We start from the raw sequence: 55,703 nt of genomic DNA, 5'->3' as shown, positions 1-55,703 counted from the left end.
AGGTCGCGCAGGCCGTCGGGGGCGGGCAGGCCGAGCTTGCGGTAGAGGCCGGGTCCGGCGGCCACCGTGAGCGTCACGCGCCGTGCCGGGTGCGTCGACCACGCGGCGAGGGCGCGGCGCACACCGTCCGCGGCCGCTCTGCCGCGGTCTTTCGCGCGTACGTCGTAGGCGACGAGGAGGACATGGCGGGGCTGCGCCTCCGAGACTCCGGCCTGGACGCGGCGTTGCGGAGGTTCGTCGTCGGGGCCGGTCGGGCGGGACGCGCAGCCGCTCGCCCCCGCCAGAGCGACGGTCGTGGCGGTGAGCAGGGAGCGGCGGGGCAGGGACGGCGGAGCGGTCACCGGTACTCCTCAACAGAGTGCGCGCCATCGTGGGCCGGAAGGCAGGCATGACGGTACACCTTTGCGACATGAAGCCAGTTGTCATGAAATGTCATGTCCCATCGTCCCGTTGGCGCCGAGCCCTGCGCCTGGGCGCCGCCGTCCTGGCCGGGGCAGCGCTCTCGGCCCTGCCCGGCTGCGGCTTCTCCGGCTCCGACGACAGGCCGGGGCCGACCGGACCACCCGCCATGCTGCGCGTACCGGGGCAATACCCGTCAATCCAGAAGGCAGTTGATGTCGCACGATCGGGCGACGTGGTACTGGTCTCTTCGGGGGTTTACCGGGAGTCCGTGGCCGTCCGGCGGCCCGGGGTGACGCTGCGCGGCGCCGACCGCTCGCGGACCGTCATCGACGGGGAGTTCAAGCGGGCCAACGGCGTGACCGTGACGGGCAAGTCCTCGGTGGTGGAGAACCTGACGGTGCGCAACCACCTCGCCAACGGCGTCCTGTTCACCGGGGTGACCGACGAGCGCCTCCAGGGATCCGGTGCGGGCGGCGCCGGCTACGACCCCCTGGACACCGCCAAGTTCCCTCCTCTGAAGGGCTTTCGCGCGTCGTACGTCACCGCGTACAACAACGCCCTGTACGGGATCTACGCCTTCGACGCCCGCAGCGGCGTCATCGAGCACTCCTACGCGTCCGGCCAGTCCGACTCAGGCATCTACGTGGGCCAGTGCGACCCGTGCGACACGGTGGTGCGGAACAACACGCTGGAGCACAACGCGATCGGCGTCGAAGTCACCAACGCGTCAAGGGACTTGTACTTCCTCGGCAACGTGATGCGCCGCAACCGCGTGGGCATGACGGTCAACTCCAACAACCTGGAGGCACTGGGCCCGCAGCACGACGCCGTCGTCGTCGGCAACACCATCACGGACAACAACGACGACCGCAGCCCCGAACAGGCGGAGGGCGGATACGGCATCGGCGTGGGTGTCGGCGGCGGCACCCGCAACCGCTTCGAGCGCAACCGCGTCGAGGGCCACAAGGTCGCCGCTTTCGTCCTCAGCGACGTCCAGGGCTACCCCGTCAAGGCCAACCGCGTCACGGGCAACGCCATCGGCCGGCGCGACACGGCCCTGGTCCTGGAGGCGCGCCGCACCGGCGGCAACTGTTTCGCGGACAACGGGACGGCACCGACCAGCCCGGCACGGCTGCCGCGCGCGGTGTCGGCCTGCCCGGGCCAGGACAAACCCCTGACCGAGCCGGGCGGGCCCCGTACCGTCGAGGCACCCCCGGGCATCTCCTTCAAGGAGGTCGCCGCTCCGGCCCCACAGCGGCAGATGCCCACGGCGACGACAGCGCCCGGGCGCCCCGCGTCCCACCTCCCGGGACCCGTCGACCTCGACACCTACCGACTGCCTGTCCCCGCCGGCGGACGGTAACCGCCTTCTCGGCAAGGCGACTTGCACGTCCCAGGTGTACGTCCCAGGTGTACGTCCCAAGTGAGAAACGGGAGAACCTCGCGACTGCCGTGAAGGGTCGAGAAGGGCACCAAGGGAAACCCGGCTTTCGCCTCCCCTTGGTGCCCCTTCTCCGTCGCGCTACGGATCACGTGCTCCGTCGGGGGGGGGAGCCATCTCCTGTCACGGCCGACTGCCTGAAGGGGGCGCCCAGCGCGTCCACCACGCTCCGCACGCGTCCGCTGCCCACGTCGTGCCCCTGCGCGGCCGCCGTTTCACGCAGGGCCCGTCCACCTCGGACACTTCGCCCTGCCAGGTGGAGACGGCCGCGTTGACGCCCACGGTGCCGAGCACCGCGAGGCACACCGAGGACCCGATCTGCCGTGCTGCGTTCAGGACACCGGAGGCCGCTCCGGAGACCCCTGCGGGGACGTCGCGCATGGCCACATGGGTCACCACGGGAACGAACGTGCCGAACCCCCCGCCGTACAGCGCGTACCCGAGGGCGCTGACGGCGAACGGGGTCGTTCCCGCGCGACTGAGCAGGAACACGCCGACCGCGGCCGTGAGCGTGCCCCACGTGGCCACGGTCGCCGCCTTGAAACGGGCGTCCAGCCGTCCGCCGAACTGCGCCATGGCCAGGAACGGAATGTTCATGAACAGCCACGACAGCCCCGTACGCAGGACCGACCAGCCCGCGACGTTCTGGAAGTACAGCGTCACCCAGAACAGTGCGCCGCTCATCCCTCCGTAACAGAGCATGTAGACGCCCGACGCGCTCACGAAGCTCCGCCCCCGCAGCCAAGGGCACCGCCACCAGGGGCCCGCCCCACGGGTGGTTGGACGACTCGACGAAACCGAGCGTGAGACCGACCAGCCCGAGCGAGCTGAGCGCCATGCCCGGCACGTCGAGCTTGCGGGCCTGGGGGTTACGGGACTCGCGGACCGCGACAAGCGTGCAGGCGATGCCCAGCGCGGCGAAGGGAAGGTTGACCCAGAACACCGACGGCCAGCTGAAGAAGGTGAGCAGGATGCCGCCCCCCACCGGTCCGGCGCCGAATCCGGTGCCGCCGATGGCCGCCCAGGCCCCGATCGCACTGGCACGCCGCTCCTTCGGGTAGGTCTCCGTGATGATGGACAGCCCCAGGGCAAGCATCGCCGCACCGCCGACTCCCTGCACGGCACGGAACGCGATGAGCGAGACCGCGTTCCATGCCACCGCGCAGGCGATCACGCCGACCAGGAAGACGATCATCCCTGTCAGGAAGACGCGCTTGCGGCCGTACCGGTCACCGAGTGCCCCGCCGGCCGGGATGACAGCGGCCAGACTGAGCGAGTACGCGCTGATCACCCATTCCAACTCGGCAGCGCTCATGTGCAGTTCACTCTGCATCGCCGGCAGCGCCACGTTCACGATGGTCAGGTCGAGTGAGGTCATGAATATTGCCATGCACATGGCAAACAGGGTCAGACGCCTACGCCGCGTCTCGGTGAGGGTGAAGCTCATGCCGCCTCCTCCCGCAAGGTGCGTGCGATATGCAATGAAGTGATCATCGGTGCTCCACGTCGGATTCACGATCAGTGGGCCGGCCGGCGGCCCACTAGTGATGACCCCTCATGACCGAGGAGTGTGACCGTGCAAGACCACGGTGATCGGCCGGATCTGCCTGAACGTCCTGCGCTCACGCGCCGCGCGGCCGGAGGACCCGGTCGGCGTCCATCTGCCGGATCCCGTCGTCGGCCACGACCCCTCGCACGGCCCCGAGGACGAAGCGCTGCTGAGCGAATCGGTCAGCCTCGCGCTGCTGATCGCCAGCCGGGCACGCCGCCGGGTTCAGGGCACACACGAAGTGGAGTCCGGCGGAGACTTCGCGACCCGGCGCTTGCTGGTCGACGCCTTCTTCGCGGCGGCGCGGAACGGCGATCTGGACGGCCTGGTGGCCGCACTCGCCCCGGAGGTCGAACTCCGCGCCGACGGCGGACTCGCGCTCTCCTCGGCCACAGCCACGATCCGCGGAGCCCGCCTCGTGGCGGAGCGGGCCGCGCTGTTCCGCCAACCCGGTGCCACAGTGACCCCCGTCGTCGTCAACGGCGCCCCTGGCGTGCTGGTCGACCGCTCCGGTACGCCCGTGTCCGTCATGGGCTTCGCCATCAGGGAGGGCCGGATCACACAGATCCAGATCCTGCTGGACCCGCAGCGTCTCGCCGCGATCGACTTCGAGGCCTTCAAGGCGTAGGAAGCCGGGCATCCCCTCAGGGCACGCCGGTCAGGGCACGCCGGCCAGGTCCGGGACGCGTCCGTCAGAGGCGGGCGGAGCCGTCTGCCTCCTCAGGCTGGGCACCCTTTACGCCTCGGTTGATAATGACTCCCGACCACGCTGACGAGCCGTGTCGGGAGATGCGGTCCAACGGGCCTCCTGCACTGCGCCGATTCGCCAGCAAAACCCCAGGTGAAAAGGTTCACTGCTTTGGGATCCCACCCCCCGATACCCACCCGCGTCGTGCTGCTCGCCGGCCCCTCCGGCTCGGGCAAGTCGTCCTTCGCCGCCCGCTCCGGACTGCCCGTCCTGTGTCTGGACGACTTCTACAAGGAGGCCGACGACCCCACGTTGCCGCAGGTGCCGGGCAGCTCGGACATCGACTGGGACTCCGCGGCGTCCTGGGACGCGGACGTCGCGGTCGCCGCCATCGAGGAGCTGTGCCGCACGGGCCGCACGACGGTCCCGGTGTACGACATCGCCACCAGCTCGCGCGTCGGGCAGGAGGCCCTCGACATCGAGCGCACGCCCCTGTTCATCGCGGAGGGCATCTTCGCGGCGGACATCGTCGAGCGGTGCAGGGAGCTCGGCGTGCTCGCCGACGCGATCTGTCTGCGGGGGCGCCCCTCCACCACGTTCCGCCGCCGGCTCCTCCGGGATCTGCGCGAGGGGCGCAAGTCCGTGCCGTTCCTGCTGCGGCGCGGGTGGCGGCTGATGCGGGCCGAGCGCGCGATCGTGGCGCGGCAGACCGCCCTCGGCGCGTACGCCTGCGGCAAGGAGGAAGCCCTGGGGCGGGTCGCGGCGGCCGCGGCCGGACGGTGCGTGAAGGCACGGGTGCGGAGCGGTTCGTGACGGGGCCGGAGTCTCGTACCCCCTGAGAACACCCCGTACATGCAGAAGGACCGGAAAGACCCCCCGGCCTTCCGGTCCCGCTGACTTTCCCCCGTGCTTCCGCCGCGTCCCCCCGGAGCGGCGGCCCCCGTACTTCCCCCGTGCTTTCCCCCGTCCCCCCAATCCTCAGGCGACCAACTCGCCGAAGGACTCCTCCTGGTCACGGCCGAAGCTGAGGACCTCGTCCTCGCGCAGCCGGCGGAGCGACCGCCAGATGCTGGACTTCACCGTGCCCACGCTGATGTCGAGGATGTCCGCGATCTCCGGGTCGGTGCGGCCCTCGTAGTAACGCAGGACCAGCATCGTGCGCTGCAGTTCGGGAAGGCGGGCCAGGGCCTGCCAGAGAACCGCGCGCAGCTCCGTGCCACGCATCGCGTCCGTGTCGCCCGCCGTCTCCGGCAGCTCCTCGGTCGGGTACTCGTTCAGCTTGCGGCGGCGCCACGCGCTGATGTGCAGATTGGTCATGGTGCGGCGGAGGTAGCCCCCGACCGCGGCCTTGTCGCTGATCCTGTCCCAGGCCCGGTACGTCGAGAAGAGGGCGCTCTGCAGCAGGTCCTCGGCCTCGAAGCGGTCACCGGTCAGGTGGTAGGCGGTTGCGTACAGGGAGGCGCGGCGCTCCTGGACGTAGGCGGTGAACTCCGCCTCCGACAGCGACTTCCGCTCCCCCGAGTCCTCCCCGTACGCGGCTCCCCCGTGAGCTCCCCCGTCCGTTCCCCCGTGAGCCCCGCATCCCCCGTGGCTCCCCTGGAACGCGTCAACCACCGTCATGAACCCGGTGTGCTGACGCCCGGTGCCGCGAGCGCACCCCCGCCCGCTCACGGCACCGGACTTCTCAGATCCCCGTCCGACGTCGTGGAGACGCGTGACAACTGCGCTTGAGCTGGTGCTGTGCAGCGTATTCATCTCGCGCCCCCCGTCGGTGGAGTCCGGCTTCTTGCGTGTGACCAAAACTCTGCCCGACCCACTTCATGACGGTGTCCGTCGACTGTCACAGGCCTGTCACAGCGCCTTGCACCCCCTTCCGCGCGTGAGGGTGCGGTGTGGGAGCGCTCCAGCAGTCGAACTGGGGCCGTGGCATGGGACAGAATGACGTCCGTGCCTTCCCTGTTGCTGATCGAGGACGACGACGCCATCCGGACGGCCCTGGAGCTTTCGCTGACGCGCCAGGGACATCGGGTGGCCACTGCTGCCACCGGCGAGGACGGCCTGAAACTGCTCAGTGAGCAGCGGCCGGACCTGATCGTGCTGGATGTGATGCTGCCGGGCATCGACGGGTTCGAGGTGTGCCGTCGCATCCGGCGCACCGACCAGTTGCCGATCATCCTGCTCACCGCGCGCAGCGACGACATCGACGTGGTGGTGGGCCTGGAGTCCGGCGCCGACGACTACGTGGTCAAGCCCGTGCAGGGACGGGTGCTCGACGCCCGCATCCGCGCCGTGCTGCGGCGCGGTGAGCGCGAGTCCAACGACGCGGCGACGTTCGGTTCGCTCGTGATCGACCGGGCCGCGATGACCGTGACGAAGAACGGCGAGGACCTCCAGCTCACGCCGACCGAACTGCGTCTCCTCCTCGAACTGAGCCGCAGGCCCGGACAGGCCCTGTCCCGGCAGCAGTTGCTGCGCCTGGTGTGGGAGCACGACTACCTCGGTGACTCCCGGCTCGTCGACGCGTGCGTACAGCGGCTGCGCGCGAAGGTGGAGGACGTGCCGTCCTCGCCGACCCTCATTCGTACGGTGCGCGGCGTCGGTTATCGGCTGGACACGCCTCAGTGACCAAACCGCAGGACAAGCTCCGCGGCTGGGCCGCGGCGCGCAAGGCCATACTGGCGGGGCTGCGCTTCACGAGCCTGCGGCTCAGGCTCGTCGTCGTGTTCGGGCTCGTGGCGCTCACCGCCGCGGTCTCCGCTTCCGGCATCGCGTACTGGCTCAACCGCGAGGCCGTGCTCACCCGTGCGCAGGACGCCGCGCTCAAGGACTTCCGCCAGCAGATGCAGAACCGCGCCGGGGCGCTGCCGACCAACCCCTCGCAGGAGGAACTGCAGGCGACCGCCGCGCAGATGGCGAACAGCAGCCAGCGCTACAGCGTGCTCCTGGTCGCCGAGAAGAAGGGCGGCGGCCAGATCGTCGGCTACTCCGACCTGGACGCCTTCACGCTCGCCAAGGTCCCTCAGTCGCTGCAGAAGGCGGTGAACAAGAAGCAGGCGATCACCTCGGGCAACAAGAGCCCCTACCACCTGTACTGGCAGCGCACCGTCGACCACGGCACCCCCTATCTGGTGGGCGGCGCCACGGTGATCGGCGGCGGCCCCACCGGTTACATGCTCAAGTCCCTTGAACCGGAGGCGAAGGACCTCAGTTCGCTGGGCTGGTCCCTGGCCATCGCCACGGGTCTCGCGCTGATCGGCTCCGCGCTGCTCGCGCAGGCCGCGGCCACCACCGTGCTCAAACCCGTGCACCGCCTGGGAGTTGCCGCGCGGCGGCTCGGCGAGGGCAAGCTGGACACCCGACTGAGGGTGTCGGGCACCGACGAACTGGCCGATCTCTCCCGGACGTTCAACAGAACCGCCGAGAACCTGGAGAAGAAGGTCGCCGACATGAGCGCCCGTGACGAGGCGTCCCGGCGCTTCGTCGCCGACATGTCGCACGAGCTGCGCACCCCGCTGACCGCGATCACCGCCGTCACCGAGGTCCTGGAGGAGGAGCTCGACGCGGAGACCGGCTCCGTGGACCCGATGATCGAGCCGGCCGTACGCCTGGTGGTGAGCGAGACCCGCCGCCTGAACGACCTCGTGGAGAACCTCATGGAGGTCACCCGCTTCGACGCGGGCACCGCGCGCCTGGTCCTCGACGACGTCGACATCGCCGACCAGATCACCGCGTGCATCGACGCCCGCGCCTGGCTGGACGCGGTCGAGCTCGACGCCGAGCGCGGGATCACGGTCCGCCTCGACCCGCGCCGCCTCGACGTGATCCTGGCCAACCTCATCGGCAACGCCCTCAAGCACGGCGGCTCCCCGGTGAAGGTGTCGGTGCGCCTGGAGGACGCGAAGCTCGTCATCTCCGTACGTGACCACGGCCCCGGCATCCCCGAGGACGTCCTGCCGCACGTCTTCGACCGCTTCTACAAGGCGAGCGCGTCCCGCCCGCGGTCCGAGGGCAGCGGCCTGGGCCTCTCCATCGCCCTGGAGAACGCCCACGTCCACGGCGGCGAGATCACCGCCGCGAACTCCCCGGAGGGCGGCGCGGTCTTCACGCTGTGGCTGCCGCGGGACGGCGGGAGCGAGGCCGAGGGCGACGGCGCGGGCCGGGCCGAGGACGACCGGGCCGAAGGGAGCCAGGCATGAACGGGCGACGGATCCGTGCCGTGGCCGCCGCCGTCGGGCTCACCGCGGCGCTCGCCGGGTGCGGGATCAGGTCGACGGAGGTCCCGACCGACTACGGCCCCGCCCCGTCGCGGGTGCCGTGCGTGATGTCGGGCTCCAGCATCGCCTCGCAGTCGGGCGACGGCGTGCCCGTGCAGGTCTTCCTGGTGTGCGCGGCCCAGCTGGTGAGCGTCGACCGGACCGCGCAGATCCGCACGGACAAGGCGGACACCGACCGGGTGCACATCGCCCAGGCGCTCCTCGACGAGCTGGCGGCGACCCCGTCGGAGCCCGAGAAGCAGGCGGGCTTCGCGACGGACGTGCGCGGCGGCGTCACCGTCACCGGGCCGCGCGCGGGCGACCCCGCCGACACCCTGCGCTTCAGTACGCCGCCGGAGGACCTGTCGGCGTTCGCGCTGGCACAGATCGTGTGCACACTGGCCGACAGCGCGGCGTCGTCGGGCGAGGACTCGGTGATCATGGGCGGTCCCGCGGACGCCCCGCTGCGCGAGTACGAGTGCGGCGCGGAGGTCCGGTCCCGGCCCGGGACGGTGGCCCCGCCCTCGGAAACCCTTCGGTAACCGGCGCGTAACCGCCTCTGTTACGCGGAACCGATCCCGCCGCCCGGGACGTCTTGAGGGGCGTGCGTCAAGGCTCGGGCGGCCGTGTTGCCGCCATCCGCTTCCGCGCGGCGGGAGGATTCCTCCTCGTCGCGCACCTCCTGCTCGTCGGGTGGATCACGCTGCGTCCGCTGGACGTCCCCTGGGTGAGTGCCGCGAATCTGCAGCCTCTCGCCGGGATCAAGGCGGATTTGGCGCTCGGCGGTCTGCAGGCGGCCCGCCGGATCGGCGAGAGCACGCTGCTGCTCGCCCCGCTCGGGGTGCTGCTGCCGCTGGCCGGCGGGCGGCTCGTCGTCTCGCCGTGGGGTTCGCTGGTGCGTACGGTCGCGGCCGGGGCGCTGCTCTCGCTGGGCATCGAACTGCTGCAGACCGGGGTCCCCGGACAGGTCGTCGACATCGACTCGCTGCTCCTGAACACCCTCGGGGTGGCGCTCGCGCACGTGGCGATCGTGCCCGCGGCCCGGGCCAGGCTCCGTCGCCGTGAGGACGGGGAGCACCGCGCGGCCCTCCTGCGGGAGGACGCCCCTCAGGGGCCGACCCCGACGATTCCCAGGGTCGGTATCGCACCGTAGAGCGATGCTTTGGCCTGCTTCGCGAACATACCTTTGAGTCATCGAGGCCGACGAGGAAGCCTCACACCGACGGTTCGCGAAGGAGCCCGACATGACCGCCCTTGCCCGCCCCACCCACGGCCGGATGATCGGCGGAGTGTGCGCAGCCCTGGCCAAGCGCTTCGGCACCTCCGCGACGACGATGCGCGTGATCTTCGTGCTCTCCTGCCTCCTGCCCGGCCCGCAGTTCCTGCTCTACATCGCGCTGTGGGTCCTGCTGCCCTCCGAGAGCAAGGCCCGCCAGGCCTGGTGACCCCGGCCCTTCCCGTACGTACGCCGATGGGGCGCCCCTCTTCGTGAGGGGCGCCCCATCGGCGTACGTACGGGAAGGAGCGTCAGACCATGCTGACCGGCAGGCCGCCGCCCGCGCCGCCGACCGGCAGGCTGCTGCTGCTCACCGGCAGGCCGCCGAGCAGACCCGAGACCGGGTCGCCGCCGGGCGTGGGCCCGGCCTTGTCGCCGGCGAGACCCACCGCGGGGGCGGTCTGCTCGACGGTGGGCTTGGCGGTGCTCAGACCGCTGGCGAGGGCGTTCTGCCCGGCGGCCAGGGACTCGGGGGCGCCGGCGGGCAGGGTCTTCGCGGCGTCCTCAAGCGGGAGCACGGAGGAGACGGTGCCGAGGGCCGCGGCGGCGTCGGGGACGGCCGGGGCGGCGTTCGCGGCACCGGCACCGGCGGCGGCGAAGGCGGCACCGAGGGCGGCGACACCGAGGGTCTTGGCGGCAGACTGCTTCATCTTCAATGCGTCCTTAACGTCTTTGCTGAGCGGTTTGCTTGGGGGGGGCTTTGAGCGGTTCAACGACCGTAAACAGCCCCGATCACGGGCCGCAATCAACGGAAAGCGGCCGGGAGTCGATGACTCCCGGCCGCTGACGCCGTGCGCAAAGGCGAACGAACGTCCGTCAGTTCCCGGCAGAAGCGCTGGTCGAGACGGTCTGGCGGAACAGCCATTCGGACTTCAGCTCGGCGTAGCCGGGCTTGATCACGTCGTTGATCATGGCCAGTCGTTCATCGAAAGGAATGAATGCTGATTTCATCGCATTGACTGTGAACCACTGCATGTCGTCGAGCGTGTAGCCGAAAGTACCGACCAGGTGCTCGAATTCGCGGCTCATGCTGGTGCCCGACATCAGGCGGTTGTCGGTGTTCACCGTCGCGCGGAAGTGCAGCTTGCGCAGCAGGCCGATGGGGTGCTCGGCGTAGGACGTGGCGGCGCCCGTCTGGAGGTTGGAGGTCGGGCAGAGCTCCAGGGGGATCCGCTTGTCGCGCACGTAGGAGGCGAGGCGGCCGAGCTTCACGGTGCCGTCGTCGGCGATCTCGATGTCGTCGATGATGCGCACGCCGTGGCCGAGGCGGTCGGCGCCGCACCACTGCAGGGCCTGCCAGATCGACGGCAGGCCGAAGGCCTCGCCCGCGTGGATCGTGAAGTGGTTGTTCTCGCGCTTGAGGAACTCGAAGGCGTCGAGGTGGCGGGTGGGAGGGAAGCCCGCCTCGGCGCCCGCGATGTCGAAGCCGACGACGCCCAAGTCGCGGTAGCGGTTGGCGAGTTCGGCGATCTCCAGGGCGCGGGCGGCGTGCCGCATGGCGGTGAGCAGCGCGCCCACGCGGATGCGGTGGCCGTTCGCCTTCGCGCGGCGCTCGCCCTCGCGGAAGCCCTCGTTGACGGCCTCGACGACCTCTTCGAGGGTGAGGCCGCTCTCCAGGTGCTGCTCGGGGGCGTACCGGATCTCGGCGTAGACCACGCCGTCCTCGGCGAGGTCCTCGGCGCACTCGGCGGCCACGCGCTTGAGGGCGTCCTTCGTCTGCATCACCGCGCAGGTGTGGGCGAAGGTCTCCAGGTAGCGCTCCAGGGAGCCGGAGTCGGCCGCCTCGCGGAACCAGATCCCGAGCTTGTCGGGATCGGTCTCGGGCAGGCCGTCGTACCCCGTCTCGCGGGCGAGGTCGACGATCGTGCCGGGGCGCAGGCCGCCGTCGAGGTGGTCGTGCAGGAGCACCTTGGGGGCGCGGCGGATCTGTTCGGCGCTGGGCGTTTCACGGTCCGTGTGACCGGTGGTGTGAGTCTGGCTCGTCATTTCGGCACTGTAGCCCCTACGCGCGTAGAACTCACTGGTCGATACGTAACAGTGACCCTGCGGACGGGTGGCGTACACCATGGCTTCTGACACTGTTCTGTCATGGCACAGCAAGGGACCGCGGGGCCGGCGGGCGCGGCCAGGCTCGGGCGCGCGATCGGGACGGCGCCCTCGGCGGTCAGCGGAGTGGTGCTCCTGCTGCCCGGTGGCACCGAGACGTCCACCCGCAAGCCGTCCCCGCTGGCCGCGGGCGGCGTCCGCGCCCTCGGCCGCAGACTCGCCCACGACGGCCGCGCGGCGGGCCTCGCCACGCATGTCGTGCACTACGGCTGCCGGGGCTGGAACGGAGCGCAGGCGCATCTCGCGCGGGACGCGAACTGGGCGGCGGACGAGATCGTGCGGCTCTACGGCGACGTCCCCATCTGTCTGGCGGGGGTGGACATGGGCGGCCGCGCGGCGCTGCGGGCCGGCGGGCACGCGGCGGTCAACTCCGTTCTGGCGCTGGCCCCTTGGCTGCCCGAGGACGACATGGCCGCGCCGCCGGAGCCGGTGAAGCAGCTCGTGGGGCGGCGGGTCCTCGTCGTACACGGCACGAACGACGAACGGACCGACCCCGAGCTGTCGTTCCGGTTCGCGGAGCGGGCGAAGAAGGCGAACCGGGACGTGTGCCGGTTCGAAGTGCACTCCGACGGGCATCGGTTGCACCAGCATCAGGCCGAAGTCCTCGCGCTGGCCTCGGACTTCGTGATGGGGGTGCTGTTCGGTGCGGACTTCGCCCGCCCCTTGGAGGATGCGTTGGCCGCGCCGCCGCCGCTGGGGTTGCGTATGCCTCTTGCCTCCGGCTTCGGGCAGTCGCTCCGGCGGTGAGGTCTGTCTGCGACGGGGCGGGTGTCATCACCGGCTTCGCCGAGTTCGTCCTCAAACGCCGGACGGGCTGACATCTGCCTGTGGGAGCAGCTTTCCCTTTCTGCTCAGCAGGAACTTCTTGAACGCCGCCACCGGGGGCGTGTCCGGGTGACCGTCCAGCCAGGCGACGCCGATCTCGCGCACCGCCCGCTGGCCCGTGACCGTCAGTTCCACGACTCCCGGGCGGGGCACGGCCGGTGGGGGCAGGAGGGCCACGCCCAGGCCCGCCGCGACCAGGCCGCGCAGGGTCTCCGCCTCCTCGCCCTCGAAGGCGACGCGGGGCTTGAAGCCCGCCTCCTGGCAGAGGTCGTCCGTGATGCGCCGCAGGCCGTACCCGGGCTCCAGGGTCACGAACGCCTCGTCGGCGGCCTCGGCGAGGCGGACGCGCTTGCGGGACGCGAGGCGGTGGTCGTCGGGGACGACCAGGCGCAGGCGCTGTTCGTCCAGGCGGCGGGCGACCAGGTCGGGGGCGTCCGGCACGGGCGAGGTGAGGCAGAGGTCCAGCTCGCCCGCGCGCAGCCGCTCGATCATCGCCTCGCCGTAGTTCTGCACGAGGCTGAAGCGGATGCGCGGGTGATCGGCGCGGAAGGCGCGGATCAGCCCCGGCACGGTCTCCGAGCCCATGGTGTGCAGGAAGCCGAAGGCGACCTTGCCGGAGGCCGGGTCGGCGTCCGCCCGCACCGACTCGGCGGCCCGCTCCACCTCGCCGAGCGCCCGCTCCACCGAGGCGAGGAAGGTGCGGCCCGCCGGGGTCAGCGAGACGGTGCGGCCGCGGCGCGCGAACAGGTCGACGCCGAGGTCCCGTTCCAGGCGCACGAGGGCGCGGGAGAGCGTCGACTGAGGGACGTGCATCTCCTGCGCGGCGCGTGTGACGTGCTCGGTGCGGGCGACGCCCGCGAAGTACGCGAGGCGGGGCGCGAGCAGCGTCACGATGTCCTCCGCGTCACTGTTCTGTGACAGGCGCGGCTGTGGCCTCTGCTGATGCTGCATGGGAACGATTATGGCGTTTCCATGCATTGGACGCATCAAAAAACCGGCCGTACGTTCTTGGACATGCCTCCTGCCAGTAGCGGGGCGTCCGCCACCCATGCGGTCGCCCTCACCCCGCCCTCCCCCTCCACCGACACACGCCTGACCCCCGGCGGGCCCGGCTACCGCCGCATGAGCTTCGCGCTCTTCCTCGCGGGCGTCGCCACCTTCGCCCTCCTCTACTCCACGCAGGCCCTCCTCCCCCTCGTCTCCGCCGACTTCGGCGTGAGCGCGAGCACGGCCAGCTGGACGGTGTCGGCGGCCACGGGCGCACTGGCCCTCCTCGTCCTTCCGCTCAGCGCGCTCAGCGAGCGCTTCGGGCGGCGCGCGGTGATGACCGCGTCCCTGGCCGTCGCGGTCGCGGTGGGGCTCGTCGTGCCCTTCGCCCCGTCGGTCGAGGTGCTGATCGCGCTGCGCGCCGTGCAGGGCGCGGCCCTCGCCGGGCTTCCGGCGTCCGCGATGGCGTTCCTCGCCGAGGAGGTGCGGCCCAAGGCCCTTGTCGCCGCGATCGGCATGTTCGTGGCGGGCAACTCCATCGGCGGCATGAGCGGGCGCATCGTCACCGGCTGGGTCGCGCAGGCCTGGGGCTGGCGCGTGGCGGTCGGGGTCGTCGGCGTCGTCGCGGTGCTGTGCGCCCTCGCGTTCCGCGCGCTGCTGCCCGCGCCGCGGCACTTCACGCCCGGCACGCTCAGCCCCAAGTCCCTTGCGCGTACGGTGCGTACGCATCTGTCGAACCCGCTCCTGTGCCGCCTGTACGCGATCGGGGCGCTGTTCATGACCGTCTTCGGCGCGGTCTACACGGTGATCGGATACCGCCTCACCGAGGCGCCGTTCTCGCTCCCCCAGGGCGTCATCGGCTCGATCTTCCTCGTCTACCTCGTCGGTACGGTCTCCTCCGCGGCGGCCGGCAGGCTCGTGGCGCGGCTCGGGCGGCGCGGTGCGCTGTACCTGGCGGTGAGCACGACGGCGGGCGGGCTGCTGCTCTCGCTCTCGGCCTCGCTGGTGCTCGTGCTGCTCGGGCTCGTGCTGATCACCGCCGGGTTCTTCGCGGGGCACGCGGTGGCGTCCTCGTCCGTGAGCCGGACGGCCACCACCGGGCGGGCCCAGGCGTCCGCGCTCTACCAGTCCGCGTACTACCTCGGCTCCAGCGCGGGCGGCACGCTCGGCGCGGTCGCCTTCCACGCGGGCGGCTGGGCCGGGACGGTGGGCCTCGGGATCCTCGCGGTGCTCGGCGTCGTGTCGATCACGGTGTGGGGCTCGCACGCCGCGCGGGGGCGGGAACGGCGCGGCGTCGTGGCCGCCGCGCACTGATTTCGACCTGCTGTTTTCCCCACTCCGGGGGCCGTTGTCAGTGGGCTCCTGTAGCTTCCGAAGTGTCGGGCCCCACTCTCGGGCCCTTCTCGGAATCGCAGGGGTGGGTTGGGATGAGCGACGCCGCAGGGACGACGACCGATCTGGACGTCACGCTGGAGAAGCACCGGGTCGAACTGACCGGGTACTGCTATCGGATGCTGGGTTCGGCCTTCGAGGCCGAGGACGCCGTGCAGGACACGATGGTGCGCGCCTGGCGCAGCTTCGAGAAGTTCGAGGGCCGCTCCAGCGTCCGCTCGTGGCTGTACCGCATCGCGACGAACGTCTGCCTGGACATGCTGAACGCCGGCAACCGCCGCGCGCGCCCCATGGACCTGACCGCCGCCGCCCCGCTGGCCCAGGCGGCGCTCACCCCCCGCCCGGACAACACCTGGCTGGAGCCGATGCCGGACGCCCGGGTGCTGCCGAGCATCGGCGACCCCGCCGAGGCGGCGGTCGCCAAGGAGTCGGTGCGCCTGGCCTTCGTCGCCGCCCTGCAGAACCTGCCGCCCAAGCAGCGGGCGGTGCTGATCCTGCGCGAGGTGCTCGCGTGGAAGGCCAGCGAGGTCGCCGAGCTGATCGACACCTCGGTCGCCTCGGTGAACAGCGCGCTGCAGCGGGCCCGCGCCACCCTCGCCGAGCGGCCCGAGGACGACACGGCGGTCTCCGACCCGCTGGACGAGGAGCAGCAGAAGCTCCTCGACCGCTATGTCGCCGCCTTCGAGGGCTATGACATGGCGGCGCTCACCGCGCTGCTCGCCGAGGACGCCGTCATGACGATGCCGCCGTTCGACCTCTGGCTGCGCGGCACCGCGGACATCACGGGCTTCATGTCGACGATGGGCGCCCCGTGCGCCAACGGCCGCCTCCTGCCGGTGAACGTGAACGGCACGCCGGGCTTCGCGCAGTACAAGCCCGACCCCGACAAGGGCGGCTTCATGCCCTGGTCGATCCAGGTCATCGAGATCTCAGAAGGCCGTATCGCCGGCTTCCACTGCTTCCTGGACACCCAGCGGTGGTTCCCGCTGTTCGGGGTACCCCTCCATCTCGACGACTAGGCCGAGGAGTTCGACGAGGCCGACGAGCCCGAGCAGGGCCAGCAGGGCGGGGGTGGGATTCCTGAGGCGGATCCGGCTCCCCGCCCTGCGGGCGGCCAGCTGCATGCGGGCGATGGCCTCGACGGTGGTCAGGTCGGCGGTGGTGACGGCGGCGACGTCGCAGATGACGTCGGCGTCACCACCGGGCCCGTGGCGGGCGGCGGCCACCCGCTCGCTCAGGCGCGGGATGTCGTCCGGACCCAGAGGGCCCTCGATTCGGATGAGGTTCTCTTCGTCAGCAGCCACGCAGGGTTGACCGGCCGGTCGGGCAGAACTCATCGGTGGGACGGGCTCCTGGGGCGGAGCCCCGGAGCCCGTGAGGGGCGCGGGGAACTGCGCGATCAGCCACGAACACACCCGCAGTCGGCGCACCGCACCACCGGCCGAGCTCTCAGCCGATGCGGCCCAGGACCGTCGGCGTCGCCGAGAAGCCCGTCCCCGCGGCAGCGATGTCGTACGCCCCCTCCAGCGACTGGAGGGCGTACGCGAACCGCTCCGGCGTATCCGTGTGCAGGGTCAGCAGGGGCTGGCCCGCGACGACTGCCGCCCCCGGCTTCGCGTGGAGTTCGACGCCCGCCCCCGCCTGCACCACGTCCTCCTTGCGCGCACGCCCCGCGCCCAGGCGCCACGCCGCGACGCCGACGTCGTACGCGTCGAGGCGGGTCAGGACGCCGGAGGACGGCGCCGTCACGACATGCGTCTCGCGGGCCACCGGCAGCTTCGCGTCCGGGTCGCCGCCCTGAGCCGCGATCATCCGGCGCCACACGTCCATCGCGGAGCCGTCCGCGAGGGCCTTCGCGGGGTCGGCGTCCTTCAGGCCCGCCGCGTCCAGCATCTCGCGGGCCAGGGCGAGGGTGAGTTCGACGACGTCGGCCGGACCGCCGCCCGCCAGCACCTCCACCGACTCGCGCACTTCGAGGGCGTTGCCCGCCGTCAGGCCGAGCGGGGTCGACATGTCCGTCAGGAGCGCGACCGTGCGCACCCCGCTGTCCGTACCCAACTCGACCATCGTGGAGGCCAGTTCGCGGGCGTCGTCGAGGTTCTTCATGAAGGCGCCGGTGCCGACCTTCACGTCCAGGACCAGCGAGTCCGTGCCCTCGGCGATCTTCTTGGACATGATCGAGGAAGCGATCAGGGGGATCGCCTCCACCGTGCCGGTCACGTCGCGCAGGGCGTAGAGCTTCTTGTCGGCGGGGGCGAGGCCGTCGCCCGCCGCGCAGATGACCGAGCCGACGCCGTCGAGGACGCTCAGCATCTCCTCGTTGGAGAGCAGGGCGCGCCAGCCGGGGATGGCCTCCAGCTTGTCGAGGGTGCCGCCGGTGTGGCCGAGGCCGCGACCCGACAGCTGCGGCACGGCCGCGCCGCACGCGGCGACCAGCGGGGCGAGCGGCAGCGTGATCTTGTCGCCGACACCGCCCGTGGAGTGCTTGTCCGCCGTGGGGCGGGACAGGGAGGAGAAGTCCATGCGCTCGCCGGACGCGATCATCGCGGCGGTCCAGCGGGCGATCTCCCTGCGGTTCATGCCGTTCAGCAGGATCGCCATCGCGAGGGCCGACATCTGCTCGTCGGCGACCGCGCCGCGCGTGTACGCGTCGATGACCCAGTCGATCTGCTCGTCGCTGAGCTCGCCCCGGTCGCGCTTGGTGCGGATGACGGAGATGACGTCCATGGCAAGTCCTTCCAGCAGTACAGCGGCGTACATATGCGATTACGTCGCGACTCTACGCGCATAGAGCCGTGGGTTGAAGACGGCCCCCGTCCGCTGCCGGGCAACGGGAGGGGGCCGTACGTCAGTTGAGGTGCTGCGGGCCGAACGCGTCGGGGAGCATGTCGCCCAGGGTCCGGATCCCCGACGGCGTCTCCAGGAGGAGCTCCGCGCCGCCGAACTCGTAGAGCAGCTGGCGGCAGCGGCCGCACGGCATCAGGATGTCGCCCTTGCCGTCCACGCAGGTGAAGTGCGTGAGGCGGCCGCCGCCCGTCAGCTGGAGCTGCGAGATCAGGCCGCACTCGGCGCACAGGCCGAGGCCGTAGGAGGCGTTCTCCACGTTGCAGCCGGAGACGGTCCTGCCGTCGTCGACCAGCGCCGCGGCGCCGACCGGAAATCCGGAATAGGGCGCGTACGCACGGGACATGGCCTCGCGCGCGGCCTCCCGGAGGATGTGCCAGTCGGTGTCCGCGGCAGCAGTCGTCACTTGCCCTGTCCCTTTCGGTACGGCATTCCGTCCGCCTTCGGCATCCGCAGCCGCTGGGCGGAGAGCGAGAGGACCAGCAGGGTCACCACGTACGGAGTCGCGGTGACGACCTGGTTGGGCACCTCGTCGGTCAAGCCGTACCACAGGAACATCAGCGCGGAGACGGCCGCGGTGATCACCGCGGGGACGTACCGCTTGCGCCAGGCCAGGTAGATCGCGCCGATGACCAGCAGGATGGCCAGGAGCAGCAGGAGCGCGTGCACGTTCGTGCCGCCACCCCGGAGCTTCAGGCTGTCGGTGTAACCGAACAGGCCCGCGCCGAGCGCGAGTCCGCCCGGCATCCAGTTGCCGAAGATCATCGCGGCGAGGCCGATGTAGCCGCGGCCGCCGGTCTGGCCCTCCAGGTAGATGTTGGAGGCGACCAGCGAGAGGAAGGCGCCGCCGAGGCCCGCGAGGCCGCCGGAGATGACCACGGCCAGGTACTTGTACTTGTAGACGTTGACGCCGAGCGACTCGGCGGCGATCGGGTTCTCGCCGCAGGACCGCAGGCGCAGGCCGAACGACGTGCGCCACAGGATCCACCAGCTCAGCGGGATCATCGCGACGGCGACGACGGTGAGCGGGGAGAGGTTGGTGATCAGACCGCCGAGCAGGCCCGCGAGGTCCGAGACCAGGAACCAGTGCTTGCCGTTGAGGTCGGAGAGCCAGTCGGAGAGCCCCGGCACGGAGAAGGTGCCGAGCGACTCGACGGGCGGCGACTGCTTCGACGTACCGCCCTCCTCGCCCTCGAAGGCGAAGGTGGAGAGGTAACGCGTGGCGCCCAGGGCCAGGATGTTGAGGGCCACACCGGAGACGATGTGGTTGACGTTGAAGGTGACCGTCACGATCGCGTGCAGCAGACCGCCGAGCGCGCCGCCGAGGACACCGAACAGGACGCCCACCCACGGGCCCCACTGGAAGCCGGCCCAGGCGCCGAACCAGGTGCCGAGGATCAGCATGCCCTCGAGGCCGATGTTGACCACGCCCGCGCGCTCGGCCCACAGGCCGCCGAGGCCCGCAAGGCCGATCGGCACGGCGAGTTGGAGGGCCGTCGACATCTGACCGGTGGAGGTGATGCCGTCGGCGCCGGTGATCATGCGGACCACGGAGGTCAGCACCAGGACGCCCGCGATGATCAGCAGCAGGACGGGGAGCGAGACGCGGCGGCGGCCCGGCGCGGGCTGCTTGGCCGAGGGCTTGGCGACGGTTGCCGTGCTCATCGGGCAGCCACCTCCTTCACGGGGTCGTTGTTGCCGTTGTTGCCGTTGGCGGCACCGGGGGCCTTGGCCCGTGCGGCGGCGGCCAGTTCCTCGCCGACGCGCTGCTGCTGGCGGCTGAGGCCCCAGCGGCGCACGGCCTCGTAGGAGACGACGACCGCGATCACGATGAGGCCCTGCATGATCACCGCGATCTCCTTGTCGTACGGCTCCGGCTGGGCGTAGTCGAGGGCGGGCGACGCCTTGTCGAGGAAGGCCCAGAGCAGTGCGGCGAAGGCGATGCCGACCGGGTTGTTGCGGCCGAGGAGGGCGATGCCGATGGCGGTGAAGCCGAGGCCCGCGGGGAAGGAGAGGCTGTAGGTGTGGGTGTCGCCGAGCAGGATCGGCAGGCCCGCGAGGCCCGAGACCGCACCGGAGATCAGCATCGCGCTGAGCACCATGCGCTTGGCGTTGACACCGCTGGCCGCGGCGGCCGACTCGGAGGCGCCGGTGGCGCGCAGGTCGAAGCCGAACCGGGTGCGGTTGAGGACCAGCCAGTACAGGACGCCCGCGAGGGCCGCGATCACCACGAAGCCGTAGATCTCGCCGCCCGCCACCTTGATGCCGGGGAACCAGCCGGACTTCTCCATCACGCCGGTGGTCTGGTTGTTGCCGACCGGGACGCCGAAGTTCTCGGTCAGGGTGAGGTAGGCGATCACGCTCGTCGCGATGGCGTTGAGCATGATCGTGGCGACCACCTCGCTGACGCCGCGCGTGGTCTTCAGGATGCCCGCGATGCCGGCCCAGAAGGCGCCGGTGAGCATGGCGACCAGCATGAGCATCGGGATCTGCAGGAAGGACGGCAGCGCGATGTGCGCGCCGACGACGGCGGTGACCATCGCGGCGAGCCGGTACTGGCCGTCCACACCGATGTTGAACAGGTTCATGCGGAAGCCGATGGCCACCGCGAGGGCCGCCAGGTAGTACATCCCGGCCTGGTTGATGATCAGGACCTGGACGTCGGAGAAGGTGGCCTGCTCCAGCATCAGGGTGTACGGCTCGATCGGGCTCTTGCCCGAGGCGAGGAGCACGACCGAGGTCAGCGCCACGGCCGCGATCAGCGCGATGACCGGTCCGGCCACCGCGAGGAGCAGGCGCTCCTTGTCGAACTTCTTCATCGGGCCTCGTCCTCCGGAGTTTCCGGGCCTTCTTCTACGTGCTCGAGGTGGCCGGAGGCCGCGCCCGTCATCGCCGAACCGAGCTCCTCGGGCGTGATGGTGGCCGGGTCGGCGTCCGCGACGAGCCGTCCGCGGTAGATCACGCGGAGGGTGTCGGAGAGACCGATCAGTTCGTCCAGGTCCGCGGAGATCAGCAGCACGGCAAGGCCTTCGCGGCGGGCCTCGCGGATCTGGTCCCAGATCTGCGCCTGCGCGCCGACGTCCACGCCGCGGGTGGGGTGGGCGGCGATGAGGAAGCGCGGCTTGTGGCTCATCTCGCGGCCGACGATCAGCTTCTGCTGGTTGCCGCCGGACAGCGACGCGGCCGTCACGTCGATGCCGGGGGTACGGACGTCGTACTCCTCGACGATGCGGCGGGTGTCGGCCTGGGCTCCCTTGGGGTCCAGCCAGAAGCCCTTCGCGTTGGGCTTCTCGGTGACGTGGCCGAGGATGCGGTTCTCCCACAGCGGGGACTCCAGGAGGAGGCCGTGGCGGTGGCGGTCCTCGGGGATGTAGCCGATGCCGTCCTCGCGCCGCTTGCGCGTGGGGTGTCCCGTGATGTCCTCGCCGGCCATGCGGATCACACCGGAGTCGGCGTGCTTGAGGCCGATGAGGGCGTCGATCAGCTCGGTCTGGCCGTTGCCCTCGACGCCCGCGATGCCGAGGACCTCGCCCTCGTGGATCGTGAAGGAGATGTCGTCGAGCAGCGCGCGGCCCGACTCGCCGTCGGCGAGCAGCTTGAGGCCCTCGACCTGGATCATCGCGCGGTCGGTGACCGTCGACTCCGCCGTCTCGGGAGTGGGCAGTTCGCTGCCGACCATCAGCTCGGCGAGCTGGCGCGGCGTCGTCCGCGACGGGATCGCCGTGCCGACGGTCGTGCCGCGCCGGATGACCGTGATGTCGTCGGCGACGGAGAGGACTTCACCGAGCTTGTGCGAGATGAAGATGACGGACAGGCCCTCGGACTTGAGTTCGCGGAGGTTGTCGAAGAGCGCGTCGACCTCCTGCGGCACGAGCACGGCCGTGGGCTCGTCGAGGATCAGCGTGGTGGCGCCGCGGTAGAGGACCTTGAGGATCTCCACGCGCTGCCGGTCGGCGACGCCGAGGTCCTCCACGTACGCGTCGGGGCGCACGCCGAGGCCGTAGCGGTCGGAGATCTCCGCGATCGCGCGGCGGGCCGCGCCGCCGATGCCGTGCAGCTTCTCGCTGCCGAGGACGATGTTCTCCAGGACGGTCAGCTGGTCGGCGAGCATGAAGTGCTGGTGCACCATGCCGATGCCGCGGGCGATGGCGTCCGCGGGGCTGGAGAAGGCGACCTGTTCGCCGTCGACGGTGATGGTGCCCTCGTCCGGCTTCTGCATGCCGTAGAGGATCTTCATCAGGGTCGACTTGCCCGCTCCGTTCTCACCGACCAGGGCGTGCACGGTGCCCTTGCGGACGGCGAGGTGGATGTCGTGGTTGGCCACGACGCCCGGGAAGCGCTTGGTGATGCCGCTGAGCTCAACGGCGGTGCCACCGCGGGCGGTTGACGCCTTGGCGGTGGGCGGAGGGCTGGTGGACGCGTCGATGGCGCACTCTCCTCGGGGGCCGGAAGGCCTGAAGGGCCTGAGGGAAAGGGGCCGCCTACGCGCGCAGTGCCCCTGCTACGAGGGGAGGTTCCTGGACGGGACACTCCCCGGGGGGACGTTCCGCGGTCCGGAAAGTCCCTGATGGGTCCGAACTTTCCGGCTCTCGCGGAAAGTTGGGGTGTGGTCCGCGCGAACGGGGCGCGGGTGAACCATCGTCCCCCACACCCCGTCGCACGAGAATCACGCTGCCGTCACGGCAGTCGGATCGGTCCGCCGACCAGTCCGCCGAGCGGCCCGCCGACGCCGTTACGGCGCGGTCTTGACCTTGATCTTGCCGTCCTTGATGCCGGCCTCGGCCTTCTCCAGGGCGGCCTGGACGTCCTTCATCTTCATGAACTCGGGGTTCGACTCGGCGAGCGCGACACCGCCGGACTTGAGGTCGGCGCGGACGACGCCGCCCTTGGCGTTGCCCTCCTCCACGGCCTTCGCGAGGTTGTAGACGGAGCCCGCGACGTCCTTGGTCGCCGAAGTCAGGATGTACTTCTTGTACTTGGCGAGGGCGTCCTGCTTGTACTGGTCGGAGTCGACGCCGATCGCCCAGACCTTCTTGGCGGCGGCGGCCTCGATGACGCCCTGACCGGAGAGACCGGCGGCGTGGTAGACCACGTCGGCGCCCTTCTCGATCTGGCCCTGCGCGGCGGTCTTGCCCTTGTCGGGGCTGGAGAAGCCGCCGTCCTCGGCCTTCTCGGTCAGGTACTGCTTGACGACCTTGACCTTGGGGTCGGTGTCCTTGACGCCCTGCGCGAAGCCCGCCTCGAACTTGTGGATGAGGGGCACGTCCACGCCGCCGACGAAGCCGACGGTCTTCGACTTGGAGGCCTTGGCGGCGGCGACGCCCGCGAGGTAGGACGCCTCCTGCTCGCTGAAGACCAGGTCCGAGACGTTGTCGGCCTTGACGGTCTCGTCGTCGACGATGCCGAAGGTGGTCTTCGGGAACTGCTCCGAGACCTCCTTGATGGCGGGCGCGTAGGCGTAGCCGACACCGATGACCGGGTTGTAGCCCTGCTTGGCGAGCTGCGTCAGGCGCTGGGTCTTGTCGGCGTCCGACTCGCCGTCGACGGGCTCGACGGCCTTCTCGCCGGTCTTGAACTCCTTGGCGGCCTTCTTCATGCCGACGGTCGCGGCGTCGTTGAAGGACTGGTCGCCGGCGCCGCCGACGTCGTAGGCGATGGCGACGCCCTTGTTCTTGTCGTCCTTGCTCGCGGCGGCGTCGCTGGACGTGCCACCACAGGCGGAGACGGTTACGGCAAGCGCGGCGGTCGCGGCGCCCGCGACAGCTATTCGAGACACCCGGCGCATAGAGACGAACTCCTTGAGTCAAGCAAGCACAAGCAAGTACAAGCACGTACGGGCGCCTCACCCGGCGCCGATTTCGCCGCAGCGTAACGCGCGTAGACCTGACATAAGAACCCTTCTGTCCGGTCCGTTATCGAGCTGTGGCCACGGGGCGTACGGCGGATGTCAGGGGTGAGAACACGCCAAAGGCGCCCCCTTCAACAGGGGGCGCCCAGGCGGCAGAAGGAGTGCTACGTAAAACCTTGATCCACGTAATACGTACAACCCGAGCGGGGGTGGTACGTACAACTCGGGACGGTCCCGACGGACCTCTCCTATGAGGGCGTTTCGCGGGGTCGTCAGGGAGTCGTCCGCACCTTCACCTTGCCGCTGACGATGTCCTTCCTGGCCTTCTCCACGGCGGCGACGACGTCCTTCATCGCGGTGTACCTCGGGTTGGAGTCGGAGAAGCCGACGCGGCCCGACTTGAGGTCGTAGCGCTGCTCGCCCGTCATCGGGTCGCCCTCGACGACCGACTTCGTCAGGTCGTACACCGCGCCGCCGACGTCCTTGAGGGCCGAGCCGAGGATGTAGTCCTTGTACTTGGCGAGGGCCTTCTGCCGGTACTGGTCGGAGTCGACGCCGATCGCCCAGACCTTCTTCGAGCCCGCCTCCTGGATGACGCCCTGCCCCGAGAGCCCCGCGGCGTGGTAGATGACGTCGGCGCCCGCCTCGATCTGTCCGCTCGTGGCGTTCTGTCCCCGGTCCGGGCTGGAGAATCCGCCCTCCTCGGGCTTCTCGGTCAGATACCGCTTCTCGATTTTGATCTTCGGGTTGACGGACTTCGCGCCCTGCACGAATCCCGCCTCGAATTTGTGGATGAGCGGAATGTCCACGCCCCCCACAAATCCGATGTGTTCGTTCTTGCTCGCCTTGGCTGCGGCGACGCCCGCGAGATAGGAGCCTTCCTCTTCGTGGAAGACCAGGTCGGCGACGTTGTCCGCCTTCACGGTGTTGTCGTCGATGATCCCGAAGGTGGTGTTCGGGTACTTCTTCGCGGCGGCCTCCACCGCGGGCGCGTAGACGAAGCCGACCCCGACGACGGGGTTGTAGCCCTGCTTGGCGAGCTGCTCGATGCGCTGGTTCTTGTCGGCGCCGGACTCGCCGTCGCCCGGCTCCATGTCCACGCCGCCGATCTTGAAGTCCTTGCGGGCCTTCGAAAAGCCCGCGTACGCCGCGTCGTTGAAGGACTGGTCGCCCTTCCCGCCGATGTCGTAGGCCAGGCCGATGCCCTTGTCGTCGTACGACGAGCCCGCCGAGCCCTTGTCCTTGTCCTTGTCGTCGTCCTGTGACGCCTCGTTGCTCGTCTTGCCGCAGCCGGCCGCGGCGAGGGCGAGGACGGCGAGGGCCGCGGCGAGACGGGTGGCGTGAGTTTTCCGCGTACGCGACGGCCGTGATGCACGGGGCCGCGATTCACCAGATGGTCGAGATTTCCGAGAGAGACGACGCACAGGAAGCACCCCTTGATCCCCAACGCGCCGCGCACGGCGCTGATTTCGGCGCACATTAACGCGCGTAGAAAGGGAGGGGAACGGTTTCTCCAGGTGCCGTTACCTCTTCGTGCTATTCCTGGCGGGAGCCGATTGCGTCCGCGTGAACGGGGCGGACACAACCGGCTCTTTCGCCCTTCGGCGGCGCTGGAGTCCCGCGTCGCCGCTAGAGCCTCGCGTCCAACAAGGCGGCGGCGGTGAAGAGTTCGACGCCCACGGTGATGGCGGACTCGTCCGCGTCGAAGTCCCCCTGGTGGAGGTCGCGGACGGCGCGCTCCCCCGGCCTGCGCACGCCGAGCCGGGCCATGGCGCCGGGCACGTGCTCCAGGTACCAGGAGAAGTCCTCGCCGCCGAGGCTCTGCTCAGTGTCCTCGACGGAGAGCGGGCCGCGCCGCGCGGTCATGGCGTCCCGCAGCAGGTCGGTGACCGCGGCGTCGTTGACGACGGGCGGCACCCCGCGCACGTAGTTGATCTCGGACTTGGCGCGGTAGAGGTCGGCGACCTCCTGGACCGCGCCGTGCACCAGGTCGGGCGCGTCCCGCCAGGCCTTCAGGTCGAGGCAGCGCACGGTGCCGGAGAGCTCGGCGTGCTGCGGGATGACGTTGCAGGCGTGGCCCGCCTCGATGCGGCCCCAGGTCACCGAGAGGCCCGAGCGGGCGTCGGCGCGGCGGCCGACCAGGGCGGGGACCTCGGTGGCGACCCTGGCCACGGCGGTGACGAGGTCGGTGGTGAGGTGCGGGCGCGCGGTGTGCCCGCCGGGCCCGTCGAGCGAGACCTCCAGGCGGTCGCAGGCGGACGTGATGGGGCCGTTCCGCAGGCCGATGCGGCCCGCGTCGACGCGGGGGTCGCAGTGCACGGCGATGATCTTCCCTACGCCGTCGAGGACGCCTTCCTTGATGGCGTCGGCCGCGCCGCCCGGCAGGACCTCCTCCGCGGGCTGGAAGACGAGCCGCACCGGAAAGGGCAGCCGGCCCTGCTTCGCCAGCTCGGCGAGGACGAGCCCGGCGCCCAGGACGACGGTGGTGTGCACGTCGTGTCCGCAGGCGTGGGCGCGGTCGGGCACGGTGGAGCGGTACGGCACACCGGTCTTGGTGTCGGGGATGGGCAGCGCGTCGATGTCGGCGCGCAGGGCCAGCATGGGCCGCACCCCGTCCCAGGTACCAATGTCACAGACGAGCCCCGTGCCGATGGCGAGCACACGGGGCGCGAGGCCCGCCTCCTCGAGCCGGGCCTTGATGGCCGCGGTCGTACGGAACTCCTGGTTGCCGAGCTCGGGGTGCATGTGCAAGTCGCGTCGGAAGGCGACGAGTTCGGCGCGCAGCGCTTCGGGCAGCGCGCCGGGAAGCGTTTCCGCGGGAGCGGACTCCGTTCCGGACACGTCGTCGGACACCTCTTCGGACGCACGGGACATCAGTTGGTTCACCCTCTGAAGGGTAAGGCGACGTACGGGCCAACTGGCCCACGATCAACAAAAGTTCAGCCCGATAGGGGAAGAATTTGTGGCCGCGTGGCGCATGACCCTTGGTCGCGATGGGTAAACTTTTATGCCATCACGGGGGATGCGGATGGCTTCCGCCACCTGTAAGAGGCGCGGCGCGCCGCCGTCGGCGAGGGCACACCGCCCACCCGGAACGGGTATCCACTCCAGCACGTTCTCACCCCATGCAGCGCTGTGACGACAGAGACGATGCCGCGAAGACCGCGTACGAGTTCTGCTGGATGGACCTCAAGACCCGTGACCTGCCCGGCACCGCCGCCTTCTTCTCGGCGGTACTGGGCTGGGACTTCGCGGTGGACGAGGACGACTGGCGCAAGGCCACGAAGATCGCGGTCGGCGGCCGGCGGATCGGCGGCGTGAGCGACCTCGCGAACCCCGTCTATCCGCCGGGGACACCCGCCCACATCGCCTCCTACCTGGCGGCCGACGACGCCGACCGCCGCGCGGCCGCCGCCACCGAGCGCGGGGCGCGGCTCGTCGTCCCGCCCTTCGACGCGGGCGACCAGGGCCGCATCGCCGTGCTGATCGACCCGGTGGGCGCCGCGTTCGCCCTGTGGCAGCGGCCGGAGGGCACCGGGTGGGGCGTCCCGCCGGGCACGCCGGGAGCCCCGTACCGCATGACCCACACCTCCGAACAGCCGGACATGGCACGGCAGTTCTACACGGAGGTGACGGGCGAGCCGCTCGCCCTCGCCGACTTCCTCCCCGCGACCGACACCGACGCGGCCTCGCGGTGGGAGGTGACGGTCGCCGTCGCGGACCTGGCCGGGGTCGTCGCACGGGCGCGCGAGCACGGCGGGGGCTCGGTGGCACCCGCGGGTCCCGGCGTACGGCTGAGCAGCGCGGAGGGGCTGACGGTGCTGGTCCGTTCCCTGGAGCCGTGAACCGGACCGGCGTCAGAACACCGCGCCCCCTCCCCTCGCAGCCGGCCTCACAGCGCGATGAGCCCCGCAGCCGTACTCTTGAAGCCGCATGCCTCGAAGTAGAAGCCGCTCAGCTCGTCGTCGAAGTCGACGTGCAGCCACTCGCAGCGGGCCTCGCGCGCGCCCTCCGCGGCGCGCGCGACGAGGGCGGCGCCGATGCCCCGTCCCCGCCACCGCCCTGCCACGACGGTGTCCAGTACGAAGGCGTGCACGCCGCCGTCCCAGGCGACGTTCACGAACCCGGCCAGCTCCCCCTCCCCGGTGCGCGCGCAGACCCAGCCGAGGCTGTGCCGCTCCACCTGTGCCCGCCACTCGATGTCCGTCAGGGGATGCCCGAAGCCCTCGGCGTGCAGGACGTTGACCTCGGGGTCCTCGAAACCGCCTCGCCATGCGTACGTGATCGCCACGCGGAGAGGGTAGCTCCGGGGTTCCTCGTCACGAGGTCCCCCGTCGGTGAACGGGACGTACGTGACGCCCGTGACGCCCGTGGCTCCCGGGGCATCCGTCGGCGTCGCGGTCGCCTCGTCGAAATCTTGTACGCCGCGTCGTCCCCCGCGTGACAATGAGGCGTCCACCGTCGCCACGCACCGGGAGCACCGACACGCCATGACCGAGGACCACGGCACGACGACAGCCACCTGGCAGCCCACGGCCCCGGGCGTCCTCCGGCTGCCCTCGGGGCGGCTCGTCCGCGGGCGTGGGCTGCGCCATCCGCTGCCGGAGGGGGACGTGCCCCGCGTCGGTTTCTACCTGCTCGGCAAGGAGCCTCCCGAAGTCCCCTGGGAATCGAGGTGGTTGCGCTGGCCCGACTTCCGGCTGCCGAGCGACCGGGAGCAGGCGCGGCGGCTGCTGCGCGAGGCGTGGGAGCGGTCGGCCGAAGAGCGTGTGGAGCTCGCCTGCGGCGGCGGGCGCGGACGGACCGGGACGGCCCTCGCGTGCGTCGCCGCCCTCGACGGCGTGCCCGCGGCGGAGGCCGTCTCCTACGTACGCACGCACTACGACCGGCGTGCGGTGGAGACCCCGTGGCAGCGCAGGTACGTGGAGCGCTTCGCGGATCACAGCTGACGACTCGCAGCCGACGACCTCTCGACCCCAGGAGACACGCACCCGATGACCGACACCGACCGCATACCGCCCTTGGAGCCGCCCTACCCGCCGGACGCCGCCGAAGTCCTGGCGCGCATGACGCCGGAGGGGCAGAAGCCCCTCGCGCTCTTCCGGATGTTCGCGCACAACGTCCCGATGCTCGACGCGATGAACGGCTGGGGCTCGTACCAGCTGGGCGACAAGCTGACGGTCGGCATGCGCGAGCGGGAGATCGTCATCGACCGCGTCTGCGCGCTGTGCCGCGCCGAGTACGAGTGGGCCGTGCACGTCGCCTTCTTCGCGCCGAAGGCCGAGCTGACCGAGGAGCAGATCACCTCGCTCACCCACGGCGCGAGCACCGACCCGTGCTGGACCACCGAACGCGACCGGCTGCTCGTCGAGTTGACGGACGCGATGCACGGTGACGGCGGCGAGATGGACGACGCGCTGTGGGCGCGCCTGACCGCCGAGTTCACCCAGCCGGAGATCCTCGACCTGCTCTTCCTGGCCGGCTGGTACCAGGCGGTCGGCCTGATCACCCGCGCCACCCGGCTCAGCCCGGAGCCGGGGACCCCGCGGTTCGACGACTACCTGCCGAAGCCGTGATGACCGAGGTGAGCCGGTGCACGTCCCGCGCCGTGCCCGTCACCCCGGACAGGAAGCCCTGAGCCCGCGGTGAGGCGTTCTCGGTGAGCCAGCTCGGGTCGATGTCGCAGACCGCCACCTTGACCTCCGTGCCCGCGAGGGCGAGGGGCAGCGTGTGGACGACCGTCGAGGGGAAGCTGAGGATGGTGCGGCCGATGGGGCCGCGCCGGGCGATGAGTTCGAGCGGCAGGTCGGGGCGGACCACCTGCAGGCCCGTCTCGACCGCGAGCCGGTGGAGCTTCTCCGCGCTCTCGCGGCGGTGGGCGAAGTAGCGGGTGGCGCCGTGCGCCGCGGACAGGGCCCGGACCGCGTCGACATAGCGGTCCGGGTCGACGACGCCCGTCTCCACCAGCGACGTGCCGACCAGGTCGGCGCCCCGGGTGATCCGCGGCGGGCCGAAGCGCTCCCTGGTCCAGGCGAAGGCGTTGACCGTGATCGTCACGCCCTCGGGGGCGCTGTCGATCGGCATGGCGGAGAAGACCTCCACCGTGCGCGCGCCGCCGGGTGTCAGGCGCCGCCGCGCCGAGGCCGAGACCGGGGCGAAGACCAGGTCTCGGGGGCCGGGGCGGCCGCCCTTGCGGTGCCAGCGCTGGAGGCGTTCGCCGCGGGCGAGTTGGGAGATGAACTCCATGGTCGCCGTGCCGTCGTCGACGACCACCAGGGAGCGGGCCCGGGTGATCGTCAGGAGGAGCTGTACGTAGCGCGAGAACGGGTCGCCGATGACGATCCGGTCGGCCCTGCGCAGCGCGCCCGCGAGGCCGCCGATCGTGTGGAAGGGGGCCGACGCGCCGCCGCGCGCCTCCTCCCAGCGGACCTCGACGCCCTCGTCGCGCGCGAGCTGCGCCATGCGGCGCAACTGGCCGCGCGTCATGGGGTCGTTCGGGGAGAGGACGACGACGGTGAGACCCCCGGTCGGGCCCGTCGCGGCCGCGGCGTGCGCCCACTCCAGTACGTTCAGCAGCTGAACAGGGCTCTCCACGAAGGCGAGCGTGGAGGGGGCGGTGGCGCCGGTGACGTCGGCGGCTCGGCCGACTCGGGGGCTCATCGTCGTATGTCCGTATCCCGGTGACCGGTGGGCGCTCAGACGGCGACCGGCTCGGCGGCCTCGTCCCCGGTGGCCTCGGACTCGGCGACGACGCCCGCGACGCGGCGGAGCTTCTTCATCGGGCCGAGCTCCGACTCGTAGACCTTCTTGACGCCGTCGCCGAGGGACGCCTCGATGGTGCGGATGTCGCGGACCAGGCGGGTCAGGCCCTGCGGCTCGACGGAGGCGGCCTGGTCGGAGCCCCACATGGCGCGGTCGAGGGTGATGTGGCGCTCGACGAAGGTGGCGCCGAGGGCGACCGCGGCGAGGGTGGTCTGCAGGCCCGTCTCGTGGCCGGAGTAGCCGATCGGGACGTTCGGGTACTCCTGCTGCAGGGTGTTGATGACGCGCAGGTTGAGCTCCTCGGCCTTCGCCGGGTACGTCGACGTGGCGTGGCACAGCAGGATGTTGTCGCTGCCGAGGACCTCGACCGCGTGACGGATCTGCTTCGGCGTCGACATGCCCGTGGACAGGATGATGGTGCGGCCGGTGGCGCGCAGGGCGCGGAGCAGCTCGTCGTCCGTGAGCGAGGCGGAGGCGACCTTGTGGGCGGGCAGGTCGAACTTCTCCAGGAAGGCGACGGCCTCGGTGTCCCACGGGGAGGCGAACCAGTCGATGCCGCGCTTGGCGCAGTGCTCGCTGATGGCCTGGTACTCCGACTCACCGAACTCCACGCGGTGGCGGTAGTCGATGTACGTCATGCGGCCCCAGGGGGTGTCGCGCTCGATGTCCCACTGGTCGCGCGGGGTGCAGATCTCCGGGGTGCGCTTCTGGAACTTCACCGCGTCGCAGCCGGCGTCGGCGGCCACGTCGATGAGCGCGAACGCGTTCTCCAGGTCGCCGTTGTGGTTGATGCCGATCTCACCGGTGATGTACACGGGCTGACCGGGACCGGCCGTCTTCGAACCGAACCGGCGGAGGCGGGAGTTGGCGCCGATGGAGGTGATGGTGCTCATGGCAGGAAATTCCTTAACTGTGGAGGGAGTCGAGAGAGGGGCCGAGGATCCAGGTGGCGATCTCTCGGATCGCGCCTTCACCGCCGGGGACGGTGGTGACCGCGCGGGCTGCGCCGCGCACGACGTCGTGGGCGCTCGCGACCGCCACGGGCCAGCCGACGACGGCGAAGCACGGGAGGTCGTTGACGTCGTTGCCGACGTAGAGCACGCGCTCGGGAGCGATGCCCTGCTCCTCGCACCACTGCTTCAGTGCGAGGTCTTTCCGGTCGATGCCGTGCAGGACCGGAAGCTTGAGCTTCCTGGCGCGCGCGGCGACGACCGGGTTCTGTTCCGTGGACAGGATCAGCATGTTCAGGCCGCTCTTCCGGAGGGCCGCGATGCCGAGGCCGTCCCCGCGGTGCACGGAGACGAACTCCCGTCCCTCGGAGTCGATCAGCACCCTGTCGTCGGTCTGGGTGCCGTCGAAGTCGAGGACGACCGCGTCGATGTCGGCGGCGGTCGGAAGGGCGTCCGCCCGGCCCTCGTCGAAGAGGGGGGCGAGCGCGCGGGCGCGGGCGAGGTCGTGCGGGTCGTCGACCTCCAGGACGCGGGCCGGGTCGGTGCGGACCGGCTCGGTGCGGCCGAAGAAGCGGTGCTTCTCGGTGCGGAACCCGGCCGCGTCCATCGCGTAGGCGGCGCCGGTCTCCAGGAGGTCCTGGGGGCGGTCCTGGCGACGCGGGCGGAAGGACTTGTCGTGGTTGACGCCGTAACCGCCGCCGGTGCGCGTGGAGTTGGCGAGGGTGGTGGTGCCGCCCACGGCGTCCGTGCGGCGCGCGTCCAGGGCCGCGCCCTCGTCCGTGGCGTCGTCCGCCGCGTCGCGCCAGATGAAGCCGTGGAAGGGGGCGACCGTCACGGCGGTGTCCGCGCCGTTCTCCACGACCGCCGACGCCACCCCGTCGATGTCCTCGCGGGTGAGGAAGGGGCTGGTGCACTGCACGAGCAGGACGACGTCCACCGCGTGGCCGTGCAGGGCCTCGTGGGCGTCCATGGCGTGCAGGACGGCGGCCTCGCTGGTCGCGGTGTCCCCGGCGATGGCGGCGGGGCGCAGGACCACTTCGGCGCCGGCGGTGCGGGCGGCCTCGGCGATCACGTGGTCGTCGGTGGAGACCACGACGTCCGTGACGAGCCGGGCGGCCAGGCACTCGCGGATGGCGCGGGCCACCAGGGGCACGCCGCCGACCGGGGCGAGGTTCTTGGCGGGCACGCCCTTGGAGCCGCCGCGGGCGGGGATGACGGCGAGGACGCGGCGTACCGGCGGGCCCGCTGGGTCGGGTTGGGGCATGGGGGCTCCTTGGGAGGGGTGGGGGTTCACGGCGCGCGGGGCGCTCACAGCTCGCCCATCCGCCGGATGACGGGGGCCACGCGCTGCACCCCGTGGCGGTAGGCACCGCGGGCCGCGCGGCGCACGATCTGCCGTACGGGGCCGGGGTCCTTGTCGGCGACGGGGGCGCCCGGCAGCGGTGCGCCGTCGGGGCCGAGGTGGTGGCGGGCGAGGATGCCGGGCAGATAGCCGCGGGCCGTTTCGAGGCTGTAGTAGGGCCGCAGGGGCGGGAGTTGGGGCTGGGCGAGGAGGCCCGTGACCTTCTCGCGCGCCTCGTCGAAGGCCCTCTCGTACGCCCCGTCGGCCGCGACGCCCTGCCGTGCCAGCCACCTCTCGTCGGGCACCGGCAGGTGGCCCGCGTCCAGCTGGTCCCAGGAGGCGAGGCACCCGGAGCCGGTGAAGTGGTGGTTGCCGAGCGCCTCGCGCACCCCGAGGTCGGTGAGGACGGCGGTGGGGATGCGCCGGTGCAGGGACTCCAGGGCGGCCGTCGAGGAGACGGTGACCAGGAGGTCGGTGCGGTCCAGGACCTCGCCCATGTGCCCATAGACGAGGCGGCAGTTGGCGGGCAGTCCGCCGTCGACGCGCTGCGCCAGCTTCTGGTAGGGCAGCTCCTCGATGTGCGTGGTGTGTTCGCCGGGCTTGCTGCGCAGCTTGAGCAGGACCTCGCGGTCGGGGTGCAGCCGGGCGTGCTCGACGATGCGGCGCAGCAGGTAGGTGCGGTGCGCGGCGGTCTCGGGCACGGAGGGCTGCGCGGCGAAGACGACGGTGTACGGGTCGTGCTTCTCGTACGGGGCTCCGCCGAGGAACGGCAGCGCGGCCTCCGTCACCGAGGAGGCGTCGGCGCCCACTCCTTCGTACACCGCGCGGAAACGCTCGGCGTCCTGGCGGGAGTTGGCGAGGACGACGTCCGCGCCGTGCCGCAGCAGGAGGCCGTCGGCGAGCTTCTCGTAGACGACGCCGACGTAACCGGTGACGACGACGGGCCTGCGCCGCGCGCCTTCGGTGAGGCGGGCGTCCTGCGTGACGCGGGCGAGGCCGTGCAGGACCGCCTGGACCGCCCCGCCCACCAGGGCGAGGACGAGCACGTCGGGGGCCTCCCGCTCCATCTCCCGCAGGAACTCGACGGCGGTGACCTCGCGCAGGGAGTCCGCGCGCACGCCCACCTCTTCGAGCTGCCGGGGCGTGGGGGTGGCCCGGCCGCGGAGCAGGAAGCCATGGAGCCGACTGTCCGATACGATGCGGTTCGCGGTGAGAGCGCCCCATTTCCATCGCGTATCGGAATCGGCGAGTACGGCCACCCGCAGCGGGTTTCGGTTGCTTGCTGGCACGTCCCAGACGCTAGGAAGGCATTTCGATTCGCGGCCCAACTCAGGTGCAACAAACGGTTAACAGCATGCCGACGAATGGCGAATCAGCTCGGGAAATGGCTTCTCGGAAGGCCGGTTAACCATTCCGCCACACGTCGTTCACCTGACATCCCACTGCGGGTCGACACGAATGACGGGCCGACACCTAACGTCACCCACGTGGTTAAGCTCTCCGTCATCGTGCCGTTCTACAACGTGCAGCAATACGCGCCCGACACCTTGAGGAGTCTGCGCGCGAACGCGCGTGACGACTTCGAATTCATTCTCGTCGACGACTGCTCGCGCGACGAGACGCCGGACATCCTGGAGCGGGCCGCGCGCGAGCTCCCCGGCGCCGTCCACCTCAGACACGAGACGAACGGCGGCCTCGCGACCGCCCGCAACACGGGTCTGGACGCGGCGCGCGGCGAGTACCTCACCTTCCTGGACGGTGACGACTGGCTCGCGCCCGGATACTACGAGCAACTCCTCGCGTCCATCGAGGAGTTGGGCTGCGACTTCGTGCGCACCGACCATGTGCAGTGCACCGCGCGCGCCCGCTCGGTCCACCGCGTCCCGCACGGCAGGCGCGGCGAGGTGATGAACCCGCGCGACGTCATCCTGCCCGCCGACCGGTCGACGTCCGTGGACTACGCGTACGCCTGGGCGGGCATCTACCACCGCAGGCTCGCCGACGCGGGCCTGCTCCACTTCACCGACGGCCTGCGCACCGCGGAGGACCGGCCCTGGATCTGGCGGCTGCACCGCGAGGCCGAATCCTTCGCCGCGGTGGGCCTTCTCGGTGTGTTCTACCGGCGCGGTGTCGCCTCGTCCCTCACACAGATCGGCGACGTACGCCAGCTCGATTTCATCAAGGCATTCGACCAGGTGGTCCGGGAAACGGCGGACGACAGGGACGCGGACAAACTGCTGCCGAAGGCCGTGCGCACTTACTGTGCGATCATCTCCCACCATTTGGGATCCATCGAAAGGTTCGAGCCATCCGTGGCGCGCAAATTGAAGTCAATGAGTGCGGCCGCGCTGAAGCGGATGCCGCAGGGCGTTCTCGACGACGCGCTCGACTCCATGGACGTCCAGCGGGCGACCCGGCTGCGCAGGCTGCGCCGGCGCCCGGTGTCGGCGGAGGTGGCCGCGTAATGGCGAGGCCCCGCACGACGCAGATCTTCCTCGCGTCCACGCTGTACGGCGCGGCGACGCTCGCCGCGGCCCTGGACGCCGACCGCTTCGGCCCCGCCGACCGGCGCATCCTCCTGGTCAGCAACAACGCGGCGACGCCCGAGACGGCGACGGCGCTCGACGCGATGCCGGGGTTCGCGCGGCTGCGCGGCCGGTTCGACGAGGTGCGCTCCTGGAACGAGGCCATCTCCCCTTTCCACCCGGGTGGTTGGGCCCCGCGCGGCGACGACGTCGTGCTGTGGGAGCGCTACGTCCGGCTGCTCTGGGACCTCGGTGACGACGCCGTCGAACTGGCCGTCGAGTCGATCCAGGTCAACCCGGCGCTCGCCCTCGCGCAGATCTTCACCGGCGCCCCCGTGGACGTCTACGCCGACGGCCTGATGAGCTACGGCCCCACCCGCAACAAGATCGACCCGCTGGTCGGCACGCGCGTGCGGCGCCTGCTCCATCTGGACCTGGTGCCGGGCCTCACGCCGCTGCTGCTCACGGAGTTCGGCGTCGCGCCGGAGGTGGTGCCGACCGAGGCGTTCGTGAAGGTGCTCCGCGAACTCGCCGACGACGAGGCCGAGTTGTCGCCCACGGAACTGCCGGACATCGAGGCGCCCGCCCTCGTCCTCGGCCAGTACCTCTCCGCGCTGAACATCCTCACTCCCGAGGAGGAGGAGCAGCTGCACATCCGCATGGTGCGCGGCGCCGCCGAACTCGGCCACTCCCGCGTGGTGTTCAAGCCCCACCCCACGGCGCCGGCCCGCTGGTCGCGCGCCCTGGAGAAGGAGGCCGAGGCGATCGGCGTCGAGCTGACGGTGCTCGACACGCCGGTGCTCGCCGAGGTGCTCTACCAGCGGATGCGGCCCGCGCTCGTCGTCGGCTGCTTCTCCACGGCCCTGCTCACCGCCTCCGCGCTCTACGGCCTGCCCGCGGCCCGCACCGGCACGGACCTGCTCCTGGAACGCCTCGCGCCCTACCAGAACAGCAACCGCGTCCCGGTCACGATCGTCGACGCCCTGCTGCCCGAGCTCACCGACCGCGCGGCGGTCACCGGGCAGGAAGCGGCCATGGGGATCGGCGAGTTGACGAACCTCCTCAAGGCCGTCGGCTTCGCGATGCAGCCGCAGATCTACCCCCGGCTGCGCCCCGACGCCGAGCGCTATCTAGCCCGCAGCCTCGGCCCGCGCACGGTCCGCTACTTCAAGCGGCGCCGTCTGACCGCGCTCGCGCTGCCCGGCGCCCTGCCCTCGCAGCTGGCCTTCATCCCGCGCAACGCCACGGTGCGCCGGGTCGCCCGCCGCGCCCGCTCCGTGCAGCGCTCGCTCAAGCGGACCGCGCTCGGATGACCTCTCCCGGCACGACGCTCCCGAAGCCCTCTCCGGGAGCGGGCACCACCACGTCCACGATCCCCTCCACCGCGCGGGCACCCCGCGGCAGACCCCGCCTGCGCGCCCTCGACGGCCTCCGTCTGGTCGCCGCGCTCATGGTCGCCGCCTATCACTACGGCGGCCGTGACGGCGAGATCGCCCAGGCGTGGGGCAGCTCGCCGAGGGACCAGTTCCCCACGGCCAGCGGCTGGTTCGCGTACGGCTGCCTGGGCGTGCAGATCTTCTTCGTCATCAGCGGCTTCGTCATCTGCATGAGCGGCTGGGGCCGTCCCCTGCGCTCCTTCTTCGCCTCCCGGGCCTCCCGCCTCCTGCCCTCCTACTGGGCGGCGATCGTCCTGGTCACCGCGGTCTTCGCGCTGCCCGTGGTCGCCTACGAGGCGGTCTCGCCCAGTGATGCCCTGGTGAACCTCACCATGTTGCAGCAACCGCTCGGCGTGGACCGGGTGTTGGGCGTGTGCTGGACGCTCTGGGCCGAGCTGCGCTTTTACGCGCTGTTCGCGCTGTGCGTGGTCCTGCCGGGCGCGACCCGTGCGCGGGTGGTGCTGTTCTGCGCGGTGTGGACGCTCGCCGCCGCCGTCGCGGAGGCCGCCGACGAGCCGCTGCTCGACCTGGTCCTGATGCCGGAGTACGCCCCGTTCTTCGTCGGCGGCATCGGCATCTACCTCCTCCACCGCGACCGCCGCGACCTCACGGCGTGGGGCATCACGGGCGTGAGCTGGCTGATCGGCCAGCACTACGCGGTCGCCCGGCTGTGGCACGCGCCGGACCCGGACTTCTTCTCGTACCGCTCCTCGGTGGGGATCATCGCGGTCGTCACGGCGGGCTTCGCGGCGGTGCTCCTGATCGCCCTCGGCCACCTGCGGTGGGCCGACTGGCGCTGGCTGACGGTGGCGGGCGCGCTGACGTACCCCTTCTACCTGGTGCACGAGCACCTGGGCTGGGTGACGGTCGAGGCGCTGCACCGGGGCCTCGGACTGCCGTCGTACGCGACGCTCGCCCTGACGGTCACCGCGATGCTGGCCCTCGCCTGGCTCCTGAACCGGTACGTGGAGGGGTGGCTGACTCCCTTGATCCGTACGGGACTCACCCGCCGCCTCGCGCCCCAGAAGCGCTGAGCGTCACCCCGATGCCCGCGACGACCGCCGCGAGACCCTCGTCGAAGCCGCGGTCGCGGCCGCGGAAGAGCTCCTCGCCCGCGGCCGCCGCGAGGGGGTACGCGGCGAGGCGCTCGGCGCGGGCCGCCAGGTCGTAGCCCCCCTCGCCGCTCGCGGGGTCGGGGCCCGACGCCTGCTCCTCGATGACGTACCCGACGGTGTAGCTGTACGCGGTGAACCAGGCGCGCGCGGCCGCGTCCGGGGCGAACCCCGCCTCGACGAGCGTCCGCAGACGGGCCTCCATCGGAGCCGCGTACGACAGGTCGGTGAAGCGGGTGCCGCTGAAGACCTTGGCACCGTCGCGGTAGCGCAGCAGGTGACCGCGGAGCCCGCGCATCGAGCGCGTCAGCGCCGCGCGCCAGTCGGGGTCGGGGGCGGTCAGGACCTCCGCGTTCATGCGCCGCGTCATCTCGGTCGCCATCTCGTCGAGCAGCGCCTGCTTGTCCTTGAAGTGCCAGTACAGAGCGGGTGCCTTGACGTCGAGGCGCTGCGCGATGGCGCGCAGGGTCAGCCCTTCGAGCCCGGTCTCGTTCAGCAGGTCGAGCGCGGCGCCCGCCACCTTGGCGCGGTCCAGACGTGTCGTAGCCACCTTGACAATTTAACAGCGTTAAGCGCAGGCTCGGGCCATGGAACTTAACAACGTTAAGGAGGCTCGGCGGGCCGAGGTCCTGGTCGTCGGCGCGGGCCCCAGCGGCCTCGCCCTCGCCTGCGACCTGGCGCGGCGCGGCGTGCGCACCCTCGTCGTCGAGCGGGCGGACGCCCTGTTCCGCGGCTCGCGCGGCAAGGGCATCCAGCCCCGCACCATGGAGGTCTTCGACGACCTCGGCGTCGTCGACGCGGTCCTCGCGGCGGGCGGCCCCGCCCCCGTCGGGATGGTGTGGCGGGACGGCGAGCGGCAGGGCGAGCACCTCATGTTCGACGAGCCGCCCGAGCCGACCCCGGACGCTCCGTACACCGGGCCCTGGCTGCTCCCCCAGTGGCGCACCCAGGAGATCCTCCTCGCGCGCCTGCGCGAGCTGGGCGGCGACGTCACGTTCGGTGCGGCGGTGACGGGCCTGGCCCAGGACGCCGGCGGGGTCACCGCCGAGCTGTCGACGGGCGCCCCGGTGCGCGCGGCGTACGTGGTGGCGGCGGACGGCGGCCGCTCCACCGTGCGCGGGCTGCTGGGCGTGGGCATGACGGGCGAGACCGTGGATCCGAAGCCGGTCCTCGTCGCCGACATCCGCATCCCCACCGCGCTGGACCGCGACCACTGGCACCTGTTCTCGCCGGGTGACGGCGGGCCCGGCGGCGGGCCCGCAAGAGGCGGCGGCTTCGCGGCACGCGGCGGCTTCGCGGCGATCTGTCCGCTGCCGGGCATCCCGGACTTCCAGCTGGCCGCCCAGTTCCCCGACGGCAGGGCGCCGGACGTCTCCCCCGACGGGGTCCGCCGCGCCGTCGCCGAGCTGACGCACCTGTCCGCCGACGACGTCACCGAGGTCCGCTGGGCCTCCGACTTCCGGCCGCGCGCCGCGCTGGCCGACCGCTTCCGCGTGGGCCGCGTCCTGCTCGCGGGCGACGCCGCGCACATCCACTCGCCGGCGGGCGGCCAGGGCCTGAACACCGGCGTCCAGGACGCCTACAACCTCGGCTGGAAGCTGGGCGCGGTGCTGCGGCACGGCGCGCCCGACGCCCTCCTGGACACGTACGAGGAGGAGCGGCGGCCCAACGCCGCGCGGATGCTCGGCCTGTCCACCCGCATCCACCGCGGCGAGGCCCGGCGCGGCGCCGCCACCCGGCAGCTCGGCATCGGCTACCGCGGCGCGTCACTGGCGGTGGACACCCGTGAGGGCACGGCGGACGAGGCGCTGCGGGCCGGCGACCGGGCGCCGGACGGGCCGTGCGGCCCCGGGACGCTGTTCGACGCGTTCCGGGGCCCGCACTTCACGCTGCTCGCGGTGGGCACGGACGCGGAACTGCCGCCGCTGGACGGGGCGTTGACGCACGTCCGCCGAATCCCCGCGTACGAGCCGTACGGCAAGGGACTCTTCCTGGTGCGCCCCGACGGGTACGTGGGGTGGGCGGGCGCGGAGGCCCGGGACGGCCTCTCCGCGTACCTGGCGCGGTGCGGTGCCCGCGAGCCGTCGGCCTGCGCTTGACCTCAAGTCCGCTTGAGGTCCTACGTTCGAGCACATGACAACCTTCACGTACTCGCACAGCGACGCCGACCTCGTCAACCAGCCCATCGGCTACTGGAGTTCGGCCGCGGGCGCCGCCGTCGTCCACCACATCCGCACCACCCTCGCCGAGCTGGGCCTCACCCAGCCCCAGTGGTGGACGCTCAACCAGCTCGTGCCGGCGCCGGACGGCCGCCCCCGCGAGGAGGTCGTGGGCGTCCTGAAGGGCTACCTGGAGATCGGCGAGGGCGCCCTGCACCACGACATCGACGCGCTGCACGACCGCGGCCTGATCACCGAGGACGCCGCGGGCCGCATCGCCCTCACCGAGGAGGGCCGCGCGCTGCAGGCCCGCGTGGCCGAGCGCCAGAAGCTGCTCCGCGCCGAGATCCACGAGGGCATCACCGACGAGGAGTACGTCCGCACCCTGAAGGTCCTCCAACGGATGATCCACAACGTGGGCGGCTCGGCCTGGCACCACTGAGCAGCCGGGCGCCGAGCCGCTGTGCGCCGGGCCGTCGTGCGCCGAGCCTCCCCCGTGGCGTCACACGCTGCTGAGCGACAGCTTCACCGCGAACCCGAGGAAGAGCGCGCCCGCCGCCGAGGTGGCCCCGGCCGAGAGCCGCTTGCGGCGGCGGAAGGCGGCGGCGAGCCGCGTGCCGCTGAATATCAGGGCCGTCAGGTACAGGAAGCTCGCGATCTGGGCCAGCGCGCCGAGCACGACGAAGGACAGCGCGGGATAGGCGTAGCCCGGGTCGACGAACTGCACGAAGAAGGCGATGAAGAACAGGATCGCCTTGGGGTTGAGGAGGCTGATCACAAAGGCCCTGCGCAGCGGCCGCTCCCCGGCGCCCGCCTCCGCGTCGTCCGTCCCCGCCCGCTCCGCGGCCCGCTCGTGCCGGGCCCGCCACATCCCCCACGCCGCCCGCATCATCCCGATCGCCAGCCAGGTCAGATACCCGGCGCCCGCGTACTTCACGATCCCGAAGAGCACGGCGTTGGCCTGCAGGAGCGAGGCCACACCGGCCGCCGACAGCGTCATCAGGACGGTGTCGCCGCACCAGACTCCGGCGGCGGCGCCGTACCCGGCCCGCACACCGCGCCGCGCGGCGACGGAGAGGACGTAGAGCGAGTTGGGGCCCGGCAGCAGCACGATGAGGACGAGGCCCGCGAGATAGGTCGGAAGATCGGTGACACCCAGCATGCGCGGAGTCTCGCACGCGCGTACGGGATAAGGACATGGGTGTCCGCTGGGCGGACGCGGAGCGGCAGTGGAGCAGCACGTGCCGCCTCAGAACGCGTCCGTGGGCACGTACGCCCCCCACACCTCCCGCAGCGCGTCGCAGACCTCGCCCACCGTGGCCCGCGCCCGCAGCGCCTCCTTCATCGGGTACAGGACGTTGGCCTCCCCCTTCGCCGCCTCCTTGAGGGCGGCGAGGGCGGTGGTCACCGCCGCGCCGTCGCGGTCCTCGCGGAGCTTCGCGAGGCGCGCCGCCTGCCGGGACTCGATGGCCGGGTCGACGCGCAGGGGCTCGTACGGCTCCTTCTCGTCGATCGTGAAGCGGTTGACGCCGACCACGACGCGCTCGCCGGAGTCGGTCTCCCGCGCGATGCGGTAGGCGTTGCGCTCGATCTCGTTCTTCTGGAAGCCCTGCTCGATGGCGTGCACCGCGCCGCCCAGGTCCTCGACGCGTCGCATGAGTTCGAGCGCCGCCCTCTCCACGTCGTCCGTCATGCTCTCCACGACGTACGACCCGGCGAACGGGTCCACCGTCGCCGTCACGTCCGTCTCGTACGCGAGGACCTGCTGGGTGCGCAGCGCAAGACGGGCCGACTTGTCGGTGGGCAGCGCGATGGCCTCGTCGAAGGAGTTGGTGTGCAGCGACTGGGTGCCGCCGAGGACCGCGCCCAGCCCCTGGACGGCGACCCGGACGAGGTTCACCTCCGGCTGCTGCGCGGTCAGTTGGACCCCGGCGGTCTGCGTGTGGAAGCGCAGCATCAGCGACTTGGGGTTCTTCGCGCCGAACTCCTCCCGCATGACGCGGGCCCACATGCGCCTGGCCGCACGGAACTTGGCGACCTCCTCCAGGATCGTCGTACGCGCCACGAAGAAGAAGGACAGGCGCGGCGCGAAGTCGTCCACGTCCATGCCCGCCGCGACGGCCGTACGGACGTACTCGATGCCGTCGGCGAGCGTGAAGGCGATCTCCTGCGCGGGCGAGGCACCCGCCTCCGCCATGTGGTAGCCGGAGATCGAGATGGTGTTCCACTTCGGGATCTCGGCCCCGCAGTACCGGAAGGTGTCCGCGACCAGGCGCAGCGAGGGCGCGGGCGGGAAGATGTACGTGCCGCGCGCGATGTACTCCTTGAGCACGTCGTTCTGGATCGTGCCGGTGAGCCGCGCCGCGTCGACCCCCTGCTCCTCCGCCACCAGCTGGTACATGAGGAGCAGCGGCGCGGCGGGCGCGTTGATCGTCATCGACGTCGAGACCTGGTCCAGCGGAATGCCGTCGAACAGGACCTTCATGTCCTCGACCGAGTCGACGGCGACGCCCACCTTGCCGACCTCGCCGTGCGCGATCGGGGCGTCGGAGTCGTGGCCCATCTGGGTCGGCAGGTCGAAGGCGACCGACAGGCCCGTCGTGCCGTGCTCGATCAGCTGCCGGTAGCGGGCGTTGGACTCCGTGGCCGTGCCGAAGCCCGCGTACTGCCGCATCGTCCACGGGCGGCCCGTGTACATGGAGGGATGGACGCCGCGCGTGTAGGGGTACGCGCCCGGGGCGCCGAGCCGCTCCGCCGGATCCCAGCCCTCCAGCGCCTCGGGGCCGTACACGGGCTCGATGGGCAGTCCTGACTCCGACGCGTGTGTCATGACTCCAGCTTGCGCCCGCGCACGGGACGCGTCACTCGCGGCAAACCGGGAAACACTTCCAGGAGTGTTGTCCAGGGGGGTCGGCCAAGGGCTCGCCCCGGGACGACGTCGGTGTCCACGAGCACGGGGGGCGTGATGGGCAAGGGCGCGATATCGGCGGGAGCCGTGGCGGTGCTGCTGCTGGCCGCGGGGTGCAAGGCGGCCGCGGTCGACACGGACGGCGGGCGGTCGGGTGACGCGAAGCCGGGCGGCGGGGACGGCAGACCGGGGGCTTCGGCCACGCGGTCGCCGCGGCCGGACCCGACACCGGAGCCCACCACGCCCGCTCCGCCCGCGACGCTCGTGGAGGCGGGCGACCGCGGCGGCCAGGTGCGGGAGCTGCAGGCCAGGCTGCGGCAGATCGCCTGGTTCTTCGAGCACCCCTCGGGGACGTACGGCGAGTCCACGGTCAACGCGGTCAAGGGCTTCCAGGGCAAGCGCGGCCTGCCCCGCACCGGCAGGACGGACACCGTCACCTGGCAGCGGCTGCTCGCCATGACGCGCGAGCCGACGCGGTACGACCTGTACTCGGGCGGCGGCATGCCGCCGGCGAAGCCCGACAAGCGCTGTCTGACCGGGCGGGTCCTGTGCATCGCCAAGAGCAGCCGCACCCTGACGTGGATGATCGACGGCAAGGCCGTGTCGACGATGGACGTGCGGTTCGGCTCGCAGTACACGCCGACCCGCGAGGGCGCCTTCAGCGTCTACTGGAAGTCCCGGCACCACGTCTCGACGCTCTACGACACCGCCATGCCGTACGCGATGTTCTTCAGCGGCGGCCAGGCCGTGCACTACTCGTCGGACTTCGCGGCCACCGGCTACGGCGGCGCCTCGCACGGCTGCGTGAACGTCCGGGACGAGAAGAGGATCGCGAGCCTGTTCGCGCAGGTGCGCAGGGGCGACAAGGTCGTCATCTACAAGTGATCCCCGGGCGCCGGGCGCCTCGGGGAGAGAAGAGCGGCGTGGGCGGGATCGGGGGAACGTATCCCGCCCACGCCGAGGGCACAGAGCCGAAGGTACGGGGGGAACCCCCGGCTCGGTGCGCGGGCCGATGACCAGTCGGCTCACTTCTTACTGCGTCACCGCTTCCGAAAACGTCACACCTCACGGCGAGAACTTTTCGCCGCCGGTCACGCCACCGGTCGCGCCACCGGTCACGATTCGGGCCGCGGCACGGGCACGGCATCGGTCACGGAAGGTCCGGCAGCGCGCTGTACGACCCCGTGGGAACCGGCCGCGAAGCGCTCGGCGACGACATGGGCGGGCCGGGGAAACCACCGGTGTCGCCGCCGCTGCCGCCGCCGCCCGAGTCGCCGCCTGAGCCGCCGTCCTCGTCACCGCCGCCGTTCTCGCCGTCGCCTTCACCGTCGCCGTCGTGGCCGCCACCGCCCTGGCCGCCGCTGCCGCTGCCGCCCTGCTGGCCCCCGTCGCCGGAGCCGGAGCCACCGAGGACCCGGCCGCAGAACTCCTCCACGCGGGCGGCGCCCTTGGCGACCTCCTCCAGGCGGCGCCGCTTCTCGCCCTGCAGCGCGCCGCTGCGGTAGGCGCGGCAGGCTGTGACCGCCTTGCGGTACCACTCCTTGGCCTCGTCGTGGCGGGGCGTCCTGTCGGTGCCGGGCTGCTGCGTGGCACCGGAGTTGTCGCCGTCCGCCTCGGCCTCCGGCGGCGAACTGCTCACGGGCTCCCGGGTCGGCTCGCCGTCCGGCGCCGTGGTCTCGTCCGGGGACAGGTCCTCGGAGGGCTCGCGCACGCGGTCCGAGGGGGAGGCCAGCGGCTCCTCCGGGGTGACGGCGGGCGACGCGGTCGCGGCGGGGCCCGGGTCGTCGCGCGTGCCGAACGGCGAGGGCAGCACTCCCGCGCCGGCCGCCACGGCGACACCGCCGATCATGCAGCCGGCGAGCGCGGCGGCGATCCCGAAGCGGACCGGGCGGCCCCAGCGGCTGGGCCGGGGGCGCTCCCCGGCGCGCGCGAGGCGCACGGTCTCGCCGGCGGCGGCCTCGTGGGCGGACGTGGCGTACGGAGCGGACCTGACCGTGGGTCTCGCCCCCTCCGCGCGGGCGGCCCGGAAAGCGGCCAACGCGGCCGCCTCGCCCGGGAGTTCACCCGGCTCGGCACCCGCATCGGCCCCGGATCCGTCCGCCGCGGCCAGCGCGCCGAGCGCCTGCGAGAGCCGGTCGGACTGGGCGCGTACGTGAGGGTCGACGCCTTCGAGCGGCTCTCCGCGCAGCAGACGCTCCGCCGCGTCGCGGTCCAGCCACTTGTACTGCTCGTCGGCCATCACATGTCCTTCTGCGTCCGCGTACGCGAATGCGTCACACCGGCGGACGTCACCGCGCGACCGCGCGGCTCTCTCTGAGGGGGTACTGCGCCGAGTGCGTCGGCGGGGTCGGCGCCCGTCGCGCCGAGCAGTTCGGCGAGCCGCTTCAGGCCCCGGTGCGCCGCCGTCCGGACGGCTCCGGGGCGTTTGCCGAGGGTCTGCGCGGCGCTCTTCGCGTCGAGACCGACGACGACGCGGAGCACGACGGCCTCGGCCTGGTCCTGCGGGAGCTGGGCTATCAGGGCGAGCGCCTCACCGGTGGCGAGGGACTCCATCGCCTCTCCCGCGGTGTCCGCCTCGCCCGGCTTCCCGGTCAGCTCGGTCTCGTCGCCGCCTATCGCGGGGCGGCGTCCCCGCATGCGTATGTGATCGAGGGCGCGATTGCGCGCGATGCGCGCGGCCCAGCCCCGGAACCGGTCCGCGTCGCCGCTGAACCGGTCGAGGTCGCGCGCTATCTGCAGCCAGGCCTCCGAGGCGACGTCCTCGGCGTCCGGCTCCGCGACCAGCGTGCGTACGTATCCCAACAGCCGTGGGTGCACGGCGCGGTACACAGTCCGGAACGCGGTCTCGTCCCCGTCCTGCGCCGCAAGCACCGCGGCGGTCAGCTCCGCGTCGTCCCCCAGCACTCTCTCAATCCTGCCACTCGGAGATCTGCGCCCGGCCCCGGCGCGAAGCAGCACGCTACGGCCTTGTCCGGGCCTACGTCCATGTTTGTACAACGTGCAACTAGCGGGTGACGGAACGCGGTGTGACAGAAAACGCACGCGCGGCGCTGAAGGGAGTACGGACCGCACGCGGTTCGTACCGTGTGCCGGCCGGGGCCTCTCCTGTGGGGGGTGGCGGCCCCGGCCGCGCACGTTGTCCGTCGGGCGAGTTCACCGCCGCGGGGCGCGGTCCAGGCCTCGGAGCACGGCTCCACGCCCCTGACGGGGCGCCTTCTCGGCCTTGCTCTTGGTTTTGCTCTTGGTCTTGCTCTCGGCCCTGTTCTTGGCCCTGTTCTTGGCCTTGTTCTTTCCCTTGGCCTTGTTCTCCCCGTTCTCCCCTTTGGCCTTTTCGGCCTTTTCGGCCTTCTCGGCCTTCTCGGCCTTGTCCGGCTTCGGGTGCGGCTCGGCCTTGTCCATGCCGGGCGCCTTGGTCTTGTCGGTGCCCTCGCTCTTCCCCTCCTCCGGAGCGCGCGGAGCCGACGACGTGGGGCGCGGGTGGTCGCGGGGCGCGGGCGGGGTGTCCTTCGACGTGCCCACCGCCGCCAGCGCCGCTCCGCCGAGGAGGCCGCCGGCCAGCGTCACGCCCGCGGCCGCCCGCAGCGAGAAGCGGCCGCGGCGGCGCGCGCGAGGGCGCCAGTCGTCGCGGCGGCGGGTCCGCGCCCGGTGCGCGCCCCCGTCACGCGCCGCGCGGAACGCCACGACCGCGTCCCGCTGCGCGTCCGCGTCCGCGTCGGCCCGTACCGCCGAGGCGAGCAGCGCGTCGAGGGACGGCCGGCCCCCGGGGCCCGAGGGCTCGTCTGCGTTCATCTCGACTCCCCCAGCGCGTCGGGGCCGTCATCCGTCACACCGTCCCGCCCGTCGAGGCCGAGGCGCTCGCCCAGCCTCTTGAGCCCCCGGTACGCGGCCGTCCGCACCGCGCCGGGGCGCTTGCCGAGGACCCGGGCCGCGGCGGGGCCGTCCAGGCCGACGACCACCCGCAGCAGCACGGCCTCCGCCTGGTCGCGCGGCAGGGTCGCGATGAGGCCGAGCGCCCGCTCGGTGGAGATCGCCTCCAGGGCCGACGCCGACGTGCTGTGCGGGCCCGGCAGTTCGAGCACGTCCTGTTCGAGCACGGCGGGGCGCGGCCGCGCCTTCTGTCTGCGCAGGTGGTCCAGGGCCCGGTGCCGGGCGATCGTCGCGGTCCAGCCGCGGAAGCCCGCACCGTCCCCGCGGAACCGCCCGAGGTCCCTGGCGATCTCCAGCCACGCCTCGGCCGCGACGTCCTCGGCCGTCTCCCCGTCCGTGCCGACGAGACCGCGCAGATAGCCGACGAGCCCCGGCTGGACCAGGCGGTACGCGACCGCGAACGCCGCCTCGTCGCCCTCCTGGGCCGCGGCGACGGCCCTGCCGAGCTCCTCGTCGTGCACCCCCGCGCGACGGGGTTCCCCACCCTGGCCCAACACGTTCCCATCCGGCCGCCGCGACACCGTTCACCGTGCCCGTGCCCCTCACGGCAACCAGCGCCGCCGGGCGCGGAAATGTCACAGTTCGCATGCGAACGGCCACGTGCCCGGGGCCGGCCGCGGGCCCGTGGGTCAGGTCCGCCCGCCCCGCCGCACGGCCGCGGCTCACACCTCGAAGAGCGAACCGCCGCCCGGACCCCCGGGGCTGATCCTCGCGATGTCGACGGTCAGTGCCGGGGCCGGGGCCACCGCGCCGACCGGCTCGTCGTACGCGGACATCCGCATCGTCATCGTTCCCTCGCCGTCCTCCTCGACGCGGGCGCCGACGACGTACGGCTTGCCCTCGGCGGCGACGTACAGCCTCGTCCCCTGCTCCTTCTCGCTCTCGACGATCGGGACGACGCCCATGCCGTAACGCCGGGTCTCGGGAAGGGCCTTGAAGGATTCGTCCGAGTCCGGGGCCCCCGGCATCGACGCGGTGAACTTGTCGAGGTCGCAGCTGCCCATCGGCATCGAGGGGCCCGTGGCGGCGCCGGTGGGGATCTTCAGGTACTTCCCGCGCGCGAGCGCCGTCCGCTCCCGGACCCGCGCCGCGGTCTCGGGGCCGCGCCGGGACCCCAGCTCACGGATCGCGTCGAGCGAGGCGTCGCTGAAGCGCACGTACGTCGCGCCGCCCGCGACCATGATGAGGTCGCCGCGCTGCATCGGGCCCGCGTCGAAGGTGCCCTTGCAGTTGCTGTCGCGGTCCATGTGCAGGGAGACCTTCTGGCGGCCCTTCGGGGTGGTCATGTCGACGCCGATGCGCACCGAGTCCGCTTCCTTGAGCAGCCTCATGCCCTCGACGGCGAGCTCCTTGCCGCGCCGCTCGTCCTGGGGCACGACCGGTTCGAGGGTTCCCCCGGAGTAGGTCACCGCGCGGTCCGTGCCGCAGGAGGTGAGGGCGCCCGTCAGCGCGACCACCGCGAGCGGCAGCGCGGCCGCCCGCACCCACCGTCTGCTCGTCCCCATCAGATCCCCCACCCGCTTCGCCACAGCACAACTGTCACATGACCCAGCGCGCCCCACCGTCCCGGTGTCACACCTGACGCGTGCGGGATACATCACGCGACAAATCGCCCCCGCGGCTACAACCCTTTACCTCTTCGGTCAGTCGTACGGACTCGTTTGGTTCACCTGAAACTGACTGAGGGGTGGGGCAGTTGAGCCCGCGTAAACCACGTGAAAAGGCACGTAACGCACCTGCTTACAGGTCTCTGAGTCTCCAGCGCAGGGCGTGGCTGACGATCGCGGCCGTCGCACTGGGAGGCGCGGGAACGGTGGGGTTCGCGCAGGGCGCCCCGGCCGCCGAACCCCGCTCCGCGACCCCGACCGGCGACTTCAACGGCGACGGCATCACGGACCTGGTCGCCGGCACCCCGAAGGCGTCGTCGAACCGCGGCGGCGTGACGGTCGTCCCCGGCGGCCCCGACGGCCCGGTGGGCGGCTCGAAGACATCCCTGACGCAGGCCAGTGAGGGCGTCCCCGGCGCCTCGGAGACCGGCGACGACTGGGGCGCCGCCACCGCGTGGGGCGACCTGAACGCCGACGGGTACGCCGACCTCGTCATCGGCGCCCCCGGCGAGGACGACACCGCGGGCCACAAGGACCGCGGCGCGGTCACCATGCTGTACGGCCCGACGTTCACCTCCGGCACGGACATGCAGCTCTCGGACGACTTCCACTACCCCGGCGCCCGGTTCGGCTCCGCGGTCGCGTCCGGCGACTTCAACGCCGACGGCAGGGCGGACGTCTTCGCGGCGGCGACGGGCACGGGCGGCTCGTGGGCCGCGCGGCTCGACCCCGACCACGAGTCGGGCGGCAGCCTCACCTCTGGCGACACCGCCATCGCCTACGCGGACGCCGCGTCCGGCGACTTCAACCGCGACGGCTACGCGGACGTGGCGCTGACCTACCGCGACCAGGCCGGCAAGGCCAAGGTCACCTGGTTCAGGGGCGGCCGCTCGGGCCTGAGCCGGGTCGGCGTCCTCCCCGTCCCCGGCGGCCGTTCGGTGGCCGTGGGCGACGTCAACGGCAACGGCTACGACGACCTGGTCATCGGCCAGCCGTACACCGCCGAGTCCGGCGCGCACGCGGGCGGCCAGGTGACGGTGGTGCCCGGCACGTCGACGGGCTTCACGACGACCGGCATGAAGACGGTCCACCAGGCGACGTCCGGCGTCCCGGGCGCCGCGGAAGCGGGCGACGCGATGGGCTGGTCGGTCGCGGCGGGCGACTACAACGGCGACGGCCGCGCGGACGTCCTCACCGGCGCCCCCGGCGAGGACATCACCCGCTCCGGCACCAACCGCAAGGACGCGGGCACCTCGCTCCTCCTCAAGGGCTCCTCGTCCGGCCTCACCGGCACCGGCGCGAAGGCCTTCTCGCAGGACGAGCCCGACGTCCCCGGCTCCACGGAGTCCGGCGACCGCCTCGGCTCGTCGGCGACGCTCGCCGACCTGTCCGGCGACGGCCGCGCGGACCCGGCGATCGGCGTCGAGGGCGAGGACGCGGGCGACGGCACGATCCTCCAGCTGGACAGCGGCAGTTCGGGCGTCCCGGGAGCGAGCGGCGTCTACTACGGGCGTACGGAGCTCGGGACTCCGGCGGGGGCGCGCCTGGGGCAGGCACTGACTCCGTAGACAGCCCTCGCGCCGCCCCCTCCTCCCTCCCCCCGCGAGCCGGGGGCGGCGCGAGGCCCTGCTCACTGCGTGTCGCTGGGCACCCTGCAGTCGTCGGGCTGGGGATCGCCCTCGGGCCAGCCGATGCCGACGAACTCCAACTCCCGCGTGGTGGGGTCGAGTTCGACGACGGCCACCGGCTTGTCGTACGCGTTGCCCGCGTTGGTCAGACAGATCCAACCGCTGGTCCCGCGGACCCGGTTGACCGCTTCGAGGCGCTGCCACATGTCGGAGACCCGCTGGAGGGGCGGCACCGTGCCCTCGGTCTGCGCGTTGGCGAGCAGCACGGCCTTGGCGATGGCGAGCACCCCGTCGTGCACCAGCATGGTGCGGGAGTCGTCCAGGGGGACGGGACCGATGTCGCCCGCGGTCCGCCTGTCGATCAGATCGCTCAGCTTGCGCAACTCGTCCTGGGGCTGGGTGAAGTAGGCCGGGCGCTTCCTGCCGCCCTTGCCGCTCAGCGCCTTGTCCCAGGCATCGGGGTGCCCCGGTGCCGCGTACTGCACGGTGACGGCGGCCTCCTCCCCGTCGCCGCCGCGCAGCTTCGCCCAGTCGTCGCCCTTCAGGTAGCGGTTGAGGGTGGCCGCGCCCGACCCGCTGATGACCGTGTACTTCTTTCCGCTGCACGGCACGTCGGCCAGCTTGAGGGCGAAGAGCCGCAGATGGACGGGGCGTCCCGCGAAGTAGACGTAACGCGCCGAGGACTGGCAGATGTTCTGGGCGATGAGGGAGAAGTCGTTGCCCGTGTCCCCCGGGTCGGTGATCGAGGGCGACACGAACGTCTGGTCCTTGGGTCCGGGCGGTCCTCCCTCGTCGCGGCTGAAGGCCTCGGCGAGCGAGTTGTTGTAGATGTCGTGCGGCCGCTCGTCCCTGACCAGGACGGTCTGTTCGTCCTTGAGCCTGCCGTGGAAGCTGGCCAGCGCGTCCGCCTGCTGGCGGTTGGTCGGGATGATGCGGGCGAGGCCGGGATAGGGGTCCTTGCCGTCGCGCTTCTCGGGGTTGGCGAGCTCGTCGGCGCTGACGCGACTCGCGAGGACCGGGATGTGCAGGTCGTTGGTCAGGCGCGCGATGGCCTTCCTCGTGGCGTCCAGGCTGAGGTTGAAACCGGTGACCGCCCGCAGGTTCTCCCCCTTGTCCGTCGACATCCGCGCCAACTGGTCGACGACGCGCTCCTGTTGGGCGTACGCGTCGCCGGGGTTGGCGAGGACGAGGCGCAGCAGCGGGGTGTTCTCCTCGCGGTTGGCCCGGTACTGGGCGAGGTAGGCGCCCTGTATCTCGCTGCGGAGCTGTTGGCGCTCGGCGGCGAGGTCGGGCTGGAGCGGCAGCATCAGCGCGACGGTGACGTGCGGCTTGTCGCCGACGAACTCCTCGTTCTCCTTCGCGATGGCGCGGGCCACCTTGTCGATCTCCGGTGTGCCGAAGGCGTAGCCGGTGCCGTTGACGCCGATGCACTCGCCGCCGTGCTTCTCGACTCCCTTGGCGCAGCTGTCGGGTCCGCCGATGGGCGGCAGGAAGACGTACAGGAGCACGCCCGCGGCGACGAGGCCGCCCAGCGTGAGGATCCTGCGCATCCAGTTGGCCCAGAACGTGTTGTACAGCCAGTTGCCGAACTGCCGCATCGCCGCCCTCCCCTTTTCCGTTCCGTGTCAGCCGAACCCGATGTGCTCCGTGCACACGCACCGCTGCAGCGGCTGCTTGTCCTCGGCCCGGTCGCCCCAGTCGCGGGCCATGCGGATGAGCAGCGCGGCCCCGTCCGCGGCCCTGGCCACGTCCGCCCCCTCGGGCCCCTGGTCGCGCACCGCCTCGTCGGCGAGCTGCGCCAGCTCCTCGCTGAGCTCCCGCAGGGGCCCGCGCAGGACGCCGGGGACGATCTCCTCCAGCGGCTGCGTCCGGTCCTCGGTGAGCCACACCGCGTGCAGCAGCCGGTCGACCTGGCGCCGCAGGGTGTCGCCGCGCACCTGGGTCTCGCCGAGGGCACGGGCGTACCGGTCGTCGTCCGCCCCGATCAGTGCGGCGTCCGCGATGGCGAGCAGTTCCCGGCACCACTCGTCGGCGGGGCGGGTGCGGAAGGCCTCCGCCAGGTAGCGGGTGACGAGGTCCGCGCCGTCGGAGGCGAGGAGGTGGTGCATCCGGTGCGCGGCGGCGGTGACGAAGAGGGGGTCGGGATGGGCGTCCCCGAGGTCGCGGTAGTGGCCCTGGAGCAGTGCGTGGTCCGCGTGCCAGGCGGCCCCGTCGGCGCGCAGCCGGTACAGCCGCCGCGTCAGGAGGCGGCGCAGGCCGAGGTCGCCGATGAAGTGGCGGGGGCAGCGGGGCCAGCCGGTGTCCTCCAGGAGTTCGGCGATGCGGTAGGCGCTCAGCCGCTCGGTGCGGCCCTCCTGCACGGCGCGCACGAGGGTCTGGGCGCACTCCACGTCGTGCGCCACGGAGAGATGGGTGAGCAGGTCGAGCCAGTGGCCGCGGTGCTCCGGCGGAAGCTCCTCGGGCCGTTCGCCCGCGACGAGTTCGTCGACGAGCACGTCGGCCACGGGCCGGTCGGCGAACCGGCGCCCCTGGTCGTCCTCGCCCCCGGGCACCCGGGCGTCCAGGATCGCCCAGTCGGTGCACGCCTCGGGCGTGGGGAACGACGCCGCGGCCGTGGCCTCGCCGAGCCGGGTCACGAACCGCGGACGCCCTCCGCTCAGCCGATGGACGCCGCTGTGCACGCGCAGCCGCACGGCGTTGTCCGCGTGCTCCTGGCCGCCCCGCAGCCGGCTGAGCTCGTCCTTCTGCTGGTCGCGGGTGAGGACGGGCATGCGTACGAGGAGCACGCCCCGCCACAGCGGCGCATGGTCGGGAACGCCGCCCGGGGGCCGCTCCCACGCGGGCAGCGCCCCCGCGAAAGGCCGCCAACTGGCCATGCCCTCATGGCTGCTGCCCGCCCGGTGGAGGAAGCGGCCGCCGTCCTCGCGCCGCGCGGTGGCGAAGATGACGAGGCGGTCGTGGTGCCCGCGCTCGCGGTCCTCCAGGGCGGGCTTGAGGAGCCGTCTGCCCAGGGAGTTGTCGGCGTGGTCGAGCAGCAGGGCGGGCCGTCCCACGCGCGACATGCGCCCCCGTACGCCGTGATAGGCGGCGTCGATGTCCTGCCGCAGGGCCCGGAAGAGAAACCCTTCGGCGATCCGCCGCGCTTCCCCGCCCTGCTGGAAGTCGTCCCCCAACGACCGCAGCCCGGCGAGGGGTTGCCCGCCGGCGCCGGGATACTCGCCGTAGCAGTCGGCGAGGGCGGCGCGCCCTTCGCCGGAGGCGCGGGCGAACAGTCCGTCGAGCACGGCGTTGAGAAAGGGCCCGACGAGCGGACTGCTGACCAGCCCCGCCAGATACCCCAAGTAGTTCTTGGCGGTGCCTTTCAGGACCCCGCGCCAGAACGACCCGGGCGGCAGCACGCCTTCGAGCCGCGCCACCTCGTCCACCAGGGGCTGCGCACCGGCGAGCCGGTCGCTGGCAGCCACGGCGGCGAGCCCCGCGTACAACCGGGGAACGGCGATCCCTCCGCCGTCGCCACCCCAGTCGCCGTACTGCAGAGCCACCTTGCGCAGCACCTCGGTCACCTCGGACCGACTGCCCGGCCGCTCCTCGGCCAGCTCGCGGCAGTCGGTCAGCGCGCAGTCGAGGTAGGCGGTGGGCACCCGGGGCCCGAAGTGCGTCCGTATGCACCGCAGCAGCCGCCCTTTGCCCATCCCGGGCCCGCCGACGAGCAACACCACGGGCAGATCGTCCCCGTAGAGCGGCTCCCGTCTCCGCCCGGCCGAGGTCCTCCCGAGCAGCCGAGCGATCAGGCCGCCGTCCGCCAGCAGCTCACCGAATCCGATCTCATCAGGCACGGGCCCCTCCGGGGCCTGAACGGCCGGGTCGCGGATGATGGCACGTCAGGTTAACGAGGCGCCTGGGGCTTTGGGGAGAGTTTTCAAATGCGGCCGGAATTCGGCCGGTTGGCGCCCCTGCCCCCGGTCCCCGCGGAACCGTCGTCGCTCCCCTGAAGGATCCGGTCCGCAGACACCCCGTCAGCCCTTCCCCCGCCCCCTGCGCGACACCACGGCCCGCAGCACCCTGCGCCCCTCCAGCGACACGTCCAACGCCTGGCGGAGGCCGCCGACCGGGCCGGCGCCCCTGTTCGCGAGGAGTTCCAGGATGCGTATCTGGCGGCGGAGTTCGGCCGCCACCAGAGGAGTCATGCCATCCGTACGGCCTTCGCGCCGCGACGTCACCGAGCGGGCGCCGTCGTCGGGAGCCGTGTCCAGGAGGCGGTGGACCTGGAGCGCGGCGACGGAGCAGCCGTCCGCCCACTCCCGCACCCCGGCGCCCGAGTACGCCACGGGCACCGCGTCGAGCATCCGCCACGCGAGCGCCGCGGCCTCGGGGGAAGAACCGGAAGGGCGGGAGTTGTCCAAGGGGCCCGACGCGGACCCCAGTGCCGCCTTCGCCTCGGCCAGCGGAGCGCCCCAGTCGCCGCCCTCCGCGAGCCTCGCCCACAGCGGGCGCAGCAGGTCGTCGTCGCCGCCGAGCACCGGCACGCACCGGTCGAGGCAGGCCAGACCGCTGGCCGCGAGGCCCCGCTCGTCGGCCTGCGCGATCAGCTCCACCAGGCTCATGCTGTACGTCTCCCGTCACGGACCCTGCACTGCCCCTTACTGCGTGCACGGCCCCGGGAACGTCACTGCACACTCACCGCGCGGTCATCGCGCCCTCATTGAGGGACCACGCCGAGCCGGTCCAGGAAGCGGAAGAAGAGCTCCTCGGCCGAGGGCTCCGCCTCGGCCTTGAGCACGTCGAGCAGCGGCGCCGACCGCACCGTCCTGCCCGACTCCGCGGCCCAGGCGACCGCCCGGTCCGCGGCGTCGCGCGGCTCCAGGAAGTAGTCCTCCACGGTCAGTCCGTCGTCCCCGAGGTAGCCGGCCATGGCGCCCCGCGCCAGGCACGTGGTCCACGCGCCGCTCTCGGGCGCCGCCGCCTCGATCACCACGCAGTCGCTGTCCATCACGTACCCGAAGAGCGCGGGCGCGCCCGTCTCCAGGGCGAGCGTGTTCATGTTCCCGACGTCGCGCGTGCCGTCGCCGCCCGGCACCTCCCACACCTGCCAGCCGTCGGGCCGGCGGTCGAGCAGGGTCAGCTCGTCCCGTACGCCCGCCACCGCCGCGCACTGAGCGAGCGGCTGCTCGCTCCTGCCGACGAGGTAGTACCCCCAGTAGCCCATGCCGCGTCCCCCCGCTGTGCCCATAGTGCCTTCCGGGGCCGAATACACCACAGACGTACGCGAGTTCGCCACCGGAAAGCGGAAATCACGGGGCGACGGAGGGCCCCTGCGGCGGCTGGAACTGCGGCTGCTGGAACTGCGGCGGGCCCGACCTGGCCTTGAGGTCCTGCATGCGCGTGAGGCGGTGCACGAAGACGATGGCGAGGACCGCGGCGACGATGTCGAGGACGTCCGCGATCATCATGTTCGCGACGGCCGACTTGATCTCCTCGGGCTCCTCGGCCCTCATGTACGTCTTGCTGGCCCACCGCCCGACGAGGAGGTCCGCCACCCACAGCGACCACCAGGCGTTGAGGATGCCCGGCGAGTCGTGGTTCGTGCGCGTGTCGCTGGCGTTCCAGATGTCCAGGGCGATCCGCCGGGGGAACCAGAGGTTCACGATCGGCACGAGCCAGCCCCACACCGCCCAGCCGCGCTTCTTCTGATGGCCGTCGAACGCGAACACCTCGGCGTTCACGCGCACCCGGTGG

Annotated in this window: 54 protein-coding genes and 1 pseudogene (2 of these 55 running past the window's edge); 21 read left to right on the top strand and 34 right to left on the bottom strand. The window is 71.9% G+C overall.

Annotated features, from left to right (window positions below; all coding sequences use genetic code 11):
* Positions 1-341: the 5' portion of a Dyp-type peroxidase gene (locus tag ACZ4D5_RS18690; RefSeq protein ID WP_467773436.1), read on the bottom strand. 721 nt of this gene lie to the left of the window's left edge; only the first 341 of its 1,062 coding nucleotides appear in the window; the start codon lies at positions 339-341; its stop codon lies off the left edge, out of view.
* A gap of 329 nt (positions 342-670) precedes the next feature.
* On the opposite strand from ACZ4D5_RS18690, the gene ACZ4D5_RS18685 reads away from it, so the two are divergent.
* On the top strand, positions 671-1,765 hold the full coding sequence (locus tag ACZ4D5_RS18685; protein ID WP_467773435.1) for a right-handed parallel beta-helix repeat-containing protein: 1,095 nt from the start codon (positions 671-673) through the stop codon (positions 1,763-1,765).
* Positions 1,766-1,966: 201 nt separating this feature from the next.
* Here ACZ4D5_RS18685 and ACZ4D5_RS18680 read toward each other — a convergent pair whose 3' ends face one another.
* Positions 1,967-2,881 (bottom strand): MFS transporter, encoded by a 915-nt coding sequence (locus tag ACZ4D5_RS18680; protein ID WP_467773592.1) that lies wholly within the window; start codon positions 2,879-2,881, stop codon positions 1,967-1,969.
* Positions 2,772-3,176: pseudogene (locus ACZ4D5_RS18675) on the bottom strand (MFS transporter); the annotation flags it as partial. The pseudogene ACZ4D5_RS18675 and the gene ACZ4D5_RS18680, both read right to left, overlap by 110 nt.
* Positions 3,177-3,432: 256 nt before the next feature.
* Here ACZ4D5_RS18675 and ACZ4D5_RS18670 point away from each other — a divergent pair.
* Complete coding sequence (locus tag ACZ4D5_RS18670; protein WP_467773434.1) at positions 3,433-4,020, top strand: sigma-70 family RNA polymerase sigma factor family protein; 588 nt, start codon at positions 3,433-3,435, stop codon at positions 4,018-4,020.
* A gap of 231 nt (positions 4,021-4,251) precedes the next feature.
* Positions 4,252-4,893 carry a uridine kinase family protein gene (locus ACZ4D5_RS18665; protein ID WP_467773433.1) on the top strand — a complete coding sequence of 214 codons (642 nt, stop codon included), beginning with the start codon at positions 4,252-4,254 and terminating at the stop codon, positions 4,891-4,893.
* Between the two features lie 165 nt (positions 4,894-5,058).
* Here ACZ4D5_RS18665 and ACZ4D5_RS18660 read toward each other — a convergent pair whose 3' ends face one another.
* Complete coding sequence (locus ACZ4D5_RS18660) at positions 5,059-5,835, bottom strand: SigE family RNA polymerase sigma factor (RefSeq protein WP_467773432.1); 777 nt, start codon at positions 5,833-5,835, stop codon at positions 5,059-5,061.
* Positions 5,836-6,027: 192 nt separating this feature from the next.
* Here ACZ4D5_RS18660 and afsQ1 point away from each other — a divergent pair, with 192 nt between their 5' ends.
* From afsQ1 to ACZ4D5_RS18635, 5 genes are all read left to right on the top strand, one after another.
* Entirely contained in the window at positions 6,028-6,705 is a 678-nt protein-coding gene (afsQ1, locus tag ACZ4D5_RS18655) for a two-component system response regulator AfsQ1 (RefSeq protein WP_362332079.1), read from the top strand.
* Positions 6,702-8,276, top strand: a complete 1,575-nt coding sequence (locus ACZ4D5_RS18650) for an ATP-binding protein (RefSeq protein ID WP_467773431.1) — start codon at positions 6,702-6,704, stop codon at positions 8,274-8,276. Before afsQ1 ends, ACZ4D5_RS18650 begins: the two co-directional genes overlap by 4 nt.
* Positions 8,273-8,875: a hypothetical protein gene (locus ACZ4D5_RS18645; protein WP_467773430.1), complete on the top strand. Its 603-nt coding sequence runs from the start codon at positions 8,273-8,275 to the stop codon at positions 8,873-8,875. The genes ACZ4D5_RS18650 and ACZ4D5_RS18645 overlap by 4 nt, the downstream gene beginning before the upstream one ends.
* Before the next feature lie 62 nt (positions 8,876-8,937).
* Positions 8,938-9,486, top strand: coding sequence for a VanZ family protein (locus ACZ4D5_RS18640; RefSeq protein ID WP_467773429.1), 549 nt, complete (start codon positions 8,938-8,940; stop codon positions 9,484-9,486).
* Positions 9,487-9,577: 91 nt separating this feature from the next.
* The gene (locus ACZ4D5_RS18635) at positions 9,578-9,778 is read left to right on the top strand and encodes a PspC domain-containing protein (RefSeq protein ID WP_055702831.1); all 201 of its coding nucleotides are present in this window, start codon (positions 9,578-9,580) and stop codon (positions 9,776-9,778) included.
* Positions 9,779-9,860: 82 nt separating this feature from the next.
* Here ACZ4D5_RS18635 and ACZ4D5_RS18630 read toward each other — a convergent pair whose 3' ends face one another.
* Both ACZ4D5_RS18630 and ACZ4D5_RS18625 read right to left on the bottom strand, forming a co-directional pair.
* A complete protein-coding gene (locus tag ACZ4D5_RS18630; protein ID WP_467773428.1) occupies positions 9,861-10,259 on the bottom strand; it encodes an ATP-binding protein in 399 nt (132 codons plus the stop codon).
* 166 nt (positions 10,260-10,425) lie between these two features.
* A complete protein-coding gene (locus tag ACZ4D5_RS18625) occupies positions 10,426-11,595 on the bottom strand; it encodes an adenosine deaminase (RefSeq protein ID WP_467773427.1) in 1,170 nt (389 codons plus the stop codon).
* 102 nt (positions 11,596-11,697) lie between these two features.
* On the opposite strand from ACZ4D5_RS18625, the gene ACZ4D5_RS18620 reads away from it, so the two are divergent.
* On the top strand, positions 11,698-12,462 hold the full coding sequence (locus tag ACZ4D5_RS18620; RefSeq protein WP_467773426.1) for an alpha/beta hydrolase: 765 nt from the start codon (positions 11,698-11,700) through the stop codon (positions 12,460-12,462).
* Positions 12,463-12,513: 51 nt separating this feature from the next.
* Here the strand turns inward: ACZ4D5_RS18620 and ACZ4D5_RS18615 are convergent, their stop codons facing one another.
* On the bottom strand, positions 12,514-13,491 hold the full coding sequence (locus tag ACZ4D5_RS18615) for a LysR family transcriptional regulator (protein ID WP_467773425.1): 978 nt from the start codon (positions 13,489-13,491) through the stop codon (positions 12,514-12,516).
* A 63-nt stretch (positions 13,492-13,554) separates the two neighbouring features.
* On the opposite strand from ACZ4D5_RS18615, the gene ACZ4D5_RS18610 reads away from it, so the two are divergent.
* Entirely contained in the window at positions 13,555-14,841 is a 1,287-nt protein-coding gene (locus ACZ4D5_RS18610; protein WP_467773424.1) for an MFS transporter, read from the top strand.
* Between the two features lie 113 nt (positions 14,842-14,954).
* Positions 14,955-15,938, top strand: coding sequence for a sigma-70 family RNA polymerase sigma factor (locus ACZ4D5_RS18605; protein ID WP_467773423.1), 984 nt, complete (start codon positions 14,955-14,957; stop codon positions 15,936-15,938).
* On the opposite strand, the gene ACZ4D5_RS18600 is transcribed toward ACZ4D5_RS18605, so the two are convergent.
* The 9 genes from ACZ4D5_RS18600 to ACZ4D5_RS18560 form a co-directional block, all read right to left on the bottom strand.
* On the bottom strand, positions 15,849-16,223 hold the full coding sequence (locus ACZ4D5_RS18600; RefSeq protein ID WP_467773422.1) for an STAS domain-containing protein: 375 nt from the start codon (positions 16,221-16,223) through the stop codon (positions 15,849-15,851). The genes ACZ4D5_RS18605 and ACZ4D5_RS18600 overlap by 90 nt on opposite strands.
* 145 nt (positions 16,224-16,368) lie before the next feature.
* Positions 16,369-17,646 carry a thymidine phosphorylase gene (locus tag ACZ4D5_RS18595; protein ID WP_467773421.1) on the bottom strand — a complete coding sequence of 426 codons (1,278 nt, stop codon included), beginning with the start codon at positions 17,644-17,646 and terminating at the stop codon, positions 16,369-16,371.
* Between the two features lie 121 nt (positions 17,647-17,767).
* A complete protein-coding gene (locus ACZ4D5_RS18590) occupies positions 17,768-18,169 on the bottom strand; it encodes a cytidine deaminase (RefSeq protein WP_467773420.1) in 402 nt (133 codons plus the stop codon).
* The gene (locus tag ACZ4D5_RS18585) at positions 18,166-19,428 is read right to left on the bottom strand and encodes an ABC transporter permease (protein ID WP_467773419.1); all 1,263 of its coding nucleotides are present in this window, start codon (positions 19,426-19,428) and stop codon (positions 18,166-18,168) included. Before ACZ4D5_RS18585 ends, ACZ4D5_RS18590 begins: the two co-directional genes overlap by 4 nt.
* Positions 19,425-20,582, bottom strand: a complete 1,158-nt coding sequence (locus tag ACZ4D5_RS18580; protein ID WP_467773418.1) for an ABC transporter permease — start codon at positions 20,580-20,582, stop codon at positions 19,425-19,427. Before ACZ4D5_RS18580 ends, ACZ4D5_RS18585 begins: the two co-directional genes overlap by 4 nt.
* On the bottom strand, positions 20,579-22,189 hold the full coding sequence (locus ACZ4D5_RS18575) for an ABC transporter ATP-binding protein (protein WP_467773591.1): 1,611 nt from the start codon (positions 22,187-22,189) through the stop codon (positions 20,579-20,581). The genes ACZ4D5_RS18580 and ACZ4D5_RS18575 overlap by 4 nt, the downstream gene beginning before the upstream one ends.
* Before the next feature lie 306 nt (positions 22,190-22,495).
* A complete protein-coding gene (locus ACZ4D5_RS18570) occupies positions 22,496-23,548 on the bottom strand; it encodes a BMP family lipoprotein (RefSeq protein WP_467773417.1) in 1,053 nt (350 codons plus the stop codon).
* 335 nt (positions 23,549-23,883) lie between these two features.
* Positions 23,884-25,035, bottom strand: coding sequence for a BMP family lipoprotein (locus ACZ4D5_RS18565; protein ID WP_467773416.1), 1,152 nt, complete (start codon positions 25,033-25,035; stop codon positions 23,884-23,886).
* Positions 25,036-25,240: 205 nt separating this feature from the next.
* On the bottom strand, positions 25,241-26,485 hold the full coding sequence (locus ACZ4D5_RS18560) for a M20 family metallopeptidase (RefSeq protein WP_467773590.1): 1,245 nt from the start codon (positions 26,483-26,485) through the stop codon (positions 25,241-25,243).
* Positions 26,486-26,736: 251 nt separating this feature from the next.
* Between ACZ4D5_RS18560 and ACZ4D5_RS18555 the strand changes: the two genes are divergently transcribed.
* Positions 26,737-27,456: a VOC family protein gene (locus ACZ4D5_RS18555; RefSeq protein WP_467773415.1), complete on the top strand. Its 720-nt coding sequence runs from the start codon at positions 26,737-26,739 to the stop codon at positions 27,454-27,456.
* Between the two features lie 47 nt (positions 27,457-27,503).
* Here ACZ4D5_RS18555 and ACZ4D5_RS18550 read toward each other — a convergent pair whose 3' ends face one another.
* Positions 27,504-27,902 carry a GNAT family N-acetyltransferase gene (locus ACZ4D5_RS18550; RefSeq protein ID WP_467773414.1) on the bottom strand — a complete coding sequence of 133 codons (399 nt, stop codon included), beginning with the start codon at positions 27,900-27,902 and terminating at the stop codon, positions 27,504-27,506.
* A gap of 199 nt (positions 27,903-28,101) precedes the next feature.
* Here ACZ4D5_RS18550 and ACZ4D5_RS18545 point away from each other — a divergent pair, with 199 nt between their 5' ends.
* Positions 28,102-28,560 carry a protein-tyrosine phosphatase family protein gene (locus ACZ4D5_RS18545; protein ID WP_467773413.1) on the top strand — a complete coding sequence of 153 codons (459 nt, stop codon included), beginning with the start codon at positions 28,102-28,104 and terminating at the stop codon, positions 28,558-28,560.
* Positions 28,561-28,605: 45 nt separating this feature from the next.
* Positions 28,606-29,187: a carboxymuconolactone decarboxylase family protein gene (locus ACZ4D5_RS18540; RefSeq protein ID WP_467773412.1), complete on the top strand. Its 582-nt coding sequence runs from the start codon at positions 28,606-28,608 to the stop codon at positions 29,185-29,187.
* Here ACZ4D5_RS18540 and ACZ4D5_RS18535 read toward each other — a convergent pair.
* Genes ACZ4D5_RS18535 through ACZ4D5_RS18520 form a run of 4 tightly spaced genes read right to left on the bottom strand, consistent with a single transcriptional unit; the run spans position 29,135 to position 33,954 of the window.
* The gene (locus ACZ4D5_RS18535; RefSeq protein ID WP_467773411.1) at positions 29,135-30,271 is read right to left on the bottom strand and encodes a hypothetical protein; all 1,137 of its coding nucleotides are present in this window, start codon (positions 30,269-30,271) and stop codon (positions 29,135-29,137) included. The two genes, ACZ4D5_RS18540 and ACZ4D5_RS18535, sit on opposite strands and share 53 nt — an antisense overlap.
* A 35-nt stretch (positions 30,272-30,306) precedes the next feature.
* Complete coding sequence (locus tag ACZ4D5_RS18530) at positions 30,307-31,266, bottom strand: N-acetylneuraminate synthase family protein (RefSeq protein WP_467773410.1); 960 nt, start codon at positions 31,264-31,266, stop codon at positions 30,307-30,309.
* A 13-nt stretch (positions 31,267-31,279) separates the two neighbouring features.
* On the bottom strand, positions 31,280-32,587 hold the full coding sequence (locus ACZ4D5_RS18525) for a cytidylyltransferase domain-containing protein (RefSeq protein WP_467773409.1): 1,308 nt from the start codon (positions 32,585-32,587) through the stop codon (positions 31,280-31,282).
* A gap of 44 nt (positions 32,588-32,631) precedes the next feature.
* Entirely contained in the window at positions 32,632-33,954 is a 1,323-nt protein-coding gene (locus ACZ4D5_RS18520; RefSeq protein WP_467773408.1) for a DUF6716 putative glycosyltransferase, read from the bottom strand.
* 198 nt (positions 33,955-34,152) lie between these two features.
* Here ACZ4D5_RS18520 and ACZ4D5_RS18515 point away from each other — a divergent pair, with 198 nt between their 5' ends.
* Genes ACZ4D5_RS18515 through ACZ4D5_RS18505 form a run of 3 tightly spaced genes read left to right on the top strand, consistent with a single transcriptional unit; the run spans position 34,153 to position 37,660 of the window.
* Entirely contained in the window at positions 34,153-35,130 is a 978-nt protein-coding gene (locus tag ACZ4D5_RS18515) for a glycosyltransferase family 2 protein (RefSeq protein ID WP_467773407.1), read from the top strand.
* On the top strand, positions 35,130-36,503 hold the full coding sequence (locus tag ACZ4D5_RS18510; protein WP_467773406.1) for a polysialyltransferase family glycosyltransferase: 1,374 nt from the start codon (positions 35,130-35,132) through the stop codon (positions 36,501-36,503). Before ACZ4D5_RS18515 ends, ACZ4D5_RS18510 begins: the two co-directional genes overlap by 1 nt.
* Positions 36,500-37,660: an acyltransferase family protein gene (locus ACZ4D5_RS18505; RefSeq protein WP_467773405.1), complete on the top strand. Its 1,161-nt coding sequence runs from the start codon at positions 36,500-36,502 to the stop codon at positions 37,658-37,660. Before ACZ4D5_RS18510 ends, ACZ4D5_RS18505 begins: the two co-directional genes overlap by 4 nt.
* On the opposite strand, the gene ACZ4D5_RS18500 is transcribed toward ACZ4D5_RS18505, so the two are convergent.
* A complete protein-coding gene (locus ACZ4D5_RS18500; protein WP_467773589.1) occupies positions 37,629-38,297 on the bottom strand; it encodes a TetR/AcrR family transcriptional regulator C-terminal domain-containing protein in 669 nt (222 codons plus the stop codon). The two genes, ACZ4D5_RS18505 and ACZ4D5_RS18500, sit on opposite strands and share 32 nt — an antisense overlap.
* A 28-nt stretch (positions 38,298-38,325) precedes the next feature.
* On the opposite strand from ACZ4D5_RS18500, the gene ACZ4D5_RS18495 reads away from it, so the two are divergent.
* Positions 38,326-39,837 carry an FAD-dependent monooxygenase gene (locus ACZ4D5_RS18495; protein ID WP_467773404.1) on the top strand — a complete coding sequence of 504 codons (1,512 nt, stop codon included), beginning with the start codon at positions 38,326-38,328 and terminating at the stop codon, positions 39,835-39,837.
* A gap of 34 nt (positions 39,838-39,871) precedes the next feature.
* Positions 39,872-40,339 carry a MarR family winged helix-turn-helix transcriptional regulator gene (locus tag ACZ4D5_RS18490; RefSeq protein ID WP_467773403.1) on the top strand — a complete coding sequence of 156 codons (468 nt, stop codon included), beginning with the start codon at positions 39,872-39,874 and terminating at the stop codon, positions 40,337-40,339.
* Between the two features lie 60 nt (positions 40,340-40,399).
* Here ACZ4D5_RS18490 and leuE read toward each other — a convergent pair whose 3' ends face one another.
* The gene (gene leuE, locus ACZ4D5_RS18485) at positions 40,400-41,059 is read right to left on the bottom strand and encodes a leucine efflux protein LeuE (protein WP_467773402.1); all 660 of its coding nucleotides are present in this window, start codon (positions 41,057-41,059) and stop codon (positions 40,400-40,402) included.
* 87 nt (positions 41,060-41,146) lie between these two features.
* Positions 41,147-42,727, bottom strand: coding sequence for an acyl-CoA mutase large subunit family protein (locus tag ACZ4D5_RS18480; RefSeq protein ID WP_467773401.1), 1,581 nt, complete (start codon positions 42,725-42,727; stop codon positions 41,147-41,149).
* A 135-nt stretch (positions 42,728-42,862) separates the two neighbouring features.
* On the opposite strand from ACZ4D5_RS18480, the gene ACZ4D5_RS18475 reads away from it, so the two are divergent.
* Positions 42,863-43,690, top strand: coding sequence for a L,D-transpeptidase family protein (locus ACZ4D5_RS18475; RefSeq protein ID WP_467773588.1), 828 nt, complete (start codon positions 42,863-42,865; stop codon positions 43,688-43,690).
* A 265-nt stretch (positions 43,691-43,955) separates the two neighbouring features.
* On the opposite strand, the gene ACZ4D5_RS18470 is transcribed toward ACZ4D5_RS18475, so the two are convergent.
* From ACZ4D5_RS18470 to ACZ4D5_RS18450, 5 genes are all read right to left on the bottom strand, one after another.
* The gene (locus tag ACZ4D5_RS18470) at positions 43,956-45,044 is read right to left on the bottom strand and encodes a hypothetical protein (RefSeq protein ID WP_467773400.1); all 1,089 of its coding nucleotides are present in this window, start codon (positions 45,042-45,044) and stop codon (positions 43,956-43,958) included.
* A complete protein-coding gene (locus ACZ4D5_RS18465; protein WP_467773399.1) occupies positions 45,044-45,709 on the bottom strand; it encodes an RNA polymerase sigma factor in 666 nt (221 codons plus the stop codon). The genes ACZ4D5_RS18470 and ACZ4D5_RS18465 overlap by 1 nt, the downstream gene beginning before the upstream one ends.
* Before the next feature lie 249 nt (positions 45,710-45,958).
* Positions 45,959-46,594, bottom strand: a complete 636-nt coding sequence (locus tag ACZ4D5_RS18460; protein WP_467773398.1) for a hypothetical protein — start codon at positions 46,592-46,594, stop codon at positions 45,959-45,961.
* Positions 46,591-47,226, bottom strand: a complete 636-nt coding sequence (locus ACZ4D5_RS18455) for an RNA polymerase sigma factor (protein WP_467773587.1) — start codon at positions 47,224-47,226, stop codon at positions 46,591-46,593. Before ACZ4D5_RS18455 ends, ACZ4D5_RS18460 begins: the two co-directional genes overlap by 4 nt.
* A 168-nt stretch (positions 47,227-47,394) precedes the next feature.
* Positions 47,395-48,237, bottom strand: coding sequence for a hypothetical protein (locus tag ACZ4D5_RS18450; protein ID WP_467773397.1), 843 nt, complete (start codon positions 48,235-48,237; stop codon positions 47,395-47,397).
* Between the two features lie 308 nt (positions 48,238-48,545).
* Between ACZ4D5_RS18450 and ACZ4D5_RS18445 the strand changes: the two genes are divergently transcribed.
* Positions 48,546-49,907, top strand: a complete 1,362-nt coding sequence (locus tag ACZ4D5_RS18445; RefSeq protein WP_467773396.1) for an FG-GAP-like repeat-containing protein — start codon at positions 48,546-48,548, stop codon at positions 49,905-49,907.
* A gap of 62 nt (positions 49,908-49,969) precedes the next feature.
* Here the strand turns inward: ACZ4D5_RS18445 and ACZ4D5_RS18440 are convergent, their stop codons facing one another.
* The 5 genes from ACZ4D5_RS18440 to ACZ4D5_RS18420 form a co-directional block, all read right to left on the bottom strand.
* Positions 49,970-51,565, bottom strand: a complete 1,596-nt coding sequence (locus ACZ4D5_RS18440; protein WP_467773395.1) for a type 1 periplasmic-binding domain-containing protein — start codon at positions 51,563-51,565, stop codon at positions 49,970-49,972.
* A 27-nt stretch (positions 51,566-51,592) separates the two neighbouring features.
* Complete coding sequence (locus ACZ4D5_RS18435; protein ID WP_467773394.1) at positions 51,593-53,803, bottom strand: hypothetical protein; 2,211 nt, start codon at positions 53,801-53,803, stop codon at positions 51,593-51,595.
* Positions 53,804-53,983: 180 nt separating this feature from the next.
* On the bottom strand, positions 53,984-54,571 hold the full coding sequence (locus ACZ4D5_RS18430) for a hypothetical protein (protein ID WP_467773393.1): 588 nt from the start codon (positions 54,569-54,571) through the stop codon (positions 53,984-53,986).
* 95 nt (positions 54,572-54,666) lie between these two features.
* Positions 54,667-55,173 (bottom strand): hypothetical protein, encoded by a 507-nt coding sequence (locus tag ACZ4D5_RS18425; protein WP_467773586.1) that lies wholly within the window; start codon positions 55,171-55,173, stop codon positions 54,667-54,669.
* A gap of 85 nt (positions 55,174-55,258) precedes the next feature.
* On the bottom strand, positions 55,259-55,703 hold the 3' portion of the coding sequence (locus tag ACZ4D5_RS18420; RefSeq protein WP_467773392.1) for a DUF4328 domain-containing protein. It continues 302 nt past the right edge of the window; 445 of the gene's 747 nt are visible here — the last part of the coding sequence; its start codon lies off the right edge, out of view; the stop codon is at positions 55,259-55,261.

This window comes from Streptomyces sp. NPDC025651, from assembly GCF_055558735.1.
The sequence above is the reverse complement of the archived record's forward strand: the minus strand, read 5'-3'. Positions and strand labels throughout refer to the sequence as shown.

What these genes read in the sequence shown, in the direction of transcription:
- ACZ4D5_RS18585 (WP_467773419.1), bottom strand. Translation starts at nt 19,428, where the DNA reads ATGAGCACGGCAACCGTCGCCAAGCCCTCGGCCAAGCAGCCCGCGCCG.
- leuE (WP_467773402.1), bottom strand. Translation starts at nt 41,059, where the DNA reads ATGCTGGGTGTCACCGATCTTCCGACCTATCTCGCGGGCCTCGTCCTC.
- ACZ4D5_RS18595 (WP_467773421.1), bottom strand. Translation starts at nt 17,646, where the DNA reads ATGGACGTCATCTCCGTCATCCGCACCAAGCGCGACCGGGGCGAGCTC.
- ACZ4D5_RS18525 (WP_467773409.1), bottom strand. Translation starts at nt 32,587, where the DNA reads ATGCCCCAACCCGACCCAGCGGGCCCGCCGGTACGCCGCGTCCTCGCC.
- ACZ4D5_RS18460 (WP_467773398.1), bottom strand. Translation starts at nt 46,594, where the DNA reads ATGAACGCAGACGAGCCCTCGGGCCCCGGGGGCCGGCCGTCCCTCGAC.
- ACZ4D5_RS18630 (WP_467773428.1), bottom strand. Translation starts at nt 10,259, where the DNA reads ATGAAGCAGTCTGCCGCCAAGACCCTCGGTGTCGCCGCCCTCGGTGCC.
- ACZ4D5_RS18560 (WP_467773590.1), bottom strand. Translation starts at nt 26,485, where the DNA reads ATGTCCCGTGCGTCCGAAGAGGTGTCCGACGACGTGTCCGGAACGGAG.
- ACZ4D5_RS18480 (WP_467773401.1), bottom strand. Translation starts at nt 42,727, where the DNA reads ATGACACACGCGTCGGAGTCAGGACTGCCCATCGAGCCCGTGTACGGC.
- ACZ4D5_RS18635 (WP_055702831.1), top strand. Translation starts at nt 9,578, where the DNA reads ATGACCGCCCTTGCCCGCCCCACCCACGGCCGGATGATCGGCGGAGTG.
- ACZ4D5_RS18475 (WP_467773588.1), top strand. Translation starts at nt 42,863, where the DNA reads ATGGGCAAGGGCGCGATATCGGCGGGAGCCGTGGCGGTGCTGCTGCTG.
- ACZ4D5_RS18580 (WP_467773418.1), bottom strand. Translation starts at nt 20,582, where the DNA reads ATGAAGAAGTTCGACAAGGAGCGCCTGCTCCTCGCGGTGGCCGGACCG.
- ACZ4D5_RS18645 (WP_467773430.1), top strand. Translation starts at nt 8,273, where the DNA reads ATGAACGGGCGACGGATCCGTGCCGTGGCCGCCGCCGTCGGGCTCACC.
- ACZ4D5_RS18660 (WP_467773432.1), bottom strand. Translation starts at nt 5,835, where the DNA reads ATGAATACGCTGCACAGCACCAGCTCAAGCGCAGTTGTCACGCGTCTC.
- ACZ4D5_RS18495 (WP_467773404.1), top strand. Translation starts at nt 38,326, where the DNA reads ATGGAACTTAACAACGTTAAGGAGGCTCGGCGGGCCGAGGTCCTGGTC.
- ACZ4D5_RS18605 (WP_467773423.1), top strand. Translation starts at nt 14,955, where the DNA reads ATGAGCGACGCCGCAGGGACGACGACCGATCTGGACGTCACGCTGGAG.
- ACZ4D5_RS18510 (WP_467773406.1), top strand. Translation starts at nt 35,130, where the DNA reads ATGGCGAGGCCCCGCACGACGCAGATCTTCCTCGCGTCCACGCTGTAC.
- ACZ4D5_RS18540 (WP_467773412.1), top strand. Translation starts at nt 28,606, where the DNA reads ATGACCGACACCGACCGCATACCGCCCTTGGAGCCGCCCTACCCGCCG.
- ACZ4D5_RS18545 (WP_467773413.1), top strand. Translation starts at nt 28,102, where the DNA reads ATGACCGAGGACCACGGCACGACGACAGCCACCTGGCAGCCCACGGCC.
- ACZ4D5_RS18440 (WP_467773395.1), bottom strand. Translation starts at nt 51,565, where the DNA reads ATGCGGCAGTTCGGCAACTGGCTGTACAACACGTTCTGGGCCAACTGG.
- ACZ4D5_RS18530 (WP_467773410.1), bottom strand. Translation starts at nt 31,266, where the DNA reads ATGAGCACCATCACCTCCATCGGCGCCAACTCCCGCCTCCGCCGGTTC.
- ACZ4D5_RS18505 (WP_467773405.1), top strand. Translation starts at nt 36,500, where the DNA reads ATGACCTCTCCCGGCACGACGCTCCCGAAGCCCTCTCCGGGAGCGGGC.
- ACZ4D5_RS18615 (WP_467773425.1), bottom strand. Translation starts at nt 13,491, where the DNA reads ATGCAGCATCAGCAGAGGCCACAGCCGCGCCTGTCACAGAACAGTGAC.
- ACZ4D5_RS18610 (WP_467773424.1), top strand. Translation starts at nt 13,555, where the DNA reads ATGCCTCCTGCCAGTAGCGGGGCGTCCGCCACCCATGCGGTCGCCCTC.
- ACZ4D5_RS18470 (WP_467773400.1), bottom strand. Translation starts at nt 45,044, where the DNA reads ATGGCCGACGAGCAGTACAAGTGGCTGGACCGCGACGCGGCGGAGCGT.
- ACZ4D5_RS18625 (WP_467773427.1), bottom strand. Translation starts at nt 11,595, where the DNA reads ATGACGAGCCAGACTCACACCACCGGTCACACGGACCGTGAAACGCCC.
- ACZ4D5_RS18620 (WP_467773426.1), top strand. Translation starts at nt 11,698, where the DNA reads ATGGCACAGCAAGGGACCGCGGGGCCGGCGGGCGCGGCCAGGCTCGGG.
- ACZ4D5_RS18425 (WP_467773586.1), bottom strand. Translation starts at nt 55,173, where the DNA reads ATGGGCTACTGGGGGTACTACCTCGTCGGCAGGAGCGAGCAGCCGCTC.
- ACZ4D5_RS18490 (WP_467773403.1), top strand. Translation starts at nt 39,872, where the DNA reads ATGACAACCTTCACGTACTCGCACAGCGACGCCGACCTCGTCAACCAG.
- ACZ4D5_RS18555 (WP_467773415.1), top strand. Translation starts at nt 26,737, where the DNA reads ATGCAGCGCTGTGACGACAGAGACGATGCCGCGAAGACCGCGTACGAG.
- ACZ4D5_RS18430 (WP_467773393.1), bottom strand. Translation starts at nt 54,571, where the DNA reads ATGAGCCTGGTGGAGCTGATCGCGCAGGCCGACGAGCGGGGCCTCGCG.
- ACZ4D5_RS18535 (WP_467773411.1), bottom strand. Translation starts at nt 30,271, where the DNA reads ATGAGCCCCCGAGTCGGCCGAGCCGCCGACGTCACCGGCGCCACCGCC.
- ACZ4D5_RS18570 (WP_467773417.1), bottom strand. Translation starts at nt 23,548, where the DNA reads ATGCGCCGGGTGTCTCGAATAGCTGTCGCGGGCGCCGCGACCGCCGCG.
- ACZ4D5_RS18450 (WP_467773397.1), bottom strand. Translation starts at nt 48,237, where the DNA reads ATGGGGACGAGCAGACGGTGGGTGCGGGCGGCCGCGCTGCCGCTCGCG.